The sequence below is a fragment of the Gluconobacter kanchanaburiensis NBRC 103587 genome, assembly GCF_007988905.1.
GTDB classification, from domain to species: domain Bacteria; phylum Pseudomonadota; class Alphaproteobacteria; order Acetobacterales; family Acetobacteraceae; genus Gluconobacter; species Gluconobacter kanchanaburiensis.
The window spans coordinates 1-56,533 of record NZ_BJVA01000010.1; the positions used below are offsets into that span (position 1 = coordinate 1).

Sequence of the window (56,533 nt, forward strand, 5' to 3'; positions counted from 1 at the left end):
CAGGTGAGGGCAGGAACAAGCTACCGATCAGGCAACCAAATTGGTGACGCTGGACAGGTGACGCAAGGTGAAAGGCAAGTGACGCTCACACCATCTAACTGACTGATTTCATTGGTATTTTTGAAGACTGGCGGAGAGAGAGGGATTCGAACCCTCGGTACGCTATTAACGTACACACGCTTTCCAAGCGTGCGCCTTAAGCCGCTCGGCCATCTCTCCTGTCGAGCGAGGCGGTGTTTACGAGACCTTCTGGCCGAGATCAAGTCCCTTTCGGGCGTTCTGGACAAATTTTTCAATGAGTTCAGCAGATTTTTGTCCCCGGCGAATTTCTACTCCCGATGATACGTCAACCGCACTGGCGCCGCTTTTCTGGATGGCATCCTGAACATTATGAGGGGTGAGGCCACCAGCAAGCATCCAGAACGTAGGAGGAATCCACTCTTTGGAGAGTGACCAGTCGAAGGAGCGGCCGTGCCCACCTGGATGCTGATCATGTTTCTGGCGTGGGGCCTCAATGACATAGCCCGCAAGATCACGATTTGTCGGGAGATCGGAACGGGTGGCTATTCCGCATCCCCGCCAGACAGGGAGGTCAAAGCGCGACTGGATTTCGATCGAACGAGCTAGCGGAGCGTAGATCTGGAGAACATCAAGCGGCGTGTTTTTCAGAACCTCTGTGATGAAGGCGTCGTCAGCATCAACGAAAAGCCCAACGCGGGCGGGGCCGCCCTCGGCGTGCGCGGGGATACAGCGATGAAGATGCAAGGCATCATTAGGGGAGATGTACCGGGGGGAGTTTTCACAAAATACAAAACCTACCCAGTCGACCTTCAGATCCGCGCAAAGTCTTATGGTGGCGACGTCACGGATCCCGCAGATCTTGATGCCCGTCATGCGCTTGCCAGTTCGTCCATGATTGCTCTGGCGGCCTGTACAGGATCCGGAGCCTTTGTGATTGGTCGTCCTACGACGATCCAGTCCGCCCCTGCCTGAGCGGCCTGACGGGGTGTCATGATCCGTTTCTGGTCATCGGTTGCACTGCCTGCAGGTCGAATGCCAGGCACAACCAGAACAGGGCCGTCGCCCAACGCTGCACGGAGCGGTGCGATTTCATGTGCCGAGCACACTAGGCCGTCGGCACCGGCACTGACAGCCAGTTTCCCAAGTCGGATAACCTGTTCCTGCGGTGTAGCGTCGACGCCGATTTCACGCAGGCCTTCAGCGTTCATACTGGTCAGAACCGTGACTGCGAGAAGTTGCGGCCGGGAGTTTTCTTCCGGAAATGCCTTTTCAAGCACCTCCCGGGAACGGGCAATCATTTCAGCTCCTCCACTCGCGTGTATTGTCGTGAGGGCAGGACGAAGTGGGGTCAGCGCTGCGAGACCCGATGCAACTGTATGTGGAATATCGTGCAGTTTCAGGTCAAGGAAAAGCCTGTGCCCTTCTGAGACCGACCGTACAGCGTCAAGCCCGCAGGCATACGTAAACTCCAGGCCCAGCTTGATGGCATCGACATCGTTTTTAAGACTGTTGGCCCAGTTCTGAGCCTGGGTGCGAGACGCTGTGTCGAGAGCGGCGATCAATCGTGTTCGACGGGACATGGTCAGGGTTAGACCTTCTGTGCAGGCGAAACAGGGGAGGCGGAGGGTAGAGGGGCGGCCGGCTGGTTCTGAAGACGATCCAGACGCTGATGAAGTTCGACGAGCTGGCTTTCGAGCGTCCGTACATGCTGTTCCGCACGACGCGCCCGCGAACGCTGCTGCATGTCGCCGATCAGGCCAATCAGGAAGCCCAGCAGGAGAGCAAGCGCACCCACGCCAAGGACCAGCGTTCCGATGGACAGATGCCATCCGAACGAGACGAGCCAGATGGGTTCGAGATCCGTATTGCTCAGGGCAAATACGATCAGGGCTGCAAGGAAAATGATGAGGATGAGCAGTCTGAGCATGAACATGGTCCTATCGTGCCTTCTGTGGCGCAACAACACGCACGGACAGGAAGATTGATTCCCGGTCAGCAATCATGATGTCCTGTGCCTGATGATATCATAGGCTGTGCTGATATTGTGGAGGATGGCGATATCATCCCCAACGTAACACTGAAAGGGACTGTGGTGTCTGAAATCATCCCGTTCCGCCCACAACTGCCAAAAAGTGACACTTTCTGGGCCGTTATCGCGGTGCAGGGAAAACGGACCGTGATTGCTAGTGTATATGCGACACGGTCCGAAGCGGAAGCCGACCATGTATGGCGTGTCGATCAGGTTCGAACTTACGGAGCGTTCATGCGTAGCGAGCGCGTCACCGCCCCGGTTTATCGCGTCGAGCAGATCCGTCGATCGGATCTGCCCCGGAACTGGGCGCCACTCCCTGCGCTGGGTGCTCTGTGTGGGCGTCTCATATGAATACTGCACAGCTGGTCAAAACGGGCACATCGTGACAGAGTAGAAGGTGCCACATTTCCTTGCATTTCAGTGCAATACGAAATGAATGATTTGATGACCGCATGAGGATGCAAGCCGATGGACCAGACATATACCGACAGCGTGAAAGGCGGGTCTGAAAGCCTTGACGTGGCGGATTCCCTGCCTTCAACATCGTCTCTCATCGTCGGGTCCCAGTATCTGCGGATGATGTCCATTGACGTGCAGAACACGCCGGATATCTATCGTGAGCTTCCTCCCCAGCCACATATCGGGATGACGGTTGACGTCACAGGTCGCCAGCTGGGAGATCAACCCACCTTTGAAGTCAGTCTCGTGATCAGGGCGCAGGGACTGGAAAATGCGCCGTCCGAGGGCGTACCCAACCCAAAGGTCTTGTATGAGGTCAGTCTGGCGTATGCGGGTCTCTTCGGCCTGACGGGGCGTATTCCCCAGGATGCGGTTGAACCCCTGCTTCTTGTCGAAGCGCCACGCTTCCTTTTCCCACCGGCACGAAGTGCTCTTCTGGGAGTGATCCGCGAAGCTGGATTTCCGTCGCCGAATATCCAGCCCATAGACTTTCACGCGCTCTGGCAAAGTCGCCGCCAACAGCAGCGCTAATTTCAGAACGCTCTGCAGGCAGCTCTCAGGGATTGAGCATCAATGAAAGATCATATTCTTGCCTCCCCCGCCTTTGCGGGTGACCGGCCGCCCCTGTGGGCCGCTTTTGATGCGGATTGGTACCGGATCCGCTATGGCTCGCGTCTGCGGGAAGAAGCGAAAGACAGTGGGGAAGCGGCAAACCTTGATCTGAGCGATGAAGGCCTGGAACGTCACTGGAGAGAAAAGGGTGCAAGAGCAGGCTTTTCGCCGAACCGTTTTTTTGATGAGGAGTGGTATCTTCGTCAGAATCCGGATGTACGCGAAGGGATCAGCCTAGGGATCTTTGACAGCGGTTTTCTGCATTACTGCGAAAGTGGATTCAGGAGCCGCTCTCCCCACTGGCTTTTTTCAGAAGAAAACTACTTCAGTTGCAATCCGGACCTAAGCCCGCATGTGCTTGTGTCCCAGGGCTTTTGTAACGGATACGACCACTATCTTGCGATCGGGGATCAGGAGCATCGCAAGTCCCATCAGTTCTTCGATCCCGCGGTGTTTCGTGCTGCTAGCATGGCCGAACGACAGCATTACGATTTTGGGATTGGTGATTTTTTCCAGTTCATCAGATTCTCCGCTGCCGGCCGTCGGCGTAGCTCATGGTATTTCGATCCGCAGTGGTACCTTGAACGCTATCCGGACGTCGCGGAGGCACTTGCCCATAACAGGTATCAAAGCCCGCTTCACCATTACCTCACGAACGGCAATCCTGCCGCATATGATCCAAACCCCTGGTTTAGCGAAAGCTTCTACACTGAGCGTTATCCTGACGTTGGTAATATCGTTGCCAACGGAAGTTTCCGGAACGGTTATGAGCATTTCATCCGGTTCGGTATTGCCGAGCAACGTCAGCCCCAGAACGGTGTGGACTTTGCAGATTTTGTAAAGCAGAGCGGCGTGCAACGGCAACTGCGCCGATCTGACGTCCCCGATATTTTCGCCCTCTGGGTACAGTCTCAGGGAACGGTTGTCGCAGAACCTCTCGTTCAGCTCTCTGTTGAACAGTGCCAGCGATTGGATCTGCAGCGGGCCCAGACACTTGTACCCTCGCTTGTTCGCGCACCACTCGATTTTCGGCCCGCCGTTCTGCCTGACGTGACCGTTATTATCCCGGTCTCAAATCAGTTTCAGGAAACCCTTGCTACTCTCGCGGCCCTTCATGCAAACAGTGACCGGAGTCTTCAGGTCATTCTGATCGATGCCGGCTCTACTGATGAAACTGCACAGATCGAGCGTTTTGTCCGCGGGATCCATATCCTGAGACCACCCTATCGGACGACCCATGCTGAGCAGATGGCGCTTGGACTTGAGCTTGCCACGGCTGAGATCGTGCTGTTGGTCCATGCCGGCGTGCAGCCTTTCCCTGGCGTTCTAAAAATTGCGCTTGAAGCTTTTTCCGATCCCAACGTCGTTGTTGTGGGCGGACAGTCACTTGGGCTGGATGGACGCGTGAGGGAGGCGGGAACCGTTCTGTGGCGCGACGGATCTTTCACACCGTTCGGCATGGGGCTTCGCGCGAATGAACCCGAAATTGCGTTTCGTCGGTGGGTTGATGGTTTCAGTGGTGGTCTGCTGTTCTGTCGGCGTCCCGCACTTCATGCGTACAGCCAGTTAACTACCGGCTGTATCGGTTCAGAATCCGAGATGCTCGCCATATGCTGTTCACTGCGGCAGGCAGGAGGGAAAATCCTGTATGATCCGGATGTTCTCGACCGGTCTGCGGGTGAACCCGCCATTTTGCCGGAGCTTCGGGGCCGAAACGCAGCATGGCTGACGCGGCGTTTTGCAGGACTTCTGTCCCGACAGCCTCTTTCGGGCACTAACCTCATGCGGGCTCGCTCGGCCAGTGGCGCGCCCGCTGTGCTTTTTCTGTGTGAACGGCTTCCCTATACGGTTCTGGGAACCCCTTATCTGCGTCATCGAGATATGCTGATCGCGCTCAGTACACTCGGATATCAGGTTACCGTTTTTCCACTTGATGGCAGTCTGCATGACTGTGTGGCAACCGCGATTGATTTCCCTTCCGAAATCGAACTGATGGATGATTCCGATCTGTCCGAACTCGCCGAATTCCTGCGCGATCGGGAGGGGTGTTTCGACTATATATGGATTGCTGGCACGAAAGCATTGCAACGTGTTGGTCCGACCCTGAAAGAGAATCCCCGGGCTCTGCCGCGCTTGGGGATGATAGCGGATGTCCATGGCAGCCACTCAACTGAGTCCCACTACCGCAGGCTCGTTGGAGCGTTGAATGACCGCGAACTGCTTCTCGACGACCTCGAACTGGATATTGATCACGCCTGGATGATGCAGGCGCTTGTCGCAGGGACGCTCGAAGATAAGATCAATTTAGAGAACTTGGGCCGAACGAACGTCAGTATTCTTGGCGCTCCGCCGACCCTGCCGGAATTTTCGCCTTCTTTCGATGAGCGGTCGGGTATCCTGCTGGTTCTTCCTGTCCATACCGGCGGGGACGCGGTGCATGACGGATTGCACTGGTTTGTCCATGAAGTGCTGATGAAGCTCGACCAGGGACTGCCACCGGAAGCGACTGTCCTCCTCGCGGGGTACAGGGCCGACACCGTCGATCTCTCCGCCTTTACGCGATACCGTCGTCTGGAAGCATTTCGGGACGAGACGGACCTTCAGGCGCTTTATCGATCACGGCGGGTTCTGGTGGAACCATCGCGGGTCCTGGCTCCGGCTCCCCGTGAAATATTCGATGCAGCCGCGGCCGGGCTGCCGGCCGTTCTGTCTGAGACGGTGCGGCAGACCTTGGGCTGGGAAGATGGTCAGACCTGTCTTTCGGGTGGCTTCTGCGAGGCTGACCGCTTTGCCCAGACTATCATCCGGCTTTATACGGACATGGATCTCTGGAACACGATCAGTCGGTCCGCCCAGGAGTTGATGCGCGACGAGGCGTCAAATTCAGGATTTTATGACTCGCTCAGAGGAGTCCTTTCACAGGCGGCTGGAACAACGCCTGTCGAGGTGTCGCATGGAACACTGAGGCACCAGAAGGTTACGGAGGCGAGTGCTGGTCTTTCTCCGGCACCGATCAGGCTGCAACCCCGCCGGTTTCCGGCAGACAGCAGGTAAGGGAATTCCGCGATACCGGAAAGAATAATTCCGCGATACCGGAAAGAATATGGAGAAGGTGACTGTTTGATGAGGTCTCCACGTCCGTGCTTCGGGCCGCCAGAAAACTGAGTATGGGAAAGAATATGACTGTCACTTCCGGAACGCTTGATGCGGTTCTCCAGAACGTCGATGCCAATCTGGATACTTCGGTTTCCAGTCTTTTCGAGATTCTGCGGATACCGAGCATCTCTACACAGCCAGCGCACGCCGCTGATTGCCGTAAAGCCGCTGCGTGGATGCAGCAGGCACTTGAAAATCTCGGTATGACTGCGACCCTCCGCGACGTGCACTGGGCCGCACCGGGACATCCGATGGTTGTGGGCCACGATGCTGCGGCGGAAGGTAAGGATGAACGTCCGCATGTGCTGTTTTACGGTCACTACGACGTCCAGCCGACGGACCCGGAAACACTGTGGAACGCACCGCCTTTCGATCCACGCCTGATTGAGGATGCCAGCGGACGCAAGGTCATCGTTGCCCGGGGTGCTAGTGATGACAAGGGACAGGTCATGACCTTCCTTGAGGCCTGCCGCGCCTGGAAAGACGTGACTGGCTCTCTGCCCGTCCGGGTGAGCGTTCTTCTGGAAGGTGAGGAAGAATGTGGAGGGGCGAATCTTTATCCCTTCCTCAAGGAAAATGTCGCCGAACTGAAGGCGGACGTGGTGCTTGTCTGTGACACGTCGATGGCCGATCGCAACACTCCCGGCATCACGACGTCTCTGCGAGGGATGATGGCGGAAGAGGTCGTCATCCAGTGCGCCAGTCATGATCTGCATTCTGGACTTTACGGCAATGCGGCAGCGAACCCGATTGCCGTTCTTTGCCAGGCGCTCGCCACACTCCGAACTGCAGATGGCGGTGTGACGCTGCCAGGCTTCTATGACGGGATCCGGGAACCAGCAGCTGCCACCCGCGCGCAGTGGAGCCACCTGTTTCCCGATGATGCCTCACTGCTGCATGAAGCGGGGCTTGCCATAGCGGCTGGGGAAAAAGGCTACAGTGCGATCGAGCAGACATGGTGCCGTCCAAGCTGTGAGATCAACGGCATTTCCGGGGGGTATGAAGGCGAGGGCTTCAAAACCGTTCTGCCCGCCAAAGCCATGGCGAAAGTCTCGTTCCGGCTGGTTCCCGGACAGGACCCGGACCGTATCCGGGAAACATTCCGGGCCCATATTCGCGCTGCCCTTCCGCAGGATGCCACTGTGACCTTTACGGCACATGGCGGCTCTCCCGGCTTCGAGGTTTCCCGTGACAGCCGCTTTCTTGGCCTTGCACTGAAGGCTCTCAGTGACGAGTGGGGCGTGCCAGCCGCGACAGTTGGGTCCGGGGGATCCATTCCTGTTGCCGGAGAAGTGCGCGATGCTCTTGGGCTTGACGCTCTGATGATCGGCTTTGCCCAGAACGATGACCGGATCCATTCACCCAATGAACAGTATGGGCTGGATTCTTTTCATAAGGGCATCCGGTCGTGGGTGAGGGTGCTTGCCGCCCTCGCCGATGCAGGCTGAAACATGGGCGGCGCACTGCCATCTACGTTGCCACTGGCACTCACGCTCGGGGATCCGGCCGGAATCGGGCCCCAGCTAGCTATCGAGGCATGGCGGCGCCTTCGGCTTGCGAGGGGCGAAACGTTCTTCTGGATTGGCGATCCCCGCCTGATCGAAAAGGCTGTCCCCGTCGTCCGGATCGAGCATCCTGAAGAAACGGCGAAGGCCTTTGAACATGGCCTGCCGATCTTGCCCGTGTTTTGCGAAACAACTGTTATTCCGGGACGGCCAGATCCACGAAATGCAGCCGCGACGATCGAGAGCATTCGTCTGGCGGTTCGTCATGCTCTTGCCGGACGGGCGGGGGGGGTCGTAACGAACCCCATCGCCAAACATATTTTGGCAACAGCCGGCTTTCCTTACCCTGGACACACAGAGTTCCTTGCAGCTCTGTGTGATCAACCTGGGGCGGAGATCATGATGCTGGTGTCGCCTCAGCTCAGGGTCGTCCCAGTGACGGTCCATGTCTCCCTGCGTAATGCTCTTGATACGTTGAAAACGGACAGCATCGTAAAAGTAGCTGAAACAGCCAGCAGGGCTCTGAAAAGCGATTTCGGAATGATCGAGCCTCGTCTGGCAATTGCAGGGCTCAATCCGCACGCGGGTGAACAGGGGCTGATGGGCGACGAGGAGCAGGCCATTATTAAACCTGCGATCGAGCGCCTTCGGGAACGGGGTATCCTGTGTCACGGGCCGCTCCCGCCTGATACGATGTTCAGCGCTCATGCAAGACCAACATATGACGCGGCCATCTGCATGTATCACGATCAGGCGCTCATCCCGCTCAAGACGCTGGATATGGCGGAAGGCGTCAATGTGACACTTGGTCTACCCATCATCCGAACGTCGCCTGATCACGGGACGGCTTTCGATATTGCTGCGCCTGCTACGGACGCTTGTGTGGCGGATGTTTCCAGTCTTCTTGCCGCGATCCGGCTCGCAGCCCAAATGAGCACTCACCGGAAAGGAAAAAATCGATGATCCGTCTGGGCGTTAACATCGATCATGTGGCGACACTGCGAAATGCGCGGGGCGGAAGCTTTCCTGATCCGGTTATGGCTGCTGAATACGCCATCGCTGCGGGCGCAGACGGCATTACGGCCCATCTGAGAGAAGACCGTCGCCATATCGGGGATGCGGATATGCCCCGGCTTCGTGCGCTTTCAGTGCCGTTGAATTTCGAGATGGGCGCTACAGATGAAATGATCGGTATCGCCTGTGACCTGCGGCCTCATGCCTGCTGTCTTGTCCCAGAGAAAAGGCAGGAAGTTACGACGGAAGGAGGTCTGGACGTCGTCGGGCAGCGTCAGGATCTGAAGGTCCGTATTGCTCGGCTGAAAGACGCGGGGATCAGGGTTTCCCTGTTCATTGATCCTGAAACACCGCAGATCGAGACAGCGGCGGAACTGGGTGCGCCGGTCGTGGAACTTCACACGGGAGCCTATGCGCACGGTGGCCCGGACGAACTTCAGCGCCTCCAAAGAGCAGCAAAGACAGCTACGACATGCGGTCTGGAGCTTCATGCAGGTCATGGTCTGACCTACGCGAATGTAGGATCAGTGGCCGCTCTTCCAGGACTGGTCGAACTCAATATTGGCCATTTCCTGATCGGTCAGGCCATTTTTAATGGCTTGGGCCCGGCCGTCAGCAAAATGAAAGCCTTGATTAACGGGTATTCAGAGTAGGCATAAAAAACCGGGATCTGACAGGTCCCGGTCCCATATCTTTTTATTTCACAGGCTGGATAACCGGCTGTGTATCGTCCTTGGTAAATTTCGGCACGTATTTGCCCGACTGGTCTGAGTAGGTTGCTGTTCCGCTCTGTGCAGGCGTCCTGGGCGGATGGAAGGCGGAAACAGGTCCGAAAGGTCCCCCGTTCACGCGGCGCATCGTAGACTCACGCTGGCGGGCGCAGCCACGGGTAATAATGGAGCAGATGCCGTCCGTGCCAACGTATTCGTCGTCGTTTCCAGTATAATGAACTTCGGAAACCCGGTCGTGATCCAGACGCACCAGCATGCGGCAGGTAGTTCCGCCTCCGCCCATGGTGGACTGATAGATGCTGATAACGGACTGTACAGGGAGGAAGCCGGAATCCGCTGGCATGGTCGGAAGCGCCATGGTCCCATCATACTGCCAGAGTTCAGTCGTGTCGTTGAGCTTCTTCGTGCTTCCCGGAATGCCAGCACAGGCCTGAAGGTCATAACTTGTCATGCCGACCATTTCCATCTGAGCCTTGTGGGCATTACGGGAATCGAAATAACCGCATCCCGACAGGGCTGCTGTGGATGTCAGGGCGAGAAGGATGCGTGCAAGAACCGGGCGCATCATGTCTCCTTTGCGCAGATGGGAAGGCAGACTGCAGGCCCGGAACAAGAACTGACCAAGCCACAATCACATGTGAAGCGGCCTATTTCTACAACACCATCATACAGCGGGATAGAGGAAGCGGGTTCCTTTGTTTCGGTCAATGGGGTAGAGGGCAGTTCTCTTCGTAGTACAGGAATGCCCCTCATGGCCGATATGACCCCCTCAGAGGTGACACGCCTCCAGACCACGCTCCAGCGTCTGCTGGGCTCGCCGAAACTCACAGTTAACAAGCCGAGCCGCAAGGGCATGAGTGTCGAGCTGGCAGTTTCGGGAGAGGTGATCGGGACAGTCCATCGCGATGAGGACGAAGGCGAGGTGTCCTACGCCATTCACATCACGGTGCTGGAAGAAGATCTTCCCCCGGCCTGAGGCTTCAGGCCCTGTGTGCTGGCGCTGGCATTTCAAAACGTGTGATTTTCCAGCTCCAGTTCTCGAACTTCATATGAAGGACAAAGGGCGTCTGCCCCGGCTGGTCCATGCTGGCCTCGAATTTGCCAAGGCTTACGAAATGAGCATGCAGGGAATTCCATGCTCCCAACCCCCCTGGGGCTGAAGCAGCTCGCGGCATGATCTGATGCGCCGTTGTCATCAATGTCGCAGGTGTCAGATGGGTATCGATTGCGTTCGAGATGGCCTGTCCGGCAAAGGAACTTCCGAAGCCGGGAAGTTCATCCTCAGAGGGCACCGGCGGGGAGAACTGTTCTTTCAGGCAGTGGCTCAGAGACGCCCAGTCCACATGGGGCGCAAGGCGTGAGGGGTTGTTCCCGTTCATCGCACGGTCGATATCCCACAACGCCACATAGGGAGAAACGACGTATGCCGCAAGAACAGCGCCGGCGCTGACACCCAGCCCCTGCCATGCGCGCGGCATGACTTTGCGAAAACCGTTCTTCATGACGACTTCCCTGTTCCGGTCCCGCGATATGCTCAGGACAGTGATGGACGATATGGAGGCTAACGTCTTTCAAGAGCCAAAGTCAGCAATTATCATTATCTGATGACCATGAATTTTTCCGACCATGAACTCGAGCGGTATTCACGGCAGATCCTGCTCCCGCAGATCGGCGGCACGGGGCAGGAAAGACTGAGAAAAGCGTCCGTGCTCGTGATCGGGGCAGGGGGGCTTGGAGCCCCGCTTCTCCAGCAGCTCGCCGCGTCGGGGATTGGTCATGTCGGGATCGTGGATCCTGATCGTGTGGATCTGAGCAATCTTCAGCGCCAGGTCCTTTACGATATGAAGGATATCGGACAGTTCAAGGTTGAGGCCGCTGCCAGCCGCCTCAAAGCCATGAATCCACTCGTAAAAATCCGGACCTACGCCTTCGAGGCCACGGATGCGATACTTGATGATCTCGTGTCAGGGTACGACGTCATATGCGATGGTACGGACAACTTCGGAACGAGATTTGCTGTCTCCGACGCCTGCGTTCGTCAGGGACGCACACTTGTTGCGGGTGCGGTGCAGGGTTTTTCAGGACAGTTAGCCGTTTTCCGACCACAACTGGGTGGCCCTTGCTATCGTTGTCTGTTTCCGACAGCTGAAGAGACACAGGCTGCGACATGCGCACAAGCCGGTGTTCTTGGCGCTGCGGCTGGAGTGATGGGCAACCTTATGGCGGTCGAAGTCATGCGCGAAATCATCGGGTTTGAAGGCCGGGACAAAACGCAGGTTACCATTTGGGATGCCCTGTCAGGAACATCGCAGCGTTTCGTGCTGTATCGTGATCCTGCGTGTCGGGTGCATGCTGACGGGGATCTTTCTTCATGAAAATACCCCTGTTTCTGACACTTGCGGATGATTCCTGGCAGCGCGCCCATTATGCACTCGTGTTGGCAGCAGGGGCGCTTTCCCTCGGACGGAGTGTCACGGTCTTTGCGGGGGGGCGGAGTGTTCTGGCATTCACAAAAGACTGGTCGCGATTGGCGGGCAGCCTCACTGATTCGGACCTTGCCTCAAGAGGGATCGCAGGGTTTGAAGAACTTCGCGACGCTGTCATGGACCTCGGAGCGACGATCATGGTGTGTGAGACAGGACTGAAGCTGGCCTTGGTGTCGCCTGGAGATCTGCTGGAAGGCGTTTCGATCAAAGGGATCGTCAGCTTTCTCGAACTGGCGGGCGACAACCCTGTCATTGCGCTGTAAGTTCTGGTCCAACTCACGATTTGAGATGTGTTTTCCGTTTTGATGACTTGCCGAAACCGTCGGCCCTTGGCAGGGATGCGCTCATGAGAAAGTCTGTCCTCCCCATGCATTCCCTCAAAGGCCGCACTTCCCTGTTTCGGATCCTTCTGGTCGGAACAGTCCTGCTTGTGGTTCCAGATGCGCTGGCCGCCCACCATCATAAAAAACATGCGGAGGGGGCTGCGAAGTCTTCTGAAAAACATGCGGCTGCCGTAAAGCACCACAAAGCCGACGCTGCAAAATCTGTGCCGGTAAAGCCTCACCATAAAGGACCGCATCATGCGGCTGTGAAGCATGTGGCCCCCGCGGCTACTGCCGGAGCAGCAGCAGGAGCGGCCGCCGCTGTGGGGGCGGCTACCGCAGAAGCGCCTCCGGCACCTGCTGTGCCACCTGCCCCCGAAAATACAGACAAAGGCAGCAATACCGGCCTGCCTCTGCCACGATACGCAGCGCTCAGGGCGGACAAAGTTTATATGCGCCGGGGGCCGGGTGATCGGTATCCGATCGACTGGGTCTATCATCGTCGTGGTCTGCCCGTGGAAATCGAGCGTGAGTTCGACGTCTGGCGGCTGGTCGAGGATTCAGACGGTCAGAAGGGATGGGTGCATCAGGCAACACTTTACGGGAGCCGGACCTTTGTTATTCCCGGCCTGCCTCCCGAAGGTGTGAAGGCTCAGGCTGGGGAAGCGAGTGCTCAGGCCGGAGACCATGTCGGCAAGGCTGACGCCCGTATTCTCGCCCGCGTTGCCACGCAGGATGAGGCCCGGGCACATAAAAATGATGTGCTCCTCATGAGCCATCCGGAAGAAGATAGCAGCGTCATCGCGGTGCTGGAGCCGGGTACGGTCGGCAATATCAAGCTGTGCCCGCAGAATTCACAGTGGTGCCGCGTCAGCGTGAAGGGCTACGAAGGCTGGCTCCCGCGCCGTCTTTTCTGGGGACTTCTCCCCGGCGAGACGATTCAACCAAACTGATTTTTTCGAGCGAGGACGCCGTATATGACATCCAGTTCCCATCACCGCCGCACGCGGATTGTCGCTACTTTGGGGCCGGCCTCGTCCTCGCCTGAGATGATTCTTTCCCTGGCGGAGGCGGGCGTGAATGTCTTCCGTCTCAATTTCTCTCATGGCGCGCACGAAGACCATGGTGAGCGTCACGCCGCCATCAGAGCAGCAGAAGAAAAAGTCGGACATCCTCTGGCCATTCTTGCCGACCTGCAGGGGCCGAAGCTTCGCGTTGGCGTTTTTGAGAACGGACCGGTTATTCTGGAAGAAGGCAAGCCGTTTCGTCTTGATCTCGACAGAACACCAGGGTCGGTAGCACGCGTCTGCTTGCCCCATCCGGAGATTATTTCGGCTGCAAAGCCTGGAAGCCATCTCCTTCTGGATGACGGCAAACTCAAACTCCGTGTCGTAACGGTTGGGGACGGCTTTCTCGAGACAGTCGTGATCGTGGGGGGCAAGCTCTCGGAGCGTAAGGGCGTGAATGTTCCCGATGTCACACTCCCCATTCCCGCACTGACCGAAAAAGACCGGCGTGATTTTGATTTTGCGCTTTCCCTTGGCGTGGATTTCGTGGCTCTGTCGTTCGTCCAGCGTCCAGAGGACGTCCGTGAGGCAAAGGAAATTGCCGCTGGCCGTGCCGCGATTGTCACCAAGCTCGAAAAGCCGCAGGCCATGGAAGATCTGGCGGCCATCGTCCATCTTTCGGATGCGATCATGGTGGCCCGTGGCGATCTGGGCGTTGAGCTGCCGCCTGAGGAAGTCCCTGTCGCGCAGAAGCGCGCTGTTGCCGAAGCTCGTAAACAGTGCCGCCCGGTGATCGTCGCCACCCAGATGCTGGAGAGCATGATCGAAAGCCCGACTCCCACGCGGGCAGAGGTCTCCGATGTTTCCAATGCCGTTTATGACGGTGCGGATGCCGTTATGCTTTCAGCAGAGAGCGCCGCTGGAAAATATCCGCTTGAAGCTGTTTCGATGATGGCGCGCATTGCTCTTCGCGTGGAGCAGGATACCGAGTGGCGCATCCGGATGGATCGTCTTCGGCCCGTACCGGACGAGACGGTTCAGTGCGCCATTGTTCAGGCAGCCTGGCAGGTCAGCCGTACACTGCATGCAGGCGCGATTGCCTCCCATACGCGGAGTGGAGCCGGCGCACGACGTCTGTCACGTGAGCGTCCTCACTGTCCCATTATCGCTCTCACCCCGGAGCTTGATGTGGCCCGGCAGCTCTGTGTGGTCTGGGGTGTTTTCCCGAAAATCGTGGGCCGCGAACAGACGGCCCACGGTATTGAAGACCTTGCTGGTCCAGCCGTCGAGGTTGCACGCAGCATGACGTTCTGTCAGCCCGGAGACCGCGTTTTGGTGCTGGCTGGCCTGCCTTATGGCCATTCCGGTAGCACGAATACATTGCGTGTCGTGACCGCCTGAGACTGCTTCAAACTGCCCGTGCGGTTATACGTACGGGCAGGCGAGTCTCAGGCCTGACGGTTTTCTATAAGAGTCCGACGGATGGCTCGTCCGCGTTCGATGCGGCTTGTGATTGCCGTTTCGTCGCCACGGCGAATGGCATCCGCCATTACCTGCGTATCAGTGATGAAACTTTCCAGTGTCTGGAGAAGAGCCTCCCGGTTCGCAATAAAGATGTCCCGCCACATGACGGGATCAGACGCGGCGATCCGGGTAAAATCTCTAAAACCGGAAGCCGCGTAGTCGAGAACCGCCGCCCGGATTTCTTCTGAAAGATTGTCTGCCGTATCGCAGATTGTAAAAGCGAGCAGATGCGGCAGATGGCTGACCATCGCGCAAATCCGGTCATGCTCATCATCCGTAAGTATTTTAGTACGCGCTCCACAGCGTACCCAAAGTTCTTCGATCAGGGTGATCGCGTGAGGATCTGATCCTTCCGGCGGGACGAGAAGTGCCCACCGATCCTCGAACAGCGTAGAAAAACCTGCATCCGGGCCGGAATGCTCGGTGCCTGCCATGGGATGGCTCGGAACGTAAGAGACGCCCTTTGGCAAAACCGCAGCAAGTCTGGGGCCAAGCTGTCCCCGCACTGACGCCACGTCCGTTAACACACTTCCTGGCTTCATATATGGCAGAAGCTGTTTTCCGACATACTCCACCGCGCCGACAGGCACGCAGATCATGACACAGTCGGCCTGGGCGGCAGTCTCCAGATCACGGGTGGTCACATCCGCAATCCCAAGTTCATTGACCCTTTCGAGTACGCGTGGATCAAGATCCGCCGCGATAAGGGTTTCAGCCAGAGTCCCTGTCTCACGGGCGCGCCGAAGGATTGAAGATCCGATAAGACCCGGGCCAACGACAGCAAGAGATCCAAACAGCGGAGTCATGAAATTCTCGGAGCAGTGGCGAAGGAATTCTCTTCGGAAGACTGGCCATCTCGGCTCGTCTGGTCCTTTTTTAGGGTCGTTCCTTTGATATTGCCTGCAAGCGCGGTCACGGCAGGAGCAATAACTTTTTTACGCGAGGATACCGGCTGAGATTTCTTCAAACTGTCTGCGCCCGGACGTTCGTGGCGGAGGCGACGCATTTCGACGATCTGCCAGACCAGCAGAACCGGAATGCCAATCAGGATATCCCGGCCCCGACGCAGCAGGGAAAGGCTGAGTGAAATTTCCGCATCCACGCCGAAGATCATTCCCAGCGCAACATAGGCGGCTTCCTGCACGCCAAGCGCCCCCGGAACAAGAAAACCTGCCGACATGATACCGCAGACAACGCCCTCGATCGCAACAGCCGACAGGAAACTGACATGCGCGCCCAGCAGCCCGAGAGCCAGCCACGTCATGGCTGCACTGCCCATCCAGCATAGCAGATGACACAAGGCGCCCAGGCAGATCCGATCCGGGCGGCTCCAGAGGCTTTCGAGTCGAGCCTGAAAAGTCTCGGTGTTTCCGATTAGCGAGTCCCGCCACTCCGAAGCGATATGCCGCCCCAGGAACGTGGCGACCTTCCGGATCATTGCTCCGCCACGATGCTGCGTCCAGATGAAGCCGGCTATTCCCAGGCTCAGCAGGGCCATCCCGCCCATCAGCGGCCAGACGAATTTCGAAGCGCCCTGATGCCCGATAAGGCACAGGAGCGCGAGGAGAACAAAAGCGATCTGGCCAAGAACTTCGGTGGTGATGTCCACGAGGTTGGCGGCCACACCTTCAGGCCAGTGGAGTTCCTCGCCCTTGCGGCTGCGCGGATCTACACCGGCAAGTGTTGCGCGGACGCCGATGACCATGCCGCCAAGCTGAGAGAACGGCAGGCACGACCCGGCGCTGTCGCGGACCAGCCGGGCGCCCATGAGGCGTCCCAGTCCCAGCATGGGAACTGCGGCGTGCCAGGCCACTCCAAGCCCGACATCAACTAGGAGTTGGCAGACCGCGAGCAGAAGGAATCCACCAACGCCAACTTTAGTAAGGGCTTCCATTACGGGATGAATACCCGCCTTGGCTGCGACGAAGGTGAACAGCGCCACCCCGAGAAGGGAAAGGAGAACAGGGAGAGTTTTTTTCAACGTCTTCATCACATGCCGTTTGCACACGCTCTATCGCACACGTGCCGAATATTCCACCCTTGCAGACGCTTTCCCCAAAAAGCGCGGGAGATTATGCTGTCACACATTGCAACCATCTGCTGATGACCCAAGGAGACTCTCCCACAATGAACGATGTCACACTCGTTACGGGGGCTACCGGGTTTGTCGGCTCCGCCGTCGCCCGCGTCCTGGAAGAACGTGGACACCGCCTGCGGCTTCTCGTCCGGCCGACTTCTGATCGTTCAAATATCGCTGAACTTGATGCGGAGATCGTGGTCGGTGACCTTTCCGATCCGGACACCCTTGCTCCTGCGCTTGCAGGTGTCAAAACGCTTTTTCATGTCGCTGCGGATTACCGGCTCTGGGTTCCGGATCCCGAGACAATGATGAAGGCTAATGTTGAGGGCACGCGCAATCTGATGCTGGCGGCCATGGACGCCGGGGTGGAAAAAATCATTTACTGTTCGTCAGTTGCCGCTCTGGGACTGCGCAGTGACGGCATCCCCGCAGACGAGACCACTCCGGTCAGCGAAAATCAGGTCATCGGGATCTACAAGCTGTCGAAATACCGTGCGGAACAGGAAGTCCTGCGTCTCGTACGCGAAAAGAACCTGCCCGCCATTATCGTCAATCCCTCTACGCCTGTTGGGCCGAGAGATATTAAACCCACACCGACCGGCCAGATGGTTCTGGACTGTGCAAGCGGGAACATGCCGGCCTATGTGGAGACCGGATTGAACATCGCTCATGTAGACGATGTGGCGGAAGGGCATGCACTGGCTCTGGAACGGGGGAAGATCGGGGAGAAATATATTCTCGGCGGAGAAAACATCATGCTGGGTGACCTGTTTCGGATGGTGAGCCAGATTGCAGGAGTGAAACCACCGGCGATCAAGCTCAGGCAGTCCTGGCTTTATCCCGTTGCTCTTGTTTCCGAATGGCTCGCACGGGGTTTTGGCATCGAACCCCGGGTAACCCGTGAGACTCTCGCAATGTCCAAAAAGCTTATGTTCTTTTCGTCCGAAAAAGCCATCAGAGAACTCGGCTATTCCCCACGCCCGGCCCGCGATGCCGTAGCAGACGCCATCGCCTGGTTTCGCCAGCATGGACGGATGAAATAATGCTCTTTGGAACTGCACTAACCAGTCTGGGAGCCTGGATCTATCTGTCGCTGTTCCACGGGAAGTTCTGGCAGAGAGGGCCCATCCTTCCCCTCAGGGCCACACCTTCCTCGGCACCTGAGGTGGCCGTGGTTGTACCGGCACGCGATGAGGCTGAGTCGCTCAGGGACTGCCTGACATCTCTGCTGGAGCAGGATTACGATGGCAGCCTGTCCGTCATTCTGGTCGATGACGAAAGTACGGACGGGACGGGAGAGATCGCCCGGGCGCTCCCGGACCCTCACCAGAGGCTGACCGTTATTACAGGACGCAAGCGCCCTCCCGGCTGGAGCGGGAAGCTCTGGGCGGTGCATCAGGGCGAGCAGGAAGCTCTCAAGCGTATCGGCCCATATGGCTATATCCTGCTGACAGACGCGGATATCATGCATGCTCCGGGTCATGTGGCGTCGCTGGTCGCCAAAGCGCGCGAGGACGATTTGGATCTTGTCTCGGAGATGGTGGCGCTGAACTGCGAAAGCGGTGCAGAGCGTTTTCTGGTGCCGGCTTTCGTTTATTTCTTTGCGATGCTGTATCCGTTTTCTAAAATTGCCAGCGAACATTCGCGTATTGCCGGCGCGGCGGGAGGAACTATCCTCCTGCGACGCCGAGCGCTTGAGCGCATCGGGGGTATCAGTGCTCTGCGAGGTGCGTTGATTGACGACTGTACGCTGGCCGCCCATGTCAAACGTTCTGGAGGGCGCCTGTATCTTGGCCACAGTGCGCTTGCATGGTCCGTCAGACCTTATCGGGGAATGCGGGACGTGTGGCACATGATTGCGCGGACCGCCTACGTACAGCTTCGATATTCGCCAATCCTTCTGGTTATGACGATCGTCGGACTCGCAATGATCTGGCTTCTGCCGGCATATCTGACACTCTTCGGCAAGGGGCGTGAGCGACGCGTAGGGTTTCTTACCTATCTCGTCTCGTGCCTGACCTTCGTGCCGACGCTCCGGCGTTTCGGCTTGCCATTATGGCGTGCTATTCCTCTGCCGCTCGTTGCCGCATTCTATATGGCCGCAACCATCGGCTCTGCGATCGATCATCATCGTGGGGTAGGTGTGCGCTGGAAAAATCGTTCCTACACGGATGAAACATCGTGACAGACACTCTCTGGGGGACGAAAGACGTCACCTCCGCCAAAGACAAGGCCGACGAGAATTTTCCTGTCGGTTCGTTTCTTATTGCCCCCCGGCTGCGGCCTTATGTTCACACATACTATAATTTCGCGCGCGTGGCGGATGACATGGTCGATACGACCGAACTGACGCCGCCTGAAAAGATCGCGCGCCTCAAAGGTATGGCCGGGGTCATCCGGGGCGAGATCGAGGCTCCTCAACGCGCGGATGCGCAAACAGCGGTCAAACTGCGGGAGGTTCTGACCCGTACCGGCGTTCCACTCGAGACCGCAACCGATCTGCTGGATGCCTTCTGCATGGATGCGGAGAAAAGCCGGTATGAAAGCTGGGGCGAACTTCTGCATTACTGCTGCTATTCCGCTAACCCGGTCGGTCACTTCCTGTTGCTTCTTCACGGTGAAGCTGCAGAAACACTTGCGCCTTCCGATGCGCTATGCTCGGCCCTGCAAATCGTAAACCATCTCCAGGACGTAGCTTCTGACCTGAAGGTTCTGGACCGGTGCTACGTTCCCCGACTGTGGATGGAAGAAGAGGGCGTTAGTGTAGACGATCTTCGTCTCGTCCGCAGCAAGCCTGGGGTCCGGCGTGTTTTTAATCGGATGCTTGATGGCGTGGACGCTCTCAACAGGCAGGCACGGGTTCTGCCCTACCTGATTCAAGATCGCAGGATGCGGCTGGAAGCTGCCGTTATCGTCGAACTGTGCCACATCCTGACAGCGCGTCTGCGCCGTCAGGATCCTCTGCTTGAGCGGGTCTCATTGACGAAAATGGATGGTGCCAGAGCTCTGTTCCGGTCCATGCGTCATTTTCCGGCCATTGCTTAACCAGGGTAGAAAACTGGACCGGATCAACCAGTGACCCGGTCCAGTACGGTGCAGAACGTCTTCATTTCATCCATGGAGCCCACGCTGATGCGTGAAGCGTTCGGCCAGATTGGCCAGGACCGTCCGATCACGATGTTCTGTTTCAGGAATGCGTCCTTGATCGGGGCCGCCGGTTTCTTCCAGTCGATAACGAACATGTTGGCATCTGAAGGAATGAAGTGAATACCGCGCGCGCGCAGATGCCTGAACGTCATGGTTCGTGCTGCGATCATCTCTTCGCGTCGCGCATCGATGGCCGATTTCATGGTCAGGCTCATTGTACCGCAGGCCATGGCCGGGACGGGTAACATCTGTGTTTCGTTCCTGCCGTCATAGCGCATCATGCGCTCATGAAGATCGGGTCTGGCGAAGGTCAGGCCAAGGCGCATACCTGCCATTGCAAACATCTTGGAGAATGTTCGCAATACGATGACGTCCTTGTTCTGGCGGACCAGTTCAACGGCGCTCGGCGCGTTTGAAAAATGAATATAGGCTTCATCTACCAGAACGACTGAACCCGCGGGCTTGTGCTCCACCAGCCATGCAATATCCCGCAGAGGTGTCAGAGTCCCTGTAGGGTTATTCGGTGAGCAGATGTAATATACCCCGGCATTAGGGTCGGCTGCCAGCATCGCACGGACGTCCGTACGATAATGGTTCTTTGCAGATAGAGGAACCTTCGCAAGAGGCAGCTTTAGCCATTCCGAGGCCACCCAGCCTGCTTCGTAGCTCGGATCGGCGGTAACGAGGCCACGCTCCGGAGAGCAGAACGTCACGATCGCCCGTGCCAGCGGGTCTGATGAGCCACACCATGGCATAATATGTGTCTGTGGAACCTGCTCAACGTCCGCAGCGGTCCGGACCAGGTCATCGCGCATGTGTCCGGTCGGATCATAACGGTTGCTCTCAAAGACCGCCGCTGCGCCAGCCCGGGCTGCCTCAGGAAAGGGACCAGTCCAGCATTCGTTGCTTCCAAGCCGCGTCATGCCAGCGAAATTGATTCCTGAGGGAAGGATCGCCGCTTTGGCACTTCGTGTCATGGCTTGGACTGTCGCTCCTGCAGCCAGAAGCGTTGCAATACGACCGAAGCTTCGACGCGAGTATCCACGGACAAGGAGATCACTGCGAGCGGCGGAGGAGAGGGACATGGTCATTGAGGGTCTTAAACTCCGGACAGGAACGGAACATGCTAATTCCGAAACGTTTTTCCTGTCAAAGCAGACCCCATCGAACCTTCAGTATTCCTTTTTTTGGCCGGGTAGCGGAATAGATGTCGGTTTTCCCGGAGAGCCAGCATATGTGAGCAGAAGAACGGTAGGACCATCCCCGCTTACACCACGATGAACATCATTGACGGATTCCGCGAAGGCCTGCCCCTGATGAAAGGTCTGTTTTTTTCCGCTCTGCCGGTCTTCGATGGTGAGTGTACCCTGCAGCACGTACCCGGCGTTGGGGTAGGGATGAACATGCCAAGGGAGCGCGGAATGGGCCGGGATCGTCAGTTTGATCATGCTGAGCATCGGCCGCGTTGTCGGATAGTGATCGTACGGGGTGCCATTCCAGGAGTGATCATCCGCCAGAAGATGTTCGGCATGACCGCTCGCGGTGACCTGCGCCGAAGCTGGTGAAAGAGAGAGAAATGCACCCACCAGAAGGGCAGGGGCAGTGAAAGCGGGAAACCGCATGGCTGAGACTCCGTATAGGTGTGGCCTTTTGGCATCACCATAACGCACGGCCTTCCTTTCCGTTCAGCCCAGCTTTGTCTTGAAGAAGTTTGGGGCTAGAACGCTGATCTACTGAAACAAGGCAGAGGTCAGACATGGTTTTCAGCAGGATGCGCGCTTCTTCCGGTCTTCCCTGCGCGCAGGCCGATCTGGATCATGTCGAGAAGATCGTGACTGCCTCCGGGACCTCCTTTGCCCGTGGCATGCGCATTCTTCCCTCAGACCGGCGGGATGCGATGTTCGCCGTCTACGCTTTTTGCCGGCAGGTCGACGATATCGCGGATGGCGATGCGGGGGTTGCCGATCCGATGGCTGCCCTGCAGGACTGGCACCGTCGGATCGACAGACTGTACGAAGGTGAAGCGTCTGACGCGCTTGATCGCGTTCTGATCGTCGCGATTCATCGCTATCAGCTTCAGGCTAGTGATTTTCATGACGTTATCGACGGGATGGCCATGGATTGTGGCGCTCCGGTCGTGGCTCCTGACGAGGCAACGCTTGACCTTTATTGCGACCGCGTCGCCTCCGCCGTTGGCCGGCTTTCGGTCTGTGTTTTCGGAGATTCTTCGGAGAACGCCCGGCGTGTGGCCTATCATCTTGGTCGTGCGCTTCAGTTGACCAATATCCTTCGGGACATCTCGGAGGACGCCAATCGCGGCAGGCTCTATCTGCCCACCGAACTCCTCACGCGCTTCGATGTGCCCAAAACCCCGCAGGATGCGTTGTACGCCCATGGTCTGGACCGTGTAGCCCGTATTCTTGCGCGACGGGCGAGGGACCATTTCCGCGAGGCAGCAAGCGCCATGCGATCATGTGACCGAACAGCCATGCGTCCTGCGCGCATGATGGCCGCATCATACGCACCGATTCTTGCAGCGCTTGAAAAACGCGGCTGGAAAACGCCCGAGATCGCCCCGAAGGTTTTCAAACCGTGGAGACAGCTGCGAACTCTCGCGGCTTATGTGAAGTAAGACCCATGAGCCATGTCCACATCATCGGCGGTGGTCTGGCAGGCCTGTCCGCCGCAATCGAACTGGCGGCACAGGCCCGGGTCACGGTTTATGAAGCCGGCCCGGCCTGTGGAGGACGGGCGCGCTCTTTTCACGACCGTTCGCTAGAGACCCGGATTGATAACGGTAATCACCTAATTCTGTCGTCAAACGAACTGACGTTCCGGTATCTCGATCTTATCGGTGCCCGTCATACCCTGACAGGGCCCGGCCTGCCGATTTTTCCGTACTACGATCTTGAGGACAGTCTCGCCTGGACGCTCCGTCTGTCAAAGGGCAAGATTCCCTTCTGGGCATTTCCCGGCGGTCGTCGCGTTCCGGGAATGAAGGTGGCTGAGCTCGGCGCACTGTTGCGATTCCTCCGTGCGGGTGAAGACACAACCGTGGAAAGCTGCCTGAGTTCCGGCGAACTAAGCCGTCGGCTGCTTGTGCCATTTGCGATATCCGTTCTCAATACGGACATTCACACGGGTAGCGCCAAACTGCTTGGAAACGTGATCCGCAAATCGCTCGCCAAAGGCGGTATGGCCTGCTGTCCATGGTTTCCGGCTGTCGGACTGTCGGAAACTCTGATCGATCCGGCAGTGGCGTATCTGAGCCGTTTCCATGCCGAGGTGCGCACAGGCATACGCGTCAGTGCCGTTGAGCAGAAGAATGGCCGTGCCGTTGCTCTAGAGACCTCTGAAGGTCGCATTGAACTCGGGCCGGAAGATCAGGTGATCATGGCAGTGCCTGGTCCGGTGGCCCAGTCCCTGCTTCCCGGACTGACGGCGCCCAATGCATTCGAAAGCATTGCGAACGCTCATTTCCGGCTCCCGTCTCCAGTCCGGGCACGTGGCGTCGTGGCACAGGCCGGGTTTGTAGGCCTCGTCGGTGGCATTTCGGAATGGATCTTCCTTAAAGGGGATGTCCTGTCCGTCACGGTGAGCGCCGCCAATCGCTATGCCGATCGCAAAAGCAGCGAGCTTCTGGCGACCATTTGGTCTGAAATCAGACGGGCGCTGGATCCGGTACTTTCCCAGCCTCTGCCCGTAGCAATGCCTCCCTCTCGACTGATTTGGGAAAAACGCGCGACATTTGCTGCCACCCCCACGCAGGACCAACTCCGTCCTGGCCCCCGGACGGATCTCGTCAATCTGGCACTCGCAGGGGACTGGACGGCAACCGGTCTGCCTTCGACCATCGAAGGATCCATCCAGTCCGGGCTGCAGGCTGTCTCTGCGCTCGGGTACAGGTCTGCCGTGGTGTACACGGGATCGTGATGAGCATGGATCCGGCCATGACGGTAACAGAAACCCCGTTTTTCAGGACTGCCTGTCTCGGGAGAACCGAACAATGCTGATCTACTCTGATATTCTGGAAAAGGAGGACCGCGTGAGCGAGACCTTGTCCCGCCAATCCGTCGAACCCGATGAGATCAATCAAGCCGTCGAGGGGGCTCAGGCCGCGCTTGGCGGAAAGCAGAAATCGGACGGACACTGGGTCTACGAACTCGAAGCGGACGCTACCATCCCGGCAGAGTACGTTTTGCTTGAACATTATCTTGATCGGATCGATCCGGAAAAGCAGGCCAAGATCGGCGTGTATCTGCGCCGGATTCAGGGCGATCATGGCGGCTGGCCGCTTTACTATGATGGCGGTTTCGATCTGTCCGCCAGTGTGAAAGCCTATTTCGCACTCAAAGCAATCGGGGACGACATCAACGCACCCCACATGCGCATTGCGCGTGAGGCCATTCTCGATCACGGCGGTGCCGCGCGCTCGAATGTGTTCACCCGGATCCAGCTTGCGCTCTTCGGAGAAGTCCCGTGGGACGCAACACCAGTCATGCCGATCGAACTCATGCTTCTGCCCAGGAAAGCGTTTTTCTCGGTCTGGAACATGTCCTACTGGTCGCGTGCGGTGATTGCGCCCTTACTGGTGCTTAACGCCCTGCGCCCCAGAGCGATCAATCCCCACGGCATTCACGTACAAGAACTTTTCGTCAAACCACCCGAAGAAGTGACGGACTGGATCCGTGGCCCTTACCGGTCCATCTGGGGCCGTTTCTTCAAACATCTTGATTCCGCCTTGCGCCCGGTACTGCCGCTGATTCCCCGCAGCCTGCACAGTAAGGCGCTGAAAGCTGCCAGCGACTTTATCGAGCCACGCCTTAGCCGGGGAGGGCTTGGCGCCATTTATCCCGCGATGGCGAATGTGGTGATGATGTATCGGGCTCAGGGCGTTCCGGACACTGATCCGCGTGCTCGGACAGCCTGGGATGCCATTCAGGATCTTCTGGTCGACCATGGCGACGAAATCTATTGCCAGCCCTGTGTTTCGCCTGTTTGGGATACCGGACTATCCGGTCTGGCCATGATGGAGGCCGCGTCGGGACCAGCCGCCACCAGACGCGAGGAAACCATCGCGGCTCTGAAAAAGAGTGCTGAGTGGCTCAGGGATCATCAGATCCTTGATGTCAAGGGAGATTGGGCGGTCAACGCCCCTGATCTTCGACCGGGTGGCTGGGCGTTCCAGTATGAGAACGACTATTATCCTGACGTGGACGACACGGCTGTCGTCGCCATGCTGCTGCACCGCATCGATCCTGAGGTGAACCGCGAGGCGATTGCACGGGCGCGGGAATGGATCATCGGAATGCAAAGCACGAACGGGGGCTGGGGCGCATTCGATATCGATAATGATCACGAACTACTGAACCATATTCCGTTTTCCGATCACGGTGCACTTCTTGATCCGCCCACAGCCGATGTTTCGGCACGCTGCATTTCCTTTCTGGCGCAGCTTGGAGATCCGGATGACAGGCCAATCATCCTGCGGGCGCTTGAATATCTGCGCTCCGAGCAGGAGCCGGAAGGATGCTGGTTCGGCCGCTGGGGTACGAATTATATCTACGGAACATGGTCAGTTCTGTGCGCCCTGAACATTGCCGGCGTGCCGCATGATGACCCCATGGTCATGCGGGCGGTGAACTGGCTGGAGAGCGTCCAGCGCCCCGATGGCGGCTGGGGCGAGGATTGCGCAACCTATGAAGGCGGCACAGCGGGTATCTACAAGAAGAGCCTGCCGTCCCAGACCGCCTGGGCAACTCTTGCCCTCATGGCAGTCGGACGCCGCGATAGTGATGCTGTGCGTCGTGGCATGGCCTATCTCGTTTCGCAGCAGAATGAGAAGGGAGAATGGGAAGAAGAGGCATACAACGCCGTTGGTTTCCCGAAAGTCTTTTACCTTCGCTACCATGGTTATAAGCAGTTCTTCCCGCTCACCGCTCTGGCCCGCTACCGCAATCTTGGCGCCAGCAACAGCGGCAGGGTGGAGTACGGTTTCTGATGCTTGGCGTTCTTGCGGGCTTGAAACAGGAAGCGACGGTAATCCGCCGTTATCTGCCGGATGCCCCCGTGGCGCTCAGCAATGCAAATCCGGAAGGAGCACGTCGCGGAGTAGAGCGCCTGCTCGCTGCCGGCGCGACCAGACTGCTGTCTTTCGGATGTGCGGGAAGTCTTTCGCCTGATGCGCCTCCAGGGACGGTCATCGTGGCGGATCACGTTCGTTTCGAAGGCCGGGACATTGTCTGCGATCCGAAGTTGAGCTGTGCCTTTGGGTCCACATATGCTCGTCGCGGCGGGATCCTTCACAGCGATACCCTCGTCGAACTCGGGCTGGAAAAGGCCTTGTATTTTTCGGAAACCGGATGTCTGGCCGTCGATATGGAAAGCGGCGTTGTAGCCGATGCGGGCGTTCCTTTTGTTGTTCTCAGGGTCGTTTGTGACGATGCGACACGGGACCTACCGCCCGCGGTCAAGACCAGTGTCAAAAACGGCGCTATTCACATTCCCGGACTTCTTGGGTCACTGATGCGACACCCGCTTCAGATTGGCGGACTGATCCGTCTCGGCAGGGAAGCCGCTATCGCGCAGAAAGCAATGGCCTCATTTCTGAAGGCCAATCCGCCTCAGACCTGAGAATGCGGTGGCGCCGACAAAAGTCGCTATAACACCGATCGGAACGAGCCATGGGAAAGCTATGCCATGGCCGCCGATCTTTATGAACGAAACGCCTCCCAGAACGGCCACCGCAGTCAGAAAGCCCGTGATAGCTGCCTGCTCATCCCGCTGGTGTTCGATCATCGCCAGCAGGAAAACTCCCAGAGTCGCGCCATAGCTGTATGAGGCTATGGAAAGGCCGAAGACGACGGCCGATCCGCTGGGATGCGAAAAGAGCGCCGCAGTCGCAACCAGGAGCGTTGCCCAGATTGCTGTCAGACTTCTTAGAGACAGGGGGCCATGCGGAAGAAAATCTGCGCGCGTCGCGGCGGCCATAGCGTTCATGGCGCTTGAAAGTGACCCCATCGTCGCCGCCAGAATACCCGCCACCAGAAGGCCACTCAGAAGCGGTGGCAGCGTCAGAATGAACTGCGGGAACAGAGCGTCTGGTGACATCCTCCATCCCGGCATAACTTGGCGCAGGGCAATTCCCGTGATGGAAAGCAACGCGAACAGCGCAGCGACAACAAACACACTTCCAATCATCGCCACCCGCGCTCCGGCGAGGCTTTTTGCTGCCAGACAACGCTGAAGCATGAGCTGATCTGTACCGTGGGAGGCCAATGCGAGAATTCCTCCCCCCACAATGGCGCCTGCGACGGAAAAAGGATCCGTGAAAAATGGCAGTCCATGACTGAAGACAGGAGCGAGCGGGACTGTATGGAGTCCTCCCCGCGTCCATATGACGGCCAGACAGGCAGCACTGCCACCAAGATAGAGACACAGTTGCAAACTGTCCGACCACACAACTGCTTTCAGCCCGCCAGCAAGCGTATAGGCGGATGTCAGCACAACGATCAGGGCCAGCAGCACAAAATCGGGGACAGGATAGCCCAGACTGGCCAGCAACAGGGAGACCGGAAGCATCCCGGCATAAAGTCGTACGCCTTCAGCCACGAGACGGGTCAGCAGGAAAGTCCCGGACAGAAGCTTTTGCAGTCTGGAACCAAATCTCTGACCGATATACCGGTAAACCGATGGAGCACCACGCTCATGCAGGGGGAGAAACCAGACCGCTACGGCCGTTCGTCCCAGCAGATAACCGATCGCGAGACCGAGAAAAACGTAACCTCGAAAGTAGGCAACGCCTGGAACGCTGACGATCGTCAATGTCGACGTTTCGGTGGCGACGAGAGACAGGCAGATCGCCCAGGGAGGCAGATCCTTTCTGGGCTGTCTGGCCAGCGTGATCGAAATAACGGGCAGTAGACACAGATAAAAAAGAATAACAAGCAGACTGGCAGCCATCGGGACCGGTTATTCTTCCGCAATACTCAGAACAGATGACGATGACGATGACGCCGGATAACGCTTCAGGCGTTCCGGCGACTTTCAGCAAGGCGGTCCGGACGGAACCCTGTCGCTACGACGTAAAGTTCGCTGGATTCCTTGCGCGATGCAGGTGGTTTCACATGCTTAACGCTGGAGAACGCAATTTTCATCAGGTCGAGGATGTCTTTTTCAGACCCCCCCTGAAAAACCTTGGCAATGAATCCGCCGCCTTCGGCCAGGACCTGGAACGCGAAATCCAGTGCACCTTCGGCCAGCCCCATGATACGCATATGGTCTGTTGCCGCGTGGCCTGTCGTGTTCGGCGCCATATCCGACATGACGAGGTCTGCCGGCCCACCCAGCATCTCTTTCAAACGATCCGGCATCTCCGGGTCGGTGAAATCGCCTTCAATGATTTCAGCGCCGGCAACAGGATCAACCGGAAGAAGATCCAGCCCCACGACGTGTTTCGCGCCACGCTTGACGGCAACCTGGGTCCAGCCCCCGGGAGCAGCACCCAGATCGATGATCCGCGTTCCAGCTTCAATAAGCTTGAAGCGATCGTCGATCTCGATCAGCTTGAAAGCCGCACGGGAGCGCCAGCCCTGCTTGCGTGCAGCGGCAACGTAAGGATCATTGAGCTGGCGGTTGAGCCAGCGCTGCTGGGCCGTGGTACGTCCACGGGCCGTGCGGAGAGAGACCGTCTTGTTCCGTGCGGTACGGGACGTTGCGGAATCAAGCGTGGCATCATCAGCACCCGGATTGGACGCACTTTTCAGCGCCTTACCCGGGATACGCTTCGGTCCCGTGTCCTTGCTGCTGGAACCGGAGCGGGATCTGGGCGGCTTCATATCGTGGCATAAGTCCCGTACGGGCCCCGTGATCGGGGCGTGGAATGGCGGCTGGTCGCATGACGCCCCTTGAGGGAACGTTGACCATGATCGCGGGCCATACGCAGCAACATCCCATCACGCAACCCCCGATCCGCGATCGTTACGTTCTCGACGGGCCACAGACGGTGAATGGCCTCGAATATGGCGCAGCCTGCCAGAACGAACCTGCTGCGTTCCGCCCCGACACAGGGATGATCGGACAACTGGTCACGATCAAGGCCCCGCAGACTGCCGATTGCATCGATCATACTCGGCCCCGGAAGCGTAAGACCATCAATCACGGACCTGTTATACCGGGGCAGGGACAAGGCCACGCCCGCAAGAGTGGTCACGGTTCCTGACGTCCCGATCAGACGTGTTTTGCCAAGTGTCACTTCCCGCCGGATGCGGTGCACATTCTCAAAACCCGTCAGATAATCCTGAACATGACGGAGCATGACTTCATAGGATGCACCGTGTCCTTCTCCGAACATCTCCTGAAGCGTGATCACACCAACCGGAATGCTGGTTGTCCCGATAAGAGTCTGGGTCTGACGCTCAGGATCAATCCGAACCCACGCAACTTCCGTGGAGCCGCCGCCAATATCAAAAAGAACCCCACGATCGGCGCTGATCGTGCGTTGCTCCGTCTGACGGAAGAGAGGCGAGCAGCTTTCCAGGGCTAGTTCCGCTTCTTCGCGTGCTGTGATGATGTCGATTGCAAGCCCGGTCTCGTGCTGGACGCGGGCCAGAAATTCGCGTCCGTTCGCAGCCTGTCGGCAGGCTTCGGTCGCAACGGCACGCACATGAACAAGTGGCCATTGCTTCATACGCTCAGCACAAATTCGAAGGGCATCGAGCGCACGCTTCATCGATTCTTCTGCAAGGCGTCCACTGGCGCGAAGTCCTTCGCCAAGACGAACGGAACGGTTGAAGCTGTCGACAACCCTGAATCCGTTGGGTGTGCCCGCTGCAATCATGAGGCGGCAGTTGTTGGTACCGAGGTCGATGGCACCAAAGAACGGACCTGTACGTCGGGCAGACGCATGAACAGGCACAGGGCCCGACAGGTTTTGATCCGTTCCATACCTCATCATGTGTTTCGGCTCCCGCTTGCCCGTGACCTGAACTGCTGGTGATCTGGGACCTTGGAAAGGCAGCATGGGGCGGGGTGCACCCTAGTCGCAAGAAAAATATCAGTTTTTTCCAAAAAAATGTCTCAACCCCTCTTGCGCCCCAGGGGAGCGGTTGATAAACACCCTCTCACCGCTTGGGAGATAGTTTAGCGGTAGAACTACCGGCTCTGACCCGGTCAGCCCTGGTTCGAATCCAGGTCTCCCAGCCAAAAATTCTCAGAAAATACCGCAAAAAAGAGACTTCCCTTCAGGGGGAAAAGTGCTCTATGAGGACCCGCCAACGGCCGGTCGGCCTTCTGGCCTCCGGTTCACACACATCGCGTCTTTTACGACGCATGACGTAACGGGGGCACGCGGGTCATGACTTCTTCCTGCACAACAAATCTCAACGAGCGCATCCGCGAGGCGCTGGCTTTCGACGATGTGCTTGTCGAACCGGCTGAGTCGTCGGTTCTTCCGGCCCAGACCTCCACACGGACCCGCCTGACGCGGTCAATCGAGCTGAACATTCCCCTGATGTCATCCGCCATGGACACCGTGACCGAAGACGGCATGGCCATCGCCATGGCGCAGCAGGGCGGCATGGGCGTTATCCACAAGAACCTTTCGATCGAAGAGCAGGCTGAACAGGTCCGTCGCGTCAAGCGCTTCGAATCAGGCATGGTCGTCAATCCCGTGACGGTCGGGCCGGATCAGACGCTGGCGGAAGTGCAGGCCATCATGGGACGGCACGGTGTGTCTGGCCTGCCTGTTGTTGAGAGCGGAAGCGGCGTTCTGGTAGGCATTCTGACCAACCGCGATATGCGCTTTACGACGGATCCGAACACACGGGTCCGGGATCTGATGACGTATGAGAACCTTGTGACTGTTCTCAACGGCGCGGCTCCTGACGAAGCCCGTACGCTCCTGCACCGTCACCGGATCGAAAAGCTTCTGGTTGTTGACGAAGCCCAACGCTGCATTGGCCTGATTACCGTCAAGGATATGGACAAGGCGATCGCACATCCTCTGGCGATCAAGGATTCGCAGGGCCGTTTGCGGTGTGCTGCCGCCGTGGGTGTTGGCGAAGACGGCCTGCGTCGCGCTTCTGCTCTTGCCGAAGCCGGTGTGGATGTCATCGTCGTTGACACGGCTCACGGGCATTCCCGCGGCGTTCTGAGTGCCGTGGAAACGCTCAAGAACCGGCACGATACGCTTCAGGTCATTGCTGGAAACGTCGCAACCCCTCAAGCAGCGAGGGCGCTGATTGCTGCAGGGGCCGATTGTGTGAAAGTCGGTATCGGGCCTGGCTCGATCTGCACGACGCGCGTTGTCGCGGGCGTCGGCGTTCCGCAGTTTTCGGCCGTTATGGAAACCGCTGCGGCTTGCCATGAGCTTGATATTCCAGCCATTGCAGACGGCGGCGTCCGCACATCAGGCGATATCGTCAAGGCCATTGGCGCAGGCGCCGATGTCGTCATGGTGGGTTCACTTCTGGCCGGTACCGACGAAAGCCCGGGCGAGACGTTCCTTTATCAGGGCCGCTCTTATAAGGCGTATCGTGGTATGGGTTCTCTCGGCGCCATGGCACGCGGCTCGGCCGACCGCTATTTCCAGGCCGAGGTCCGCGATACGCTCAAGCTCGTTCCGGAAGGCATCGAAGGACAGGTTCCTTATAAGGGCGGGATGGCCCCGGTCATTCATCAGCTTGTTGGGGGCCTGAAGGCTGGTATGGGCTATACAGGATCAGCCACGATTGCGGACCTTCAGGTCCGCACCATGTTCCGTCGAATTACAAATGCCGGCCTGCGTGAAAGCCACGTCCATGACGTGACGATCACCCGCGAAGCCCCGAACTACCGCCGGGACTGAACCTCCCTGCATCAAAGCCTCTCGCATTGAGAGGCCAAACGGGCTACGGGGGCGCTATGACCCCCGCAGCCCGTCTTTCAGGCGCCATCGATCTGCTCTGTGCGATCCAGAATGCGCCCCGCCGTCCAGCCGACGCCACAGCCAATGCTTTCTTCCGTGAACGCCGTTACATCGGCGGGGGAGACCGGCGCGCCATCTCCACGATCGTCTGGGACGTGCTGCGAGGCTGGAAGAGACTGCAATGGCACCTCAAGGATATTTCCGGCGATATTTCACCGCGTCTGCTTTGCTCGGCCTCCCTGCTGCTTAGCGGAGAGACGATGGACAATGTGCGCAGGCTTTTTTCCGGGGAACGTTACGCTCAGAAGCCCCTAACCTCGCGTGAAGACATGGCTCTTAAAGGTCTGGAAGGAAAAGAACTTTCGACCCAGAAGCAGTCGTTGTCCGTCCGGCTGGAATACCCTGACTGGCTTGAGGGCGCCCTACGTGAGACATTCGGAAACCGCCTGCCGGATGAGATGGAGGCCATGCTTGGAACTCCAACGCTCGACCTGAGAGTCAATCTGCTGAAGGGCAGCCGGGAGACGGCCATTCGCGAGCTGCGGCGCGAATCGCTTCAGGCCGAGGAAACAAAACTTTCTCCCTGGGGCTTGAGACTTGACGGACGTCAGCCGGTCACGGCGACGCAGGCGTTCAGGGACGGTCTGGTCGAAATTCAGGATGAAGGCAGTCAGCTAGTCGTTGCGGCCGCAGATGCGCGCGGTGAACACAGGGTTCTGGATTACTGTGCAGGAGCCGGGGGCAAAACGCTGGCGCTCGCGATGACCATGGAAAACCGTGGACATATCGTCGCCTGTGACGTGCATGAGAAGCGGCTGGATGGCGCCGTCAAACGGCTGCGTCGGGCAGGAGTGCATAATGTCGAGCGTCACCTGTTGGTTTCGGGAGACAAATGGGCCAAGCGTCGGGCCGGAAGCTTCGACCGGGTTCTGGTCGATGCGCCTTGTTCCGGGACTGGAACCTGGCGCCGCAACCCTGATGCACGGCTTCGCCTCACGCCGGAGGACATTCAGGAACTTGTCATCAAACAGGCGCAGATCCTTGATCGTGCGGCATCTTTAGTCAAACCCGGTGGCCGTATGATTTATGCGACCTGCTCACTGCTGGCGTGTGAAAACGGACAGCAGATCGATGCCTTTCTCAAGCGCCGGACCGATTTCGTGCGTGTATCGAAAGAACAGACGTCCGAACTGCTTCCCAGCGAGTTGCGGAGCAAAGCTCAGTTCTCCCTGACGCCTCTACGGGATGGAACTGATGGTTTCTTTGCCTGCGTGCTTGAGCGTGTCGTGACAGAAGGACAAGTGGCGCTGAAGATGGACAGTTCCGCAGGAGTGCCAGCTACATCCTCTCCGGACGAAGATCTTTCCACATGATCAGCGCATCCACATAACCCTCGGAGGGGTGATCGAATGCTCCGGGAAGCGTTCCGATCACCCTGAAGCCAAGTGACTGCCACAACGCAATGGCGCGCAGATTGGTACTGACGACAAAATTGAACTGCATCGCGTGAAAACCCAGTGTCCGGGCTTCTGCAAGAGCATGTTCTCCCATCAGTCGCCCCACACCGTAGCCTGAACGCGCTACGAATCCGGCGTTGGCAATGTGGCCACCACCGCCTTTCTGATTTGCCTGCAGATAGAATGTCCCGACAATTTCATGGTCGGATGTCTGCGCGACATAGACCTGGTGCTCGACATCCATCCAGTAGGCAAGCGCCTGTCTGCGACCCCAGTGGCGGGGCAGGGCGTAGGTTTCCGCTTTCCTCAGAACAGGCGACAGAAGGCGCCAGATGCCCTCCCGATCAAGCGACTGGGCGGGACGGATAAGGATATCTGTCTCGCAAATCCGGGGTGGGACGTTCATACGGCACTGATCTTGAGCATTCTATGTCCCTGTCCTGATCTGGGATAAGGTGCCACGTCCAACCCCTGACACGGAGCGTGTGCCAGATCCCCATGCAATATGACATTCTCATCGGCATCGCGTCCACATTCGGCGCGGGAATGGTGGCCCAGTGGGTCGCCTGGCGTTTCCGGTTACCCGCCATTGTTCTGCTTTTTTCGCTTGGCCTCATTTTCGGTCCAGGGTTAGGCATTCTTCACCCTTCCGAGACGATGGGATGGATGTTTCGGCCACTCGTGTCGCTTCTGGTGGCTCTCGTGGTTTTCGAGGGCGGCATGGCGCTCGATTTCCGCCAGTTGCGGGAGGCTGGGGAGGGGGTCGCGCGGCTGACGATGCTGGCGCTTCCGATCAACTGGGCCCTTGGCTCCCTAGCTGCACGGTATGTTGCCCATCTTGAATGGGGCACGTCCATGCTGTTCGGTGCAATCGTCGTAGTGACGGGACCAACGGTGGTGCTGCCGCTTCTGCGAAGTGCGAAACTTCAACCCCGCGTGGCCGCTTTTCTGCGATGGGAGGCCATCGTAAACGATCCGCTCGGAGCCATTCTGGCGGCAGTCATACTCCAGTTGATGATGTTGCATGTCGACACCCATGCGGACGTTTTCTTTACACACACACTTCCTGATCTGCTGGGGGCGATAGCCCTGTCGCTTTCCGTAGGAATTCTACCCGCCTACCTCGTCCGGTATCTTTTCACACGTGATCTGATGCCCGAGATTCTCAAGACCCCGATGCTGATTTCGATGGCACTGGTCATCTTTTCCCTGTGCAATCTTGAAATGGGCGGAGCAGGACTGACCGCAGTCACGATTTTCGGCATGGCGCTTGCCAACCTCCACATTCCCGGTGTTACCGAATTGCGCCGGATGAAGGAGTCTCTCGTTGTTCTGGTCGTGTCAGTGCTGTTCATCATGCTGACCGCCGACCTTCAGCGCGCTGTGCTGGAACGGCTCTCCATCCCTATTCTGGCCCTGACGCTTGTTGTTCTGTTCGTCGTGCGTCCGCTCGGCATTTTTCTGTCAACACTCGGCACAAGTATGCCCTGGAAAGAAAAACTGTTTGTCGGCTGGATCGCACCAAGGGGCATTGTCGCCGCGGCTGTGGCCGGTGAGGCGGGGATCAGTTTGCGCGAAGCGGGATATCAGTCCGCCGATCTGATCATGCCGGCGGTGTTCGCGGTTATTGCCGTGACCATGATTCTGCATGGATTTTCTCTTGGACCAATCGCACGGACATTGAAACTGACGCTCTCCAATGAGCCGGCAATTGCAATTCTAGGCGCCAGTGTCTGGTCGATCAATTTTGCAGCATGTCTGAGACGGATCGGCGTCCCCGTACTTCTGGTGGACAACCGATCCAGCGCGCTGATACCCGCGACGAGACAGGATATTCCCGTCATGCGTGCGGAGCTTCTGTCTCAGCATGGCCAGGAATCCCTTGAGGAACGTCCTGCCGATTATCTGATCGCAACAACGGGCGACGGAATTTACAATGGTATGGTGTGCGGGCATCTCGCACCCACCATGGGCAGACAGCGCGTCTATCAGATCAGTCCGGGTGTCGCGCGCCTCGATTTCTATCATGGCCTGTCACGGGACGCGCGAGGCAAGGTCCTTGGAGAGCCTGCCTGGAACTATACCCTGTTCGATACACTCTTCGAACAGGGATGGCGCTTTGAGGCGATGGAGGCGACGGAAGACACTGCGTCTTCTTTCGGATTGGATGAGAACAGACTCGATATTCTCGTCGTGCGCAGAGACAGAGCCATTCTCATCCGTTCTGCCGAAGACAATGACAAGGCCGTGGCACAGCCTGGCGATTTTATGGTCTGCATGGTGCCGCCTGCAGAGTAGGCGGAGCAGGGTTTATCCCGGTTCCCCCACAGTAATATGAGAGAGGCCCTGGGCGAGGAATGCTCTCAGGTCCTTTTCTTCAAGAGCGATGCAGCCTTCCGTATAACCACTGTAGGGTGGAAGATGGAGGAAAATCGCGGATCCCCGTCCGGGAACCGCGGGGGCGTCATTCCACCCCAGAACGACGCACAGATCGTAAACGTGATCGTCGCGCCAGAGAGTTTCATATGAACCCGGGTGTGGCAGAGTAACCGCGCGATTATAATCCGGATGCCGCGGATCGTCGCACCAGCCATCATTGGGAGCGATAGGTTCGATAGGCAATTCTGCCGCAGAAACCGGCCGAGATGTTCGATCGGCCCTGTAGAGGATACGCCGCAGGAAAAGATTGCCTGTCGGCGTACAGAGGTCTCCCTCCTTTTTGTCAAGAGACAGTCCTCTTTTTCCAATCAAAGCCGGAACGATTTTCCCCTGGAAGTGAAGGAAAGAGCTGCCTCCAGAGGTTTTCAAAATAGCTTTAGCCATAATCCTGTTTCCTTTCCCGGCTGTCCTTGCCATAGTCCTGCAGGTGAACGCCCTGTTCTTTCCCCGTCTCTGGACCGGAAAAGCGCGGACGTCCAAGTTACGAACGCTGCTTTCTGCGGATGTGACTTATTTTTCTTCGTGACAGAACGAGACAGGTTACTATGGCAGGTCCTCGCCCCATCCTGATTGTAGACGACGACGATACGCTACGTCGTCTGCTGGTTGAACAGCTTCAGCACGGCGGTGAACTGGAGGCTGTCGAAGCAACCTCCGTCGCCACGGCTCGCGAACTTCTCGCGAAGCCCGGGGCCAGATACGACGCCATGCTGCTGGACATTACGCTTCCTGACGGTGACGGACGCGACTTCTGCACCGAACTGCGACGTGAAGGTGTTCGCATGCCCATCATCATCCTGACAGGATCTGATGACGAGCATGATGTGGTTCGTGGCCTCGATGCGGGCGCAAATGACTATGTCGCAAAGCCGTTTCGTATAGGCGAGCTTCTGGCACGTCTGCGTGCCCAGCTCCGTATTTTCGAGAACAGCGAAGATGCGGTATTCGAGATCGGACCCTATGCTTTCCGCCCATCCGCCAAGCTTCTGGTCGAGACGGCCCGGAATCGACGGATTCGTCTGACGGAAAAAGAAGCGGCAATTCTCAAGTATCTTTACCGTGCAGGTCAGAGGCCGGTCGCGCGTCAGGTTCTTCTGAATGAAGTCTGGGGTTACAATGCTGCCGTAACCACACACACACTTGAGACGCATATCTATCGCCTGCGCCAGAAGATCGAGCCGGATCCGGCTCGCACCTCCCTTCTGATTACGGAAGGGGGCGGATATCGCCTCGACCCGGAAGGTCGCGGTGTCATTGGATCCGACAGTCTGTCTGCCTGAAAGCAGCCAGACTGTGTGACCGGTCAGGCTGGATCAAAATCCAGAACGACCGGCACATGATCCGAGGGGCTCTCCCAGTCCCGCACGTCTTTTAGGACCCGGATGTCACGCAGTCCGTGCATCAGGTCCGGCGTCATCCAGACATGATCCAGCCTTCGGCCTCTGTTGGATTTCCTCCAGTCACGGTTGCGGTATGACCACCACGTATAAAGTTTTTCAGATTCTGGCGTGATAGTGCGCATTGCATCCTGAAATCCGGTTGCCATCCAGGCTTTGAGTCGCTCGGTTTCCGCCGGCGTGTGACTGACGATCTTCAGCAGCTGCCTGTGGCTCCACACGTCGTGTTCGAGCGGTGCGATATTGAGATCACCCACCAAAATGCTCCTGGCCGGAGGCGTGCGGGCAAACCAACCGGTCGCCTCATCCACGAACGCCAGTTTATGAGCGAATTTTTCGTTTTCGTCAGGATCAGGAATATCCCCACCTGCGGGAACATAGAAATCATGGAGCAGGATCGGGCCTGCGGACGTTGCTATGCTGGCCGCAACATGCCGGCAATCGGAGCGCGTACACCAGTCTGGCATCCCGGATGCTGGTTCTAGCGGCTGACGGGACAGGATCGCCACACCATTATAGCCTTTCATCCCTTTATAGACCTGATGGACGAACCCCATCTCATTCAGGGCCTGAACGGGAAAGAGCGGGTCCGGGACTTTCGTTTCCTGTAGACAGACGATGTCCGGATTTTCCTGTTCGACGATCTGCTTCAGCAAAGGCAGTCTGAGTCGAAGGGAATTGATGTTCCAAGTGATAAGACGCATGCCCACTGGATCGACCGGAATGCGTGTTTTGACAAGCACCCTCTTGCACACAGGACGATCTGGTCCGATCTAGAACAAACCATGACTGATCTGCATCACACACTCCTGACACTGGACTCCCACATCGATATTCCCTGGCCTGACCGGCAAGACGCCTGGACGGAAGATACTGCTAGGCAAGTAAATGTTCCTAAAGCCATTCGGGGAGGCATGAGGGCGGTGTGTCTGGCAGCCTATATTCCCCAGAGCTCGCGGGACGAAAGCGGCCACGTAGAAGCATGGGAGCGGGTCCAGGCCATGCTGGATGTGATCTGCGAAATGGGAGGACACCATAACGGGCAGGGTGCACGCGTCTGCAGAAGCGCCTCGGACGTTCGTGCTGCGTATAAAAAGGGCGATCTTGCTGTCATCCCGGCGATCGAGAATGGACATGCGCTTGGTGGACGTCCTGAACGTATCGTCGATCTCGCCCAACGCTATGGCGTGCGTTACATGACGCTGACCCATAATGGCCATAACGTCCTCGCTGATGCGGCGATCCCTCGTAAGGATCTGGCGGACGAGGAAACATTGCACGGTGGTCTCTCCGCGCTTGGGCGGGACACTATTGCGGCCATGAACCGGTCAGGCGTTCTAGTGGATGTATCTCACGCGTCAAAATCGACCATGATGCAGGCCAGCGGGATCTCCACCACACCCGTCTTTGCGAGTCACTCCTGTGCCCGTGCTCTTTGCGATCATCCACGTAATCTCGACGACGAACAGCTTGATCGCCTGAAAGACACGGGCGGCCTGATTCAGGTGACGGCCATGGGGTCTTTTCTGAAAAAAGGGGGGGGCGGGACAGTCGAAGATCTGGTGCGCCATGTGTCTTATATTGCCGAACGGATCGGCATTGAACATGTCGGGATCTCGTCGGACTTCGATGGTGGGGGTGGTATTCCGGGCTGGAAGGACGCGACCGAAACGGTCAATGTCACCCGTGCGCTTGTGGCCGCAGGTTTTACCGACAGCGAGATTGCTGCCATCTGGGGCGGCAATATGCTGCGTCTCCTTGAACAGGCCGAAAAAGCTGCGGAAGCCACCTGATCCTGTCTATGCAAGACTGTTATGGCGTGTCTGGTGAAGAACAGAACATGATCGCGTCGAACTTGGTTCAGAGCGGTTCGTCCACCACGACCCGTTAACGCCTTGCTGACACCTCAGGCGATTTCCATCTTTCTTCAGATTGAAGCCCAGAGGACAGGAACAGAAGCAAGACACAAGCGTTTTCAATGACTTATAAAACGTGATTAAAAATTGGGCAATCTGATGGCAGGTCTGGCAAACCGGGGGGTTCATGATTCTGTCACGGAGCAGCCCACAGACTTTTCCACAGGTTCAGTGGATGACTGAAGAAGCCGAATGACCGATCTTTCTCGATCCCCTGCGACCCCAGCCGACAGCGCCAGCGAACCCCTTGTTCCTGCGGATAAAATGCAAGGCGTGGAGGCTATCCGCGAAGCCTTGAAAACCATCCCGTACAGCCCAGGCGTCTATCGCATGCTGAGTGCGAAAGGCGAGGTCCTATACGTTGGCAAGGCGCTCAGCCTGAAGAAGCGGGTTTCTTCATATACCCGTATCAACCAGTTGCCGGAGCGGTTGCGGCGCATGGTGTCGATGACGGTTTCGATGGAAATTGTCATCACACGCACCGAAGCGGATGCGCTGCTGCTTGAAGCAAATTACATCAAACGCATGAAGCCGCGCTTCAACATCCTTCTGCGCGACGACAAAAGCTATCCGTGGCTCATGCTGACCGAAAGCCACGAATTCCCGCAGATCACGAAGCAGCGCGGTAAACCCGTCAAGGGCGCAACCTACTGGGGCCCGTTTGCGAATGCCTGGGCAGTCAATCAGACCCTGAACCTCGTGCAGCGCAGTTTTCTGCTTCGCTCGTGCTCGGATGCCGTTCTCAACAGCAGAACGCGCCCCTGTCTGCTGTATCAGATCAAGCGGTGCTCGGCTCCCTGTGTCGACCGCATTTCCAAGACCGATTACAAAGAACTCGTCAGAGAGGCTCAACAGTTCCTATCAGGCCACAGCACAGAACTGCAACAGCGTCTGGCGGCCGAAATGGAGCAGGCCTCCCAGGACATGAACTACGAACGCGCGGCTGCGATCAGGGACAGAATTCGCGGTTTTGCGAGTATCCAGGGTTCAAGCACCGTTAATCCGTCTTCCATCCATGATGCAGACATTATGACCATCTGGCAGGAAGCCGGCCAAAGCTGCATTCAGGTTTTCTTCATCCGTGGCAGCCGGAATAACGGTAACCGCGCCTTCTATCCTGCCCATGCGGAGGAGGAGACCGCAGCAGACGTATTGTCGGCTTTCATGATCCAGTTCTACGACAACAAACCACCGCCACCTTTGATCCTCGTGAATTGCGAGCCTGCCGAACGCAGTCTTGTGGAGGAGGCTCTGGCCATCAGACGCGCCCAAAAGGTCGAGATTCTTCGACCCCAGCGTGGCGAGAAAAAAGACGTGGTTGAACACGCCACGCTTAATGCCCGAGAAGCGCTGGAACGGAGACTGGCAGAGAATACCGGACAGCGAAAACTTCTGGAGGGTGTGGCTGAAGTTTTCGATCTGCCTGAGACACCCAAGCGCATAGAGACTTACGACAACTCCCACATCATGGGGCAGGCACCTTACGGGGTCATGGTGGTCGGCGGTCCGGAAGGCTTCAACAAGCGCGCATACCGCAAATACTCAATAAGAGGTCCTGTTACTCCGGGAGACGATTTCGGCATGATGCGGGAAGTCATGGAACGGCGTTTCGGCAAGCGTCCGGAGAATGGCGAGCGCCCGGAAGACTGGCCTGACCTCCTGTTGATTGATGGCGGTCTGGGGCAGTTCAACGCCGTACGTTCGGTTCTCGCCGATCTTGGTGTGACCGGCATTCCGATTGTCGCCATTGCTAAAGGCCCGGATCGAGACGCCGGCAGGGAGTGGTTCTTTACCGAGACGCAGGCCCCCTTTCAGCTTCCCCCGAGAGATCCTGTGCTTTATTACCTGCAACGTCTGCGGGATGAGGCGCACAGATTCGCCATTACGACGCACAGGGCAGGACGGTCACGGGGACTGCGCAGTTCGGAGCTGGATAATGTTCCGGGAATCGGAGCTGCCCGGAAGAAGGCCCTTCTGAATCATTTCGGTTCGGCGAGATCAGTCAGGCAGGCCAGCCTTGAGGAGCTTGAAAATGCTCCGGGGATCAGTTTAGGAACAGCAAGCGCGATATACGGACATTTTCATCCGGAATGGGTTCAGAAAAAGCCTGGCTGATCCGTCCGAGCGCCGAAAAACACGCTGCGGCTTACACGAAAAATACATCTTCCAAGAACGTTTTGGCGCATACCGGAGAGAAGGAAACTGTTCTACACTGCTCTCGATGCTGACAGATCTGCCAAACATACTGACACTGCTGCGCATAGCGTCAATTCCGGTACTGATCGTACTTCTGGCGGTACATGCGCCGACCGCCAGCGTGATCGCCTGCGTGGTGTACACGGCAGCTTGCATCACGGATTATCTTGACGGCGCTCTGGCCCGTCGATGGAAGCAGCTTTCTGAACTTGGACGGATGATGGACCCCATCGCAGACAAACTGCTGGTCGGGTCGCTTCTCCTGGCTTTGGCTGGTCTGACGACGCTTCCTGTATACTCGCTGTATGCAGGCATCATTATTATGGTGAGGGAAATTCTGGTCAGCGGGCTACGGGAATATATGGCCTCCCAACGCGAAACATTGCCCTCGACCCGCCTGGCCAAATGGAAGACGGGCATTCAGATGGTCGCAATCGGCTTTCTGATCGGCGGTGACAGCGCGGCCGCGAAACTGGGGCTGCCCTTCCTGCCGGCAACCCTGATTGGCGGAATCCTGTTGTGGTTTTCCGTTATTCCGACGGTCATTAGTGGATGGGGCTACCTTACGGCCGGCCTTACGCGCATCATGGCAGGGCAGACACGCCAGTCTTCCAAGATTGGATCGTAATGTCACGACGCGATGGAATTATGGGTGTGTTTGCCTGTCTTCATCTGGCGCTCCGTTACGAGGACCGCTAAAGGTCATCTAACGACCTTGTGGGAGTACGAAATGCGGAAGGCCGCTCTGCTGGCACTACCTCTCGCTCTGAGCGGCTGTTCAGGCATGGGCAAATATATCCGGGACACGATGGTGTGGACCGCGCTCGACAACCCCAATGGTCCTCATGGTGAAAGTGAGAACATCCATCGGGCGCGTGGGGAGAAATTTGCCGAAGCCCCCATTTTCCCTGAGAGCGGCAATATCTGGCCGGGAGCTCCGCAGCCTTTACCGACCCTCAAGGACGTGGAAAATCCAAACAGCACGTTCAGCCATGCACTCGGAGACCCCGCCACCTATTTCGGAGGGGCCGCACTGGATGAAAGTTTTATGAGCGGTATTGGTAGTAAAGGTGCTTTGGGTGCATCAGGCCAGCAGCTCATGTCAGGCCAGAGCATATCCGTCGGGGAAAGTGTGGACACGCATCAGGGTGTGAGCCGTGACCGTAGCCATGTGATCCCGACGCTTCCATCGTCGGTGCCGGACAATGCAGGCCATTTTCTTAACAAGAATCCAAGCAAGACCATCGTAATCCCGAACGGCGACGGAACCAGTACACTGATTGCGCCCGACGGAAGCGTTAAGGTGGTTCACGGAGTACCGGCAGCACCAAAATAAACCCTGGTGGCAACACTTTTTGCTACCAGGGGTCAGGCGCTTTTTACGACTAGTACTGACGGAAGAGCGCAACTAGACGCCCCTGAATATGAACGCGCTCTGCGGGGAAAATGCGTGTTTCGTACTCGCGGTTAGCGGCTTCAAGCGCAATCATTGAACCGCGGCGGCGCAGTTTTTTAAGAGTGACTTCCTGCTCATCAATCAGGGCGACAATAATCTGCCCATTATCTGCCGTTTCGCGACGACGGATAATGGCAATATCCCCGTCAAGAATACCGGCTTCGATCATGGAATCGCCTGAGACGGTCAGTGCATAGTGCTCACCAGTCCCCAGAAGAGACACAGGCACCTCAATCCGATCACTGTCGTCCTGCATGGCCTCAATCGGCAGGCCAGCGGCAATGCGCCCATAAAGTGGAATACTGACAGTCTGCCGGTCATTCGCAGCAGTGGGTTCAGAGAATGTGCCCTCGAGTTCTGCCTGATCTTGGCTGAGAACCGTCGGGACAAAGGCTGATGCGGAAGGTGCAGCAACAGGCACATCGATTCCCATATGAGGGAGGCGAAGTACCTCGAGTGCTCTTGCACGATGATGATGGCGGCGAAGGAAGCCGCGTTCTTCCAGCGCTGATATCAGACGGTGGATGCCAGACTTCGAACGCAGTTCGAGCGCATCTTTCATTTCATCAAAGGACGGCGAATATCCCGTTCTACGAAGATGGTCGTCGATATACAGCAAAAGCTGGTGCTGCTTGCGTGTCAGCATACAGGCGCTCCCATGCGCCTCGGCAGAGGCAGGTCCCAAAAAGCCGCAGGACGAAATCCTACATTTGTTCTTTATAGGTTCCCTTCTGTTGCCCCACAAGCAAAAGAGAGGTCCAAAATTTGCAATTGAACGATAACAGTTCAGCATTTTCCTGAGAAAACAGAGCAAAACAGCGAAATCGTACGCGAAGGACTTGACCTTCGAACGTTAAATCAGCATGGTGCGCCAAATCTAGAGATCAACATGCTGCATCGACACCTTCGAGCGGCATCAGTATGGCGAAAGCCCGAGGGTATCATGGGAAAGAGCAACGTTATTCAGATCCGGCTCGTTTCGTCCGCCGAAACCGGCTACTTCTACGTTACGAAGAAGAATGCCCGTTCCGCTACGGGAAAGATGGAAGTGCGCAAGTACGATCCAGTGGCACGCAAGCACGTCGTCTTCCGCGAAGCCAAGATCAAGTAAGATCTGTTTCGACAGAGCATAAAAAAAGCGGCCTAAGGCCGCTTTTTTTATGCTCTGTTTTTCAAATTTTCACTCAGAAAAGTTTGTCATGCGGCCCGTAAGGAACGACCAGGTCGCCGCTACGGGTCAGATTCATGGTTGCCCGCGCCCGTTCATCAAGCATATCGGCATCCAGAGCTTTTTCTTTCAAAGCAAGCACGCGACGGCGCCAGACGTTCTGTTCGTCGTTGGCATCCTGACGGGCCTGAATCGCATCTTTTTCAAGCTGCGTCTGCTCCTGATAGGCACGAATTCCATGCGCCCCATGGAGGGCGTTCCAGCCGAAATAAACTGTCAGTGAAAGAAAGAACAACGGAGGTGCCACGGCACGAACACCACGTTTGATAAGTCGGACTAGCGTCACGTCGTGGAAACTCCGTTTTGAAAGACTTTATCGTTCTATAGCAGTCAATCATGATCGGACAATGAAAGATAGGGGTCTCTCTCATTGTCCGTCTGAGGAAAACAGCGTCGGGGATGAAGAAAACCGTTCCCCTTAAGAATTAGACATTCTTAAGAATGGTACGACCGGCATAACGGGCCGCGCTTCCAAGCTGTTGCTCGATCCGGATAAGCTGGTTGTACTTGGCTGTACGATCCGAGCGGGAGAGGGATCCAGTCTTGATCTGCCCGCAGTTTGTCGCAACAGCAAGGTCAGCAATGACCGCATCTTCGGTCTCACCAGAGCGATGGCTCATGACACAGGCATAGCCAGCCTTGTGAGCCGTTTCGACAGCCTCAAGCGTCTCGGTCAGCGTACCAATCTGGTTCACCTTCACGAGCAGCGCATTGCCGGTTCCAGCCTTGATACCACGGCGCAGACGCTCGGGGTTGGTCACGAACAGATCGTCACCGACGAGCTGAAGCTTCTTGCCCAGACGGGTGGTGAGTTCTGCCCAACCCTCCCAGTCATCTTCAGCCAGACCATCCTCGATGGAGACGATCGGGTAGCGGTTGGCCAAGTCCTCAAGATAGGAGATCATGCCTGAAGCATCGAACTCCTTACCTTCACCTTTCAGGTTGTACCGGCCGTCCGCATAGAATTCGGTCGCCGCGCAATCAAGCGCGAAGGTCACGTCCTCGCCAAGCTTGTAGCCCGCGGCCTCAACAGATTTAGCAATAAAACCAAGAGCTTCGTCAGCAGACTTCAGGTTCGGTGCAAAGCCACCTTCATCGCCGACATTGGTATTGTGACCTGCTTCGGACAGACCCTTCTTCAGACGGGCGAAAATTTCAGATCCCATGCGAATTGCATCAGCCACAGTCGGAGCACCGACAGGCTGGATCATGAATTCCTGAATATCGATCGGATTATCAGCGTGTTCACCACCATTGACGATATTCATCATCGGGACGGGCAGCAGGTGAGCGTAAGCTCCTCCGACATACCGATACAGCGGCAGTTCCAGTTCCTCAGCGGTAGCTTTGGCCACGGCAAGTGAAACACCAAGGATGGCGTTTGCCCCAAGGCGCGATTTGTTTGGTGTCCCGTCCAGATCAATCATCGCATTGTCGATGGCGATCTGATCTTCCGATTCCGCACCCTGAAGAACTTCAAGGATGTCGTTCTCGACATGGCTACAGGCCTTCAGAACACCCTTTCCGCCATAGCGAGACTTATCGCCATCGCGAAGCTCCACGGCTTCATGTGCGCCCGTGGAGGCACCAGAGGGGACGGCGGCGCGGCCGCGGGCGCCGGAGGACAGCTCGACCTCAACCTCGACAGTGGGGTTGCCGCGGCTGTCCAGGATTTCGCGGGAGGTGATATCAACGATGGCGCTCAATGGAAGCTCTCCTGGAGATACGTGAATCGATAGACGTGAACCGGGGGTGGCTCGTGACCGTTCAGGATGAAACAGCTATTTCAAGTCTCAAAATCACGCCCTGAGGTCAACGACGACATGCGCCTTCCTTTTCCCATTTTCGTGCTCGGCATTGCCGGATTGCTTCCATTCATGACGCTGGGAGGGTGGATCTTTCTGGCTGGACTGTTCACGCCGCTTCCCCACCTGAAAGTTATTCTTCTGGCATATGGCGCCTGCATTCTGTCGTTTTTGGGCGCCATACACTGGGGACTGGCCATGGAGCGGCCAGATATCATTACAGTCGGCGGCACATCCCAGCGAGATCGTCAGCGTCTTATACTGGGTGCCTGTCCTGCGCTCTGGGCATGGCTTGCACTTTGCGTGGGCATACTGGGCCACGTTCGTGCGGGCTTTGGGCTGGAAATCCTGGGATTTGTAGGGACATTTCTTGTAGAGCGGGAAGCCTGGAAGCAAGGGGCTCTGCCTCCAGGCTATCTTCCACTACGCACGGTTCTCACCGTGATTGCCGTTCTGAGCCTCTTTCTCGCAGCGTTGGCTCCCGCCGACGGTTAAGCCGAAAAGGATTTTGCCAAAGAATCGAAGGCTTTCAGGCGCATCAAAAGACTGCGCATCTCAGTTAACGGCACCATTGTTGGGCCATCACTGGGAGCATGATCCGGGTCCTGATGCGTCTCGATAAAAACTGCAGCCACACCAATCGAAAGTGCCGCACGCGCCAGCGGTTCTACGAATTCGCGCTGACCGCCTGTCGAGGCCCCAAGCCCTCCCGGCTGCTGTACGGAATGGGTAGCATCGAACACGACGGGATAGCCCGTCTGCGCCATGATCGGCAGGCCACGCATGTCGCTCACAAGTGTATTGTAACCGAAGCTTGTCCCGCGATCACAAAGCATGATGCGCTCATTGCCGGTCGAAGCAAGCTTTGCTGCGACGTTCGCCATATCCCACGGAGCCAGAAACTGCCCCTTCTTGACGTTGATGGCCCGCCCCGTGGCCCCAGCTGCCAGAAGAAGATCCGTCTGACGGCACAGAAAAGCCGGGATCTGAAGGACATCGACGGCCTGTGCCGCAGGGGCGCACTGTTCAGCAGCATGGACATCGGTCAGAACCGGAACGCCAAACCGCTCACGAATACCCGCCAGGATATCCAGTCCGGCGTCCATGCCCACGCCGCGGGCCGCACTGACAGAGCTGCGATTCGCCTTATCATAGCTGCTTTTGAAAATCAGTCCGATGCCGAGATCCCGGCAGATGCCGGAGATGGCGTCGGCCATTTCAACGGCATGATCCCGGGATTCGATCTGGCAGGGGCCAGCAATCAGCGTAAACGGCTGATCCTGGCCGACCGTGAGGTCTCCGATAAGGAAGCTCACTTGCGATGAGCCTCCTTGACGGCGGCGGCAATAAAGCCGGCGAACAGAGGGTGCGGATCAAAAGGCTTGGAGAGCAGTTCCGGGTGATACTGCACGGCCACGAACCACGCATGATCAGGATACTCGACCACTTCTGGCAGAACACCGTCAGGCGACAGACCTGAAAAGCGCAGTCCAGTCTTTTCAAGGCGGTCCTTGTAATGGGCGTTGACTTCCCAGCGATGACGGTGACGCTCGCGAATTTCCGTGCGGCCATAGATTTCTGCCACGCGCGAGCCCGGAACCAGCTTGGCCGGATAGGCGCCCAAACGCATCGTGCCACCTAGATCGCCACCCTCGCGACGGCGGAGCAGCTCACTCCCGCGCGCCCATTCGGTCATCAGACCAACCAGCGGTTCGTCGGTGGGGCCGAATTCGGTGGAAGACGCCTTGGGCAGGCCGGCGAGCGATCGAGCGCACTCGATCACGGCCATCTGCATTCCGAAACAGATGCCGAGGAAGGGAATGTTGTTCTCACGGGCATAGCGGACAGCCTGAATTTTGCCTTCCGCACCACGCTCGCCGAATCCACCTGGAACAAGAATGGCATCAGCATCCTTCAGGCGGTCAGCGATATTGCCGTTCTTCTCGAATTCTTCCGATTCGATCCAGTCCAGCTTCACCTTCACATGATTGGCAATTCCGCCATGCAGCAAAGCTTCGGCAAGGGATTTGTAGCTGTCGAGCAGGGCTGTGTACTTACCGACAATGGCCACCCGCACTTCGCCTTCCGGCTCACGAATGGCATGGACAATCTTCTCCCAGCGCGAGAGATCCGGCTTGCTGTCGTAAGGCAGATCAAAATAACGCAGGACTTCCTGATCCATGCCTTCCCTGTGATAGGAAATGGGGCAGGCATAGATCGTATCCACGTCCAATGCTGCAATGACCGCCTCTGGACGCACATTGCAGAAATTGGCGATCTTGCGCCGCTCATTGTCGGGAATCGGCCGATCGGAGCGACATAGCAGCATCTGCGGCTGAATGCCTACATTCTGCAATTCCTTAACGGAATGCTGCGTGGGCTTGGTCTTCAGCTCACCAGCTGCCGGGATGTAGGGCAGGAGCGTCAGATGAACACACATCGTCTGCGAGTGACCGAGGTCATTGCGGAGCTGACGGATGGCCTCAAGAAACGGAAGGCTCTCGATGTCGCCAACCGTGCCGCCGATTTCGACCAGAACGAAATCGTAGTCGTCCGTACCACTGACCACGACGTCCTTGATGGCGTCGGTAATGTGAGGAATGACCTGAACGGTCCCACCCAGATAATCGCCACGGCGCTCGCGGGCGATGACGTCCGAGTAAATGCGGCCCGTCGTCGTATTGTCCGCCCGTGACGCATGCACGCCCGTGAAGCGTTCATAATGACCGAGATCAAGGTCGGTTTCCGCCCCGTCATCGGTGATAAACACTTCGCCGTGCTGATACGGGCTCATCGTGCCCGGATCCACATTGAGATAGGGGTCCAGTTTGCGCATGCGGACTTTGTATCCGCGTGCCTGTAGGAGAGCAGCGAGGGCTGCCGAAGCAATGCCCTTGCCGAGAGAAGATACCACACCGCCGGTGATGAATACGAAACGCGTCATGGGCGGTCTTCATACACTGCCAGCATAGGGCAGGGGAAGCGGAGAGACGCGTCTGTTGAAAAAGATCCCTGTCAAAATTTTGACAGGGGTCTTTTAACCCGATCAGTGAGTCGGTGCGGAAGCCGGAGAAGCCGGCGCCGGAACAGCCGGAGGCGCAGCGGGAGCAGACTGCGAAGCAGCAGGGGGTTCAGCCAGAATGTCATGCGAACCAACGCCGGAGGATGCGCCACGGTTCAGAACCGCAAGAACGAGACACAGGAGCATGAAAATCCCCGCAAGCACGGAGGTAGCCCGCGTCAGCAAGGTAGCGGTTCCTCGGCCGCTCATGAAGGAACCCATACCCTGGCCACTGCCGATACCAAGGCCACCGCCTTCGCTGCGCTGGATCAGGATCACTCCGATCAGCGCCAGTGTGACCAGCAGGTTGAGAGCAAGCAGAAAAGTGGTCATGAACGATAGGGTCCGGACATTGGTTGGGACAACAGGCGAAAAGAGACTGCTTCGGCGCTGATCTTGAAGCTTCCCGCTTCAAGGCCGGGACGACCGCTCAGACCTTCTCCCAGAAACCCGATGAGAAAATGATCAGCTCAAGAGCCAGTGTGACGAAGCCGCCATACAGGATCGAGGAAGAAATGTCATCCACCTTGAGTCGAGAGTGTAGGTTCCTGCAACGGATCTGGTGGTCTGCATGATATGGTTGAACCGTCCATCTCGGCGCAGGATGCGCGGTCATGTGGGTCTGCTTCTGGTCAAGCCGTTCCCACGACATTATGGTGCGGCAAGTTTCGCGGGCCGAACATGTCCGCACCCTCCCGTCATCCGGATCTGCCCTGACCCCATGATTACTACGCTCCGCCACCTCTTCGTTGATTCCTGGGCCGGCCGCGCCGCCGCACTGCTGATCTTTCTGGCCTTCATCGGATGGGGCGTCGGAGACGTATACTCCAACATGGGAACCGCAAGTTCGAACGAAGTCGTTCGCGTCGGTGACCGCAGCATCACGCCCGACGATTTCAGCCGCGCCCTCTCGACTCAGCTTTCTGCGGTGGCCAAACAAATCGGTCTCGCCGATCCCTCCCAGCTTCCAAAAAGTGAAGTGGAGCAGGCAGCGCGACAGACTCTGCAGAACCTTGTGATCCAGAACGAGACGCAGCTCGCCGCCTCTCGATCTGGCATGACTGTTCCGGATGATTTGGTCAGACAGGAAATCTTTGCGATTCCGGCGTTTCATAATGCAGCCGGCGTCTTTGACCGGAGCGTTTTCAATGAGCGTCTTGCACGGATCGGCCTTTCCGAAGGCAAGCTTCTTCAGGCCATTCGTGAAGACATCGCATCCCGCGGCCTCCTGCAGGGTATGGGGCAGTCCGTTCAGGCCCCCGCTCCCCTGACCCAGCGAATGCTGTCCTTCGACGCAAGCCAGCGTGTTTTCGATCTGATCCAGATTCCATTTGCAGGAGGAGTCGTCACAGCAGCGCCCACCGATGAACAGCTTCACCGTTTCTATGACAATCACCCGCAGATCTTCCGGACCACTGAGTACCGTCACGCGAAAATGGTGGTCATGACGCCTGAAAGCGTTGCAAAGACGATCGAAGTCCCCGACGACGTCCTGCACCGGCTCTATGATTTCCAGGCGCGGACATACGATATGCCGGAAACGCGTACGATCCAGGTCCTGACGTTCACCGATCAGGCGAAAGCCGCGGATGCCGCGACCGCCTGGAAAGGTGGTGCCTCCTGGGATGATATCCAGAAAAAATTCCCAGAGGCAGCAGCCGTTTCCCTCCCGGGTGTGCGGCAGAGCGATATTCCCAATCCCGAGCTTGCGAAAATGGCATTTGCCGCTCCTGCGGACCGGATTTCAGGACCTGAAAAAACCGGAATGGGATGGGTGGTTTTCAATATCTCCGCCGTCACAGCACCCCACAAGACCAGTTTCGACCAGGCAAAAGCCGAATTGAAAACCCAGGTCCAGAAGCAGGAAGCTGGAGAAGCACTTCAGGCCCGTCAGAAACAGTTTCAGGACGCAGTCGCAGGCTCCTCCACGCTTGAGCAGATCCCGGGGGATCTGGGGGCAGTTCCCGCAGCCGGGACGCTCGACTCCAACGGTATGACCCAGGATGGTCTCCCTGCACCCATTCCCGGTGACGCGGCTTTGCGCCAGGCCATCATCCATCAGATCTTTACCCAGGCAAAGGGCGCGCAGCCGACCGTGATCAACGGCCCGAACGGCACGGCGTTCTCGGTACTGGTCGATGAAGTTCATCCTGGCACCCTGAAGCCATTTGACAATGTTCGTGATCAAGTCGTGCAGGAATGGACAACCGAACAGAAACGCCGTGCCGCCAATCTTCGTACAACGGCATTATTCAGTAGCGCGAAAGCGGGCAGTCTGCGGAAAGCCCTTGAGGGTCAGCCGGAAGCAGCGGCCCTGCGTCAGGATGTGACGGTTTCACGTGTTCATCCGGATCAGAGTCTCCCGCAAAATGTGTTGCAGGGCGCATTCGGCCTCAAGCCCGGCACAACCGGAATGTATGAAACACCGGATGCTTTCTGGCTGGTCAACGTCACCGCAGACAAGCCGGCAACAGCAGAAGACATGAAGACTCTCGGCAGCCAGCTCTCCGGAGAATATGTCCAGTCCATGCGTTCGGACATTCCGGTTGCCCTGAATGCCGCGATGGAAAGAGCCGTACCCCCGTCACATATCAATATGGCACTCTACAATCAGGTCGTGAACGCGGCCATGCCTCCTGCCACGAACGGAGGGCATTGATGTCTGTCGTCCACAGCGTCGAGGCTGCTGACCTCCTGACACCGGTCTCCGCCTTTCTGCGACTCTCCAATCTGTCTGATGATCCTTATCGGTTGCTTTTCGAGAGCGTGGAGGGCGGTGCTGCCCGCGGGCGATATTCCGTTATCGCCCTTCTTCCCGATCTGGTCTGGAAGTGCCGGGACGGCCAGGTCACACTGGATGGAGCACCGATCAAGGGTGTACCCCTCGACACGCTAAACGCCATCGTGGACGACAGCCAGATAGAGCTTCCGCCCGATATGCCGCCTATGATCGGCGGGGTGTTCGGTGTTCTGGGCTATGACATGGTGCGCCAGATGGAGCGGCTTCCCAACCCGCCCACTAATGATCTGGGTTTGCCGGAAGGCATCATGATCCGACCGCGTCTTTTCGCTGTGTTCGATTCGGTGCGTGATGAGCTGACGCTGGCGGTTCCTGTTCGGAAGGGGACCACAGAAGCCGAGGCTCATGCTCTTCTCGCTCGTGCACGATCCGCGCTGGCAGCGCCGCTTGCAGAGGTGCGTGAAACACTACCCGCCGGCGCGACGCTGGTACCGCCCGTTTCGAACATGACGCAGCAGCAGTTTGAGGATTGCGTTCGGAAGGCGCAGGATTACATCGCAGCCGGGGATGCTTTCCAGATCGTCCCGAGTCAACGGTTCACGACACCTTTTCCACTCTCGCCCCTATCTCTTTATCGGAGCCTGCGTCGCGTCAATCCAGCGCCCTTCCTGTTTGTGATGGAGCTGGAAGATTACGCACTCGTCGGTTCTTCGCCAGAAATTCTCGTACGTCTGCGCGATGGTGAGGTCACGGTTCGGCCGTTGGCCGGTACCCGCCCGCGCGGTGTGGATAGGGAAGAGGATCTTGCACTCGAAAAGGAGCTTCTGGCTGACCGCAAGGAACTGGCCGAACACCTGATGCTGATCGATCTTGGGCGCAACGATGTCGGGCGCGTCTCAATGCTCGGAAGCGTCGACGTGCCGGAAAAATTCGTTGTCGAGCGTTACAGCCATGTGATGCATATTTCATCGACCGTAACGGGCCGTATTGCAGAGGGAAAAACAGCAATGGACGCCCTTGTGGCCGCGTTCCCGGCCGGAACGCTGACGGGTGCTCCCAAGATCAGGGCGATGGAAATCATCGACGAACTGGAACCCACGCGGCGCGGTCCCTATTCCGGCTGTGTGGGATATTTCGGTGCTGACGGGGAAATGGACACCTGCATCGGACTGCGCATGGCCGTACTCAAAGACGGAAACATGTATGTGCAGGCCGGGTGCGGCGTGGTGGCGGACAGTGATCCGAACGCCGAATTTCGCGAAACGCAGGCGAAAGCCCGCGCGCTTTTCCGTGCTGCGGAAATTGCAGTCTCGAACGCCGCGAAAGTCTGAAAGAAGACCCGTGCATCCTCGGGCACGGGTAGGTTCGCGAGATGTTTGACGAAAAAGCCCTTGAAGGTCATTCTGCCGCCATGATTCTGCTTATCGATAATTACGACAGCTTCACGTTCAACATCGTCCACCATCTGGGTGCTCTCGGCGTTGAATGTGACGTGCGCCGTAACGATGCGCTGAGCGTTGAAGACGCGCTTGCGCTGAAGCCGTCGGCAATTGTGATTTCTCCTGGCCCAGGCACGCCTGCTGAGGCAGGAATTTGTTGCGATCTGATCCGCGCCGCGACGGGAATCGTACCGGTTTTTGGTGTCTGTCTCGGACATCAGGCAATCGGACAGGTTTTCGGAGCAGAAGTCGTCCGTGCGCCGGTTCCGATGCATGGAAAGATCAGCGCCGTCCATCATGATGGATCAGGCGTTTTTTCTGGGCTGCCCGATCCCGTGGACGTGGTCCGCTATCACAGTCTGACATTGCAGCCTGACAGCATCCCCGAGACGCTTGTCGTCAATGCCCGAACCGATGACGGGATCATCATGGGCGTCCGTCATCGTGATTATCCCGTGCATGGTGTTCAGTTTCATCCAGAAAGCATTGCTTCCGTTGCCGGGCGCGAGCTCCTGGCCAATTTTCTGAATATTGCCGGCATTTCGTTTCAGGCCACAAAGGCCGCGTGACAGTGAGTGTGGACTTCACGGCCCTGCTGCACAAGGCCGCTTCGGGAAAACCCCTCGACAGCCATGAAGCAGAGAGTGCATTTCACGCCATTATGGCAGGAGATGTAGATCCGGTTCACCTCTCAGCGTTCCTGACAGCATTAAAAATGCGGGGCGAAACCCTCGCGGAACTGACTGGCGCAGTGCAGGCCGTTCGCCATCACATGACGCTTCTCCCCAACGTGCCGGCGAATGCAATTGATGTCTGCGGTACGGGCGGAGACGGCCTCAAAACTCTGAATGTTTCCACCGCTGTGGCTTTCGTTCTGGCTGGACTGGGGGTGCCGGTCGCGAAACATGGAAACCGCGCTTTGTCGTCAGCAACCGGAGCGACGGATGTTCTGGAAGTTCTGGGTATTCCCCCCACAGACGACCTGATCCTTCAGGCCCGACGACTGCGAGACAACGGTCTCGTTTTTCTTGCAGCGCCCCAGCATCATCCTGCGATGCGTCACGCAGGCCCGGTCCGCAAGGCACTGGGCTTTCGAACATTATTCAACCTTCTGGGACCGTTGTGTAATCCGGCGCAGGTCCGTCACCAGTTGATTGGTGTGTTTGAAGGTGGGTGGTGCGAACCTGTGGCCCGCGCTCTGGGCGCTCTGGGCAGCCAGTCGGTCTGGGTCGTACACGGCACCACAGACGAAGGCGGAAGTGATGAACTCACTCTTTCTGGCACTTCACAGGTTTGTGCCTGGGAAAAAGAGTCTCTTATATCTTTGAAAATCGACCCTGAGATGGCTGGACTCCCCAGCTCCCCGATTTCATCCATTCGCGGCGGAGATGCCCGCACAAATGCTGAGGCGCTACTCGCCCTGCTTGACGGGGCGCAGGGAGCCTATCGCGATACGGTCCTTCTCAACGCTGCCGCAGCGCTTCACGTGGCAGGTCGCGGCGATATCGTGAAGTCAGGAACGATTGACGTTCAGGCTTTCCATCGCAATGTAGATCTGGCGGCGGAATCTATCGACCGGGGGCTGGCTCGTGCATCCCTTGATCGGATACGCGGGACCATAGATCTCCCAATCCATTTTATTGCTTCCACAGACGCAGGACGATCATGACAGTCATGTACCATCGACCGGCGATGACATATTCGCCTGAGGGAACAGAGCAGTTTCCAGACCCTGAGGTTCCGGAAACGACGACCCCTCCGATTAAAAATCCGGAAGCCGAGACCGCCGCAGATCGCAGCGACGTTCTTGCACGGATCTGCGCCAGGACAAGGGTGGATATTGAACAGCGCTCCCAGATTATGTCTCTTAAAGACATTACGGCGAGAGCTCGCGAAGTCACGACGCCGACCCGGGGTTTCGGTCAGGCCCTTCAGCATCTGACTGCGGACCGGCAGGTTGGATTAATTGCCGAAATCAAAAAAGCGTCTCCGTCCGCTGGTATCCTGCGCCCGGACTACGAACCGGTAAGGATCGCGCAGGACTATCAGGCGGCCGGTGCCACATGTCTCTCCGTTCTGACGGAGGGGTCCTGCTTCCATGGCAACACGGAAGATATCCGTCTAGTCCGGGAAGCCTGCAGCCTGCCGATTTTACGCAAGGACTTCATTCTCGACCCCTGGCAGGTCCATGAAAGCCGACTGATCGGTGCGGACTGCATTCTTCTGATCATGGCGGTGCTGACAGAAACCCAAGCAGCCGAACTGATCGCGATTGCACGCGGACTGGATATGGACGTCCTGCTGGAAGTCCATGATGAGGCAGAGTTAAATCGTGCGCTAGCACTGGATACATTTCTGATCGGGATCAACAACCGTAATCTGCGTACGCTCAAAACCGACATCCAAACAACCATCGATCTCGCCCCTCTGGTGCCGCCAGATCGTCTGGTCGTCTCTGAGAGTGGTATCCGCACTCAGGATGACATGATGAAGGTCGGTGCTGTGGGCGCGAGCGCCGTTCTGGTGGGCGAAAGTCTGCTACGTGAGCCTGATCCTGGCGTGGCAGCGCGTCGTCTGCTCGGTTTCGTTTAGACTCAGACCGCCTCTTGAGGCGGTCTGAACTGTTTTTCACGGCACCTCCCGTAGATCGAAGCCGTCCCTCACAGGCGGGGCATGGTCTGGCATTTGACGGCTTCTGCCGCTAAAGCATGCGGGATTTTGTGCATTTTCATCAGGAGACCGTCATGGACGAGACACCGTCCGCTTCAGGCCGGAGCAACGGTCCGGCCCTTTCGCCGGAGACCATGAAGCGCGCTTACAGGGACATGCTTCTTGTTCGGCGATTTGAGGAAAAGGCAGGCCAGCTTTACGGCATGGGCCTGATCGGCGGCTTCTGCCATCTCTATATCGGGCAGGAAGCCGTTGTGGTTGGGATCGGCCTCAACATGAAGCAGGGCGACAAGTCCATCACGTCCTATCGCGATCACGGGCAGATGCTCGTAGCAGGCATGACGCCGCGCGGTGTTATGGCGGAACTGACGGGGCGGTCCGGTGGGTATTCCCGCGGCAAGGGGGGCTCCATGCACATGTTCTCCCGTGAAAAAGAGTTCTACGGCGGTCATGGCATTGTCGGGGCACAGGTGGCCCTCGGCACGGGGCTGGCGTTTGCGAACAAGTATCGCGGTACGGATGAAGTCTCGATCGTGTATTTCGGCGAAGGAGCCTCTGCACAGGGGCAGGTTTATGAGAGCTTCAATCTCGCCGCACTGCACAAGCTGCCCTGCATCTATGTGATCGAAAATAACCGCTACGGTATGGGCACATCCATCGAGCGCGCTTCGGCCTCCAAAGATCTGTCCCGCAACGGCGAGCCCTGGGGCATTGCCAGCCGCAAGGT

Annotated in this window: 55 protein-coding genes and 2 tRNA genes (1 of these 57 cut by a window edge); 35 read left to right on the top strand and 22 right to left on the bottom strand. The window is 57.5% G+C overall.

Features of this window, described 5'->3' with window-relative positions:
* Positions 1-128: 128 nt before the first annotated feature.
* The 4 genes from GKA01_RS09010 to GKA01_RS09025 all read right to left on the bottom strand — a co-directional run bounded on the left by GKA01_RS09010 (position 129) and on the right by GKA01_RS09025 (position 1,948).
* Positions 129-219 (bottom strand) — tRNA-Ser (locus GKA01_RS09010).
* Positions 220-237: 18 nt separating this feature from the next.
* Positions 238-894 carry a phosphoribosylanthranilate isomerase gene (locus GKA01_RS09015; RefSeq protein ID WP_146861777.1) on the bottom strand — a complete coding sequence of 219 codons (657 nt, stop codon included), beginning with the start codon at positions 892-894 and terminating at the stop codon, positions 238-240.
* Complete coding sequence (pyrF, locus tag GKA01_RS09020) at positions 891-1,601, bottom strand: orotidine-5'-phosphate decarboxylase (protein WP_146861780.1); 711 nt, start codon at positions 1,599-1,601, stop codon at positions 891-893. Before pyrF ends, GKA01_RS09015 begins: the two co-directional genes overlap by 4 nt.
* Positions 1,602-1,609: 8 nt before the next feature.
* Positions 1,610-1,948 (bottom strand): lipopolysaccharide assembly protein LapA domain-containing protein, encoded by a 339-nt coding sequence (locus tag GKA01_RS09025; protein ID WP_146861783.1) that lies wholly within the window; start codon positions 1,946-1,948, stop codon positions 1,610-1,612.
* An 84-nt stretch (positions 1,949-2,032) separates the two neighbouring features.
* On the opposite strand from GKA01_RS09025, the gene GKA01_RS09030 reads away from it, so the two are divergent.
* The 6 genes from GKA01_RS09030 (at position 2,033) to GKA01_RS09055 (ending at position 9,452) form a co-directional block, all read left to right on the top strand.
* Positions 2,033-2,404: a hypothetical protein gene (locus GKA01_RS09030; RefSeq protein WP_306309843.1), complete on the top strand. Its 372-nt coding sequence runs from the start codon at positions 2,033-2,035 to the stop codon at positions 2,402-2,404.
* A 117-nt stretch (positions 2,405-2,521) separates the two neighbouring features.
* A complete protein-coding gene (locus GKA01_RS09035; protein ID WP_146861786.1) occupies positions 2,522-3,043 on the top strand; it encodes a protein-export chaperone SecB in 522 nt (173 codons plus the stop codon).
* A gap of 42 nt (positions 3,044-3,085) precedes the next feature.
* Positions 3,086-6,178 carry a glycosyltransferase gene (locus GKA01_RS09040; RefSeq protein WP_146861789.1) on the top strand — a complete coding sequence of 1,031 codons (3,093 nt, stop codon included), beginning with the start codon at positions 3,086-3,088 and terminating at the stop codon, positions 6,176-6,178.
* Positions 6,179-6,303: 125 nt separating this feature from the next.
* A complete protein-coding gene (locus GKA01_RS09045) occupies positions 6,304-7,728 on the top strand; it encodes a M20/M25/M40 family metallo-hydrolase (protein WP_146861792.1) in 1,425 nt (474 codons plus the stop codon).
* Positions 7,729-7,731: 3 nt separating this feature from the next.
* A complete protein-coding gene (gene pdxA / locus GKA01_RS09050) occupies positions 7,732-8,748 on the top strand; it encodes a 4-hydroxythreonine-4-phosphate dehydrogenase PdxA (RefSeq protein WP_146861795.1) in 1,017 nt (338 codons plus the stop codon).
* Positions 8,745-9,452: a pyridoxine 5'-phosphate synthase gene (locus tag GKA01_RS09055; RefSeq protein WP_146861797.1), complete on the top strand. Its 708-nt coding sequence runs from the start codon at positions 8,745-8,747 to the stop codon at positions 9,450-9,452. Before pdxA ends, GKA01_RS09055 begins: the two co-directional genes overlap by 4 nt.
* A 43-nt stretch (positions 9,453-9,495) precedes the next feature.
* Here GKA01_RS09055 and GKA01_RS09060 read toward each other — a convergent pair whose 3' ends face one another.
* A complete protein-coding gene (locus GKA01_RS09060; protein WP_194265877.1) occupies positions 9,496-10,095 on the bottom strand; it encodes a hypothetical protein in 600 nt (199 codons plus the stop codon).
* 186 nt (positions 10,096-10,281) lie between these two features.
* On the opposite strand from GKA01_RS09060, the gene GKA01_RS09065 reads away from it, so the two are divergent.
* Positions 10,282-10,506: a DUF3126 family protein gene (locus GKA01_RS09065; protein ID WP_146861800.1), complete on the top strand. Its 225-nt coding sequence runs from the start codon at positions 10,282-10,284 to the stop codon at positions 10,504-10,506.
* 4 nt (positions 10,507-10,510) lie between these two features.
* On the opposite strand, the gene GKA01_RS09070 is transcribed toward GKA01_RS09065, so the two are convergent.
* On the bottom strand, positions 10,511-11,032 hold the full coding sequence (locus GKA01_RS09070) for a DUF2939 domain-containing protein (protein ID WP_146861803.1): 522 nt from the start codon (positions 11,030-11,032) through the stop codon (positions 10,511-10,513).
* Positions 11,033-11,134: 102 nt separating this feature from the next.
* On the opposite strand from GKA01_RS09070, the gene GKA01_RS09075 reads away from it, so the two are divergent.
* From GKA01_RS09075 to pyk, 4 genes are all read left to right on the top strand, one after another.
* A complete protein-coding gene (locus GKA01_RS09075; RefSeq protein WP_146861806.1) occupies positions 11,135-11,905 on the top strand; it encodes a HesA/MoeB/ThiF family protein in 771 nt (256 codons plus the stop codon).
* Entirely contained in the window at positions 11,902-12,279 is a 378-nt protein-coding gene (locus GKA01_RS09080) for a DsrE family protein (RefSeq protein ID WP_146861809.1), read from the top strand. Before GKA01_RS09075 ends, GKA01_RS09080 begins: the two co-directional genes overlap by 4 nt.
* Positions 12,280-12,362: 83 nt before the next feature.
* Positions 12,363-13,292, top strand: coding sequence for an SH3 domain-containing protein (locus GKA01_RS09085; RefSeq protein WP_194265875.1), 930 nt, complete (start codon positions 12,363-12,365; stop codon positions 13,290-13,292).
* Positions 13,293-13,316: 24 nt separating this feature from the next.
* Positions 13,317-14,747 (top strand): pyruvate kinase, encoded by a 1,431-nt coding sequence (gene pyk / locus GKA01_RS09090; RefSeq protein ID WP_146861815.1) that lies wholly within the window; start codon positions 13,317-13,319, stop codon positions 14,745-14,747.
* Positions 14,748-14,794: 47 nt separating this feature from the next.
* On the opposite strand, the gene GKA01_RS09095 is transcribed toward pyk, so the two are convergent.
* Both GKA01_RS09095 and GKA01_RS09100 read right to left on the bottom strand, forming a co-directional pair.
* Positions 14,795-15,676 (bottom strand): prephenate dehydrogenase/arogenate dehydrogenase family protein, encoded by an 882-nt coding sequence (locus tag GKA01_RS09095; protein WP_146861818.1) that lies wholly within the window; start codon positions 15,674-15,676, stop codon positions 14,795-14,797.
* Positions 15,673-16,863: an HpnL family protein gene (locus tag GKA01_RS09100; RefSeq protein ID WP_146861821.1), complete on the bottom strand. Its 1,191-nt coding sequence runs from the start codon at positions 16,861-16,863 to the stop codon at positions 15,673-15,675. The genes GKA01_RS09095 and GKA01_RS09100 overlap by 4 nt, the downstream gene beginning before the upstream one ends.
* A gap of 134 nt (positions 16,864-16,997) precedes the next feature.
* On the opposite strand from GKA01_RS09100, the gene hpnA reads away from it, so the two are divergent.
* Genes hpnA through hpnC form a run of 3 tightly spaced genes read left to right on the top strand, consistent with a single transcriptional unit; the run spans position 16,998 to position 19,995 of the window.
* The gene (gene hpnA, locus GKA01_RS09105; RefSeq protein WP_146861824.1) at positions 16,998-17,993 is read left to right on the top strand and encodes a hopanoid-associated sugar epimerase; all 996 of its coding nucleotides are present in this window, start codon (positions 16,998-17,000) and stop codon (positions 17,991-17,993) included.
* Positions 17,993-19,135 carry a glycosyltransferase gene (locus GKA01_RS09110; protein WP_146861826.1) on the top strand — a complete coding sequence of 381 codons (1,143 nt, stop codon included), beginning with the start codon at positions 17,993-17,995 and terminating at the stop codon, positions 19,133-19,135. The genes hpnA and GKA01_RS09110 overlap by 1 nt, the downstream gene beginning before the upstream one ends.
* Positions 19,132-19,995: a squalene synthase HpnC gene (gene hpnC / locus GKA01_RS09115; RefSeq protein ID WP_146861829.1), complete on the top strand. Its 864-nt coding sequence runs from the start codon at positions 19,132-19,134 to the stop codon at positions 19,993-19,995. The genes GKA01_RS09110 and hpnC overlap by 4 nt, the downstream gene beginning before the upstream one ends.
* Positions 19,996-20,018: 23 nt before the next feature.
* Here hpnC and GKA01_RS09120 read toward each other — a convergent pair whose 3' ends face one another.
* Positions 20,019-21,188 (bottom strand): pyridoxal phosphate-dependent aminotransferase, encoded by a 1,170-nt coding sequence (locus tag GKA01_RS09120; RefSeq protein ID WP_146861832.1) that lies wholly within the window; start codon positions 21,186-21,188, stop codon positions 20,019-20,021.
* Positions 21,189-21,269: 81 nt separating this feature from the next.
* Positions 21,270-21,719 (bottom strand): cupin domain-containing protein, encoded by a 450-nt coding sequence (locus GKA01_RS09125; RefSeq protein ID WP_146861835.1) that lies wholly within the window; start codon positions 21,717-21,719, stop codon positions 21,270-21,272.
* A gap of 134 nt (positions 21,720-21,853) precedes the next feature.
* Here GKA01_RS09125 and hpnD point away from each other — a divergent pair, with 134 nt between their 5' ends.
* The 4 genes from hpnD (at position 21,854) to GKA01_RS09145 (ending at position 26,730) form a co-directional block, all read left to right on the top strand.
* Positions 21,854-22,729, top strand: a complete 876-nt coding sequence (gene hpnD, locus GKA01_RS09130; RefSeq protein ID WP_146861838.1) for a presqualene diphosphate synthase HpnD — start codon at positions 21,854-21,856, stop codon at positions 22,727-22,729.
* A gap of 5 nt (positions 22,730-22,734) precedes the next feature.
* Entirely contained in the window at positions 22,735-24,030 is a 1,296-nt protein-coding gene (gene hpnE, locus GKA01_RS09135) for a hydroxysqualene dehydroxylase HpnE (protein WP_146861841.1), read from the top strand.
* A gap of 73 nt (positions 24,031-24,103) precedes the next feature.
* On the top strand, positions 24,104-26,098 hold the full coding sequence (shc, locus tag GKA01_RS09140) for a squalene--hopene cyclase (RefSeq protein WP_146861844.1): 1,995 nt from the start codon (positions 24,104-24,106) through the stop codon (positions 26,096-26,098).
* Positions 26,098-26,730, top strand: a complete 633-nt coding sequence (locus tag GKA01_RS09145) for a phosphorylase family protein (RefSeq protein WP_146861847.1) — start codon at positions 26,098-26,100, stop codon at positions 26,728-26,730. The genes shc and GKA01_RS09145 overlap by 1 nt, the downstream gene beginning before the upstream one ends.
* On the opposite strand, the gene GKA01_RS09150 is transcribed toward GKA01_RS09145, so the two are convergent.
* The 3 genes from GKA01_RS09150 to GKA01_RS09160 form a co-directional block, all read right to left on the bottom strand.
* Positions 26,698-28,059 (bottom strand): sodium:solute symporter family transporter, encoded by a 1,362-nt coding sequence (locus GKA01_RS09150; RefSeq protein ID WP_146861850.1) that lies wholly within the window; start codon positions 28,057-28,059, stop codon positions 26,698-26,700. The two genes, GKA01_RS09145 and GKA01_RS09150, sit on opposite strands and share 33 nt — an antisense overlap.
* A 65-nt stretch (positions 28,060-28,124) precedes the next feature.
* Positions 28,125-28,934 carry an RlmE family RNA methyltransferase gene (locus tag GKA01_RS09155; RefSeq protein ID WP_146861853.1) on the bottom strand — a complete coding sequence of 270 codons (810 nt, stop codon included), beginning with the start codon at positions 28,932-28,934 and terminating at the stop codon, positions 28,125-28,127.
* Positions 28,931-30,052, bottom strand: a complete 1,122-nt coding sequence (locus tag GKA01_RS09160; RefSeq protein ID WP_146861856.1) for a Ppx/GppA phosphatase family protein — start codon at positions 30,050-30,052, stop codon at positions 28,931-28,933. Before GKA01_RS09160 ends, GKA01_RS09155 begins: the two co-directional genes overlap by 4 nt.
* A 174-nt stretch (positions 30,053-30,226) precedes the next feature.
* Between GKA01_RS09160 and GKA01_RS09165 the strand changes: the two genes are divergently transcribed.
* The 3 genes from GKA01_RS09165 (at position 30,227) to GKA01_RS09175 (ending at position 33,375) form a co-directional block, all read left to right on the top strand.
* Positions 30,227-30,300, top strand: a tRNA-Gln gene (locus GKA01_RS09165).
* Between the two features lie 151 nt (positions 30,301-30,451).
* Positions 30,452-31,942 carry an IMP dehydrogenase gene (guaB, locus tag GKA01_RS09170; protein ID WP_146861859.1) on the top strand — a complete coding sequence of 497 codons (1,491 nt, stop codon included), beginning with the start codon at positions 30,452-30,454 and terminating at the stop codon, positions 31,940-31,942.
* Positions 31,943-31,998: 56 nt separating this feature from the next.
* The gene (locus GKA01_RS09175; RefSeq protein ID WP_228119992.1) at positions 31,999-33,375 is read left to right on the top strand and encodes an RsmB/NOP family class I SAM-dependent RNA methyltransferase; all 1,377 of its coding nucleotides are present in this window, start codon (positions 31,999-32,001) and stop codon (positions 33,373-33,375) included.
* Here the strand turns inward: GKA01_RS09175 and GKA01_RS09180 are convergent.
* The gene (locus GKA01_RS09180; protein WP_208653405.1) at positions 33,341-33,865 is read right to left on the bottom strand and encodes a GNAT family N-acetyltransferase; all 525 of its coding nucleotides are present in this window, start codon (positions 33,863-33,865) and stop codon (positions 33,341-33,343) included. The genes GKA01_RS09175 and GKA01_RS09180 overlap by 35 nt on opposite strands.
* 92 nt (positions 33,866-33,957) lie before the next feature.
* Here GKA01_RS09180 and GKA01_RS09185 point away from each other — a divergent pair, with 92 nt between their 5' ends.
* A complete protein-coding gene (locus GKA01_RS09185; protein ID WP_146862005.1) occupies positions 33,958-35,757 on the top strand; it encodes a cation:proton antiporter in 1,800 nt (599 codons plus the stop codon).
* A 12-nt stretch (positions 35,758-35,769) separates the two neighbouring features.
* Here GKA01_RS09185 and GKA01_RS09190 read toward each other — a convergent pair whose 3' ends face one another.
* Positions 35,770-36,282 (bottom strand): L,D-transpeptidase family protein, encoded by a 513-nt coding sequence (locus GKA01_RS09190; RefSeq protein WP_146861862.1) that lies wholly within the window; start codon positions 36,280-36,282, stop codon positions 35,770-35,772.
* A 161-nt stretch (positions 36,283-36,443) separates the two neighbouring features.
* Between GKA01_RS09190 and GKA01_RS09195 the strand changes: the two genes are divergently transcribed.
* Entirely contained in the window at positions 36,444-37,178 is a 735-nt protein-coding gene (locus GKA01_RS09195; RefSeq protein WP_146861865.1) for a response regulator transcription factor, read from the top strand.
* A gap of 23 nt (positions 37,179-37,201) precedes the next feature.
* Here the strand turns inward: GKA01_RS09195 and xth are convergent, their stop codons facing one another.
* The gene (xth, locus tag GKA01_RS09200; RefSeq protein ID WP_146861869.1) at positions 37,202-37,999 is read right to left on the bottom strand and encodes an exodeoxyribonuclease III; all 798 of its coding nucleotides are present in this window, start codon (positions 37,997-37,999) and stop codon (positions 37,202-37,204) included.
* 81 nt (positions 38,000-38,080) lie between these two features.
* Here xth and GKA01_RS09205 point away from each other — a divergent pair, with 81 nt between their 5' ends.
* The 4 genes from GKA01_RS09205 (at position 38,081) to GKA01_RS09220 (ending at position 42,743) form a co-directional block, all read left to right on the top strand.
* The gene (locus GKA01_RS09205; RefSeq protein WP_146861872.1) at positions 38,081-39,088 is read left to right on the top strand and encodes a dipeptidase; all 1,008 of its coding nucleotides are present in this window, start codon (positions 38,081-38,083) and stop codon (positions 39,086-39,088) included.
* 315 nt (positions 39,089-39,403) lie between these two features.
* Positions 39,404-41,326, top strand: a complete 1,923-nt coding sequence (gene uvrC / locus GKA01_RS09210) for an excinuclease ABC subunit UvrC (RefSeq protein WP_146861875.1) — start codon at positions 39,404-39,406, stop codon at positions 41,324-41,326.
* Positions 41,327-41,432: 106 nt separating this feature from the next.
* Positions 41,433-42,035 (top strand): CDP-diacylglycerol--glycerol-3-phosphate 3-phosphatidyltransferase, encoded by a 603-nt coding sequence (gene pgsA, locus GKA01_RS09215; protein WP_146861878.1) that lies wholly within the window; start codon positions 41,433-41,435, stop codon positions 42,033-42,035.
* A gap of 102 nt (positions 42,036-42,137) precedes the next feature.
* On the top strand, positions 42,138-42,743 hold the full coding sequence (locus tag GKA01_RS09220; protein ID WP_146861881.1) for a hypothetical protein: 606 nt from the start codon (positions 42,138-42,140) through the stop codon (positions 42,741-42,743).
* 49 nt (positions 42,744-42,792) lie between these two features.
* Here GKA01_RS09220 and lexA read toward each other — a convergent pair whose 3' ends face one another.
* Complete coding sequence (gene lexA / locus GKA01_RS09225) at positions 42,793-43,509, bottom strand: transcriptional repressor LexA (RefSeq protein ID WP_146861883.1); 717 nt, start codon at positions 43,507-43,509, stop codon at positions 42,793-42,795.
* A gap of 297 nt (positions 43,510-43,806) precedes the next feature.
* Between lexA and rpmG the strand changes: the two genes are divergently transcribed.
* The gene (gene rpmG, locus GKA01_RS09230; RefSeq protein ID WP_011253780.1) at positions 43,807-43,974 is read left to right on the top strand and encodes a 50S ribosomal protein L33; all 168 of its coding nucleotides are present in this window, start codon (positions 43,807-43,809) and stop codon (positions 43,972-43,974) included.
* A gap of 73 nt (positions 43,975-44,047) precedes the next feature.
* Here the strand turns inward: rpmG and GKA01_RS09235 are convergent, their stop codons facing one another.
* Positions 44,048-44,377 (bottom strand): FtsB family cell division protein, encoded by a 330-nt coding sequence (locus tag GKA01_RS09235; protein WP_146861886.1) that lies wholly within the window; start codon positions 44,375-44,377, stop codon positions 44,048-44,050.
* Between the two features lie 139 nt (positions 44,378-44,516).
* On the bottom strand, positions 44,517-45,797 hold the full coding sequence (gene eno, locus GKA01_RS09240) for a phosphopyruvate hydratase (RefSeq protein WP_146861889.1): 1,281 nt from the start codon (positions 45,795-45,797) through the stop codon (positions 44,517-44,519).
* Between the two features lie 117 nt (positions 45,798-45,914).
* Between eno and GKA01_RS09245 the strand changes: the two genes are divergently transcribed.
* The gene (locus tag GKA01_RS09245) at positions 45,915-46,391 is read left to right on the top strand and encodes a DUF3429 domain-containing protein (protein ID WP_228119993.1); all 477 of its coding nucleotides are present in this window, start codon (positions 45,915-45,917) and stop codon (positions 46,389-46,391) included.
* Here GKA01_RS09245 and kdsA read toward each other — a convergent pair.
* The 3 genes from kdsA to secG all read right to left on the bottom strand — a co-directional run bounded on the left by kdsA (position 46,388) and on the right by secG (position 49,290).
* Positions 46,388-47,212 (bottom strand): 3-deoxy-8-phosphooctulonate synthase, encoded by an 825-nt coding sequence (gene kdsA, locus GKA01_RS09250; protein WP_146861895.1) that lies wholly within the window; start codon positions 47,210-47,212, stop codon positions 46,388-46,390. The two genes, GKA01_RS09245 and kdsA, sit on opposite strands and share 4 nt — an antisense overlap.
* Positions 47,209-48,840, bottom strand: a complete 1,632-nt coding sequence (locus GKA01_RS09255) for a CTP synthase (protein ID WP_146861898.1) — start codon at positions 48,838-48,840, stop codon at positions 47,209-47,211. The genes kdsA and GKA01_RS09255 overlap by 4 nt, the downstream gene beginning before the upstream one ends.
* A gap of 102 nt (positions 48,841-48,942) precedes the next feature.
* Entirely contained in the window at positions 48,943-49,290 is a 348-nt protein-coding gene (gene secG, locus GKA01_RS09260; RefSeq protein WP_146861901.1) for a preprotein translocase subunit SecG, read from the bottom strand.
* Between the two features lie 247 nt (positions 49,291-49,537).
* On the opposite strand from secG, the gene GKA01_RS09265 reads away from it, so the two are divergent.
* From GKA01_RS09265 to pdhA, 6 genes are all read left to right on the top strand, one after another.
* Entirely contained in the window at positions 49,538-51,616 is a 2,079-nt protein-coding gene (locus GKA01_RS09265) for a peptidylprolyl isomerase (RefSeq protein WP_228119994.1), read from the top strand.
* Positions 51,616-53,028 carry an anthranilate synthase component I gene (gene trpE / locus GKA01_RS09270; RefSeq protein WP_146861904.1) on the top strand — a complete coding sequence of 471 codons (1,413 nt, stop codon included), beginning with the start codon at positions 51,616-51,618 and terminating at the stop codon, positions 53,026-53,028. Before GKA01_RS09265 ends, trpE begins: the two co-directional genes overlap by 1 nt.
* 80 nt (positions 53,029-53,108) lie before the next feature.
* Complete coding sequence (locus GKA01_RS09275; protein WP_146862011.1) at positions 53,109-53,705, top strand: anthranilate synthase component II; 597 nt, start codon at positions 53,109-53,111, stop codon at positions 53,703-53,705.
* Complete coding sequence (gene trpD, locus GKA01_RS09280) at positions 53,702-54,805, top strand: anthranilate phosphoribosyltransferase (RefSeq protein ID WP_146861907.1); 1,104 nt, start codon at positions 53,702-53,704, stop codon at positions 54,803-54,805. Before GKA01_RS09275 ends, trpD begins: the two co-directional genes overlap by 4 nt.
* Positions 54,802-55,728, top strand: coding sequence for an indole-3-glycerol phosphate synthase TrpC (trpC, locus tag GKA01_RS09285; RefSeq protein ID WP_146861910.1), 927 nt, complete (start codon positions 54,802-54,804; stop codon positions 55,726-55,728). Before trpD ends, trpC begins: the two co-directional genes overlap by 4 nt.
* A 152-nt stretch (positions 55,729-55,880) precedes the next feature.
* Positions 55,881-56,533: the 5' portion of a pyruvate dehydrogenase (acetyl-transferring) E1 component subunit alpha gene (gene pdhA / locus GKA01_RS09290; RefSeq protein WP_141352252.1), read on the top strand. It continues 352 nt past the right edge of the window; only the first 653 of its 1,005 coding nucleotides appear in the window; its start codon is at positions 55,881-55,883; its stop codon lies beyond the right edge, outside the window.

Excerpts from the sequence above, each read along its gene's own strand:
- GKA01_RS09015 (WP_146861777.1), bottom strand. The coding sequence starts at position 894 with ATGACGGGCATCAAGATCTGCGGGATCCGTGACGTCGCCACCATAAGA.
- pyrF (WP_146861780.1), bottom strand. The coding sequence starts at position 1,601 with ATGTCCCGTCGAACACGATTGATCGCCGCTCTCGACACAGCGTCTCGC.
- GKA01_RS09025 (WP_146861783.1), bottom strand. The coding sequence starts at position 1,948 with ATGCTCAGACTGCTCATCCTCATCATTTTCCTTGCAGCCCTGATCGTA.
- GKA01_RS09035 (WP_146861786.1), top strand. The coding sequence starts at position 2,522 with ATGGACCAGACATATACCGACAGCGTGAAAGGCGGGTCTGAAAGCCTT.
- GKA01_RS09040 (WP_146861789.1), top strand. The coding sequence starts at position 3,086 with ATGAAAGATCATATTCTTGCCTCCCCCGCCTTTGCGGGTGACCGGCCG.
- GKA01_RS09045 (WP_146861792.1), top strand. The coding sequence starts at position 6,304 with ATGACTGTCACTTCCGGAACGCTTGATGCGGTTCTCCAGAACGTCGAT.
- pdxA (WP_146861795.1), top strand. The coding sequence starts at position 7,732 with ATGGGCGGCGCACTGCCATCTACGTTGCCACTGGCACTCACGCTCGGG.
- GKA01_RS09055 (WP_146861797.1), top strand. The coding sequence starts at position 8,745 with ATGATCCGTCTGGGCGTTAACATCGATCATGTGGCGACACTGCGAAAT.
- GKA01_RS09060 (WP_194265877.1), bottom strand. The coding sequence starts at position 10,095 with ATGCGCCCGGTTCTTGCACGCATCCTTCTCGCCCTGACATCCACAGCA.
- GKA01_RS09065 (WP_146861800.1), top strand. The coding sequence starts at position 10,282 with ATGGCCGATATGACCCCCTCAGAGGTGACACGCCTCCAGACCACGCTC.
- GKA01_RS09070 (WP_146861803.1), bottom strand. The coding sequence starts at position 11,032 with ATGAAGAACGGTTTTCGCAAAGTCATGCCGCGCGCATGGCAGGGGCTG.
- GKA01_RS09075 (WP_146861806.1), top strand. The coding sequence starts at position 11,135 with ATGACCATGAATTTTTCCGACCATGAACTCGAGCGGTATTCACGGCAG.
- GKA01_RS09080 (WP_146861809.1), top strand. The coding sequence starts at position 11,902 with ATGAAAATACCCCTGTTTCTGACACTTGCGGATGATTCCTGGCAGCGC.
- GKA01_RS09085 (WP_194265875.1), top strand. The coding sequence starts at position 12,363 with ATGAGAAAGTCTGTCCTCCCCATGCATTCCCTCAAAGGCCGCACTTCC.
- pyk (WP_146861815.1), top strand. The coding sequence starts at position 13,317 with ATGACATCCAGTTCCCATCACCGCCGCACGCGGATTGTCGCTACTTTG.
- GKA01_RS09095 (WP_146861818.1), bottom strand. The coding sequence starts at position 15,676 with ATGACTCCGCTGTTTGGATCTCTTGCTGTCGTTGGCCCGGGTCTTATC.
- hpnA (WP_146861824.1), top strand. The coding sequence starts at position 16,998 with ATGAACGATGTCACACTCGTTACGGGGGCTACCGGGTTTGTCGGCTCC.
- GKA01_RS09110 (WP_146861826.1), top strand. The coding sequence starts at position 17,993 with ATGCTCTTTGGAACTGCACTAACCAGTCTGGGAGCCTGGATCTATCTG.
- GKA01_RS09120 (WP_146861832.1), bottom strand. The coding sequence starts at position 21,188 with ATGACCATGTCCCTCTCCTCCGCCGCTCGCAGTGATCTCCTTGTCCGT.
- GKA01_RS09125 (WP_146861835.1), bottom strand. The coding sequence starts at position 21,719 with ATGCGGTTTCCCGCTTTCACTGCCCCTGCCCTTCTGGTGGGTGCATTT.
- hpnD (WP_146861838.1), top strand. The coding sequence starts at position 21,854 with ATGGTTTTCAGCAGGATGCGCGCTTCTTCCGGTCTTCCCTGCGCGCAG.
- hpnE (WP_146861841.1), top strand. The coding sequence starts at position 22,735 with ATGAGCCATGTCCACATCATCGGCGGTGGTCTGGCAGGCCTGTCCGCC.
- shc (WP_146861844.1), top strand. The coding sequence starts at position 24,104 with ATGCTGATCTACTCTGATATTCTGGAAAAGGAGGACCGCGTGAGCGAG.
- GKA01_RS09145 (WP_146861847.1), top strand. The coding sequence starts at position 26,098 with ATGCTTGGCGTTCTTGCGGGCTTGAAACAGGAAGCGACGGTAATCCGC.
- GKA01_RS09150 (WP_146861850.1), bottom strand. The coding sequence starts at position 28,059 with ATGGCTGCCAGTCTGCTTGTTATTCTTTTTTATCTGTGTCTACTGCCC.
- GKA01_RS09155 (WP_146861853.1), bottom strand. The coding sequence starts at position 28,934 with ATGAAGCCGCCCAGATCCCGCTCCGGTTCCAGCAGCAAGGACACGGGA.
- GKA01_RS09160 (WP_146861856.1), bottom strand. The coding sequence starts at position 30,052 with ATGATGAGGTATGGAACGGATCAAAACCTGTCGGGCCCTGTGCCTGTT.
- guaB (WP_146861859.1), top strand. The coding sequence starts at position 30,452 with ATGACTTCTTCCTGCACAACAAATCTCAACGAGCGCATCCGCGAGGCG.
- GKA01_RS09175 (WP_228119992.1), top strand. The coding sequence starts at position 31,999 with ATGACCCCCGCAGCCCGTCTTTCAGGCGCCATCGATCTGCTCTGTGCG.
- GKA01_RS09180 (WP_208653405.1), bottom strand. The coding sequence starts at position 33,865 with ATGAACGTCCCACCCCGGATTTGCGAGACAGATATCCTTATCCGTCCC.
- GKA01_RS09185 (WP_146862005.1), top strand. The coding sequence starts at position 33,958 with ATGCAATATGACATTCTCATCGGCATCGCGTCCACATTCGGCGCGGGA.
- GKA01_RS09190 (WP_146861862.1), bottom strand. The coding sequence starts at position 36,282 with ATGGCTAAAGCTATTTTGAAAACCTCTGGAGGCAGCTCTTTCCTTCAC.
- GKA01_RS09195 (WP_146861865.1), top strand. The coding sequence starts at position 36,444 with ATGGCAGGTCCTCGCCCCATCCTGATTGTAGACGACGACGATACGCTA.
- xth (WP_146861869.1), bottom strand. The coding sequence starts at position 37,999 with ATGCGTCTTATCACTTGGAACATCAATTCCCTTCGACTCAGACTGCCT.
- GKA01_RS09205 (WP_146861872.1), top strand. The coding sequence starts at position 38,081 with ATGACTGATCTGCATCACACACTCCTGACACTGGACTCCCACATCGAT.
- uvrC (WP_146861875.1), top strand. The coding sequence starts at position 39,404 with ATGACCGATCTTTCTCGATCCCCTGCGACCCCAGCCGACAGCGCCAGC.
- pgsA (WP_146861878.1), top strand. The coding sequence starts at position 41,433 with ATGCTGACAGATCTGCCAAACATACTGACACTGCTGCGCATAGCGTCA.
- GKA01_RS09220 (WP_146861881.1), top strand. The coding sequence starts at position 42,138 with ATGCGGAAGGCCGCTCTGCTGGCACTACCTCTCGCTCTGAGCGGCTGT.
- lexA (WP_146861883.1), bottom strand. The coding sequence starts at position 43,509 with ATGCTGACACGCAAGCAGCACCAGCTTTTGCTGTATATCGACGACCAT.
- rpmG (WP_011253780.1), top strand. The coding sequence starts at position 43,807 with ATGGGAAAGAGCAACGTTATTCAGATCCGGCTCGTTTCGTCCGCCGAA.
- GKA01_RS09245 (WP_228119993.1), top strand. The coding sequence starts at position 45,915 with ATGCGCCTTCCTTTTCCCATTTTCGTGCTCGGCATTGCCGGATTGCTT.
- GKA01_RS09255 (WP_146861898.1), bottom strand. The coding sequence starts at position 48,840 with ATGACGCGTTTCGTATTCATCACCGGCGGTGTGGTATCTTCTCTCGGC.
- secG (WP_146861901.1), bottom strand. The coding sequence starts at position 49,290 with ATGACCACTTTTCTGCTTGCTCTCAACCTGCTGGTCACACTGGCGCTG.
- trpE (WP_146861904.1), top strand. The coding sequence starts at position 51,616 with ATGTCTGTCGTCCACAGCGTCGAGGCTGCTGACCTCCTGACACCGGTC.
- GKA01_RS09275 (WP_146862011.1), top strand. The coding sequence starts at position 53,109 with ATGATTCTGCTTATCGATAATTACGACAGCTTCACGTTCAACATCGTC.
- trpC (WP_146861910.1), top strand. The coding sequence starts at position 54,802 with ATGACAGTCATGTACCATCGACCGGCGATGACATATTCGCCTGAGGGA.